Genomic DNA, 56,112 nt, shown 5'->3' on the forward strand with positions numbered 1-56,112 from the left:
GCTGGCAAGGCAAGGTGTGGCCGTGCAGGCTCTTTCCTTTCCCCGGGCTCATCCAGGCCGTTTCTTTCGGTTCCTTTTCTTTGGGCCAGCAAAGCTAAGGGAACTCGCTGGCCGGCAGGCCAGCGAAACCCGCCGCAGGCGACCCAGCCGCGGCAGCCCCCGCGCGATGCCGGCTTCGAGCGAGCAGACAACACCACCGCCGCGCCCCGGCGGCGACGCTACCCCCGCCGCGTCGGCAACACCGGCCGCTCGGCCAGCCAGCGCGGCACCTCGGCCGCCGGCAGGGGGCGCGCGATGTGGAACCCCTGCGCCTCGTCGCAGGCCATCTCCAGCACGTTGCGGTAGATGTGCGCGGTCTCCACCCCCTCCACCACCACCCGGAAACCCAGGTTGTGCGCCAGCTCCGCCACCGAGCGCACGATCGCCGCGTCGTGCTCGCTGGCGCCCATGCCGCGCACGAAGGACTGGTCGATCTTCAGGCTGGTCGCCGGCATCTGGCGCAGCGCGGCCAGGTTGCTGTAGCCGGTGCCGAAGTCGTCGATGGCGATGCCGGCGCCGAGCTGGCGGATCGCCTCCAGGTGGTGGCGGGTGGTCTCGCTGTGCTCCATCAGCGTGCCCTCGGTGAACTCCAGCTCGAGCGCGTCCAGCGCGACGCCATGGCGCTCGCCCGCGCTGCGCAGGCGGCTCACCAGGTCGGCGCCGAGGTCGGTGCTGGAGACGTTGAGCGAGAGCGCGACGTCGTGGCCGGCGCGCCGCCAGGCGGCCAGCTGCGCCAGGCCGTGGTCGAGCGCCCACTGGGTCAGCGCGCGCATCAGGCCGGCGCGCTCGGCCAGGCCGATGAAGTGGCCGGGCGAGATCAGCCCCAGCGTGGGGTGCTGCCAGCGCGCCAGCGCCTCCAGACCCGTGCAGCGGCCGTCGTCCAGGTCCACCCGCGGCTGGTAGTACAGGTCCAGCTCGGTGCGCTCGGTGAGCGCGGCGGCCAGCTCGGTGACCAGGAAGAACTCCTGGCGGTGCCGCTCGTCCTGCGCGCGGTCGTACACGGCCCAGCCGCGCACGCTCTGCTGGGCGGCGTGGGAGGCGCTCATCACCAGCCGCAGCGGATCGCCGCCGCGCAGCTCCGCGGCGGCCACCTTCAGCAGGCCGACGCCGGGCTGCAGGGTCAGCGGGATGCCCAGGCAGTCGAACGGCTGGCGCAGCTGCGCGACCAGCTCGTCCAGCCGCGCCGTGTCGATCTGCCCGTGCCGGCCCGGCAGCACCGCGGCGAAGCGCGCCGCGCCGACCTGGTACAGGTGGGCGTCGGGCGGCAGCCAGCCCTGCGTGCGGCCGGCGACCGCGCGCAGCAGCTCGTCGGAGTAGACGTGGCCCATCGCGCGCACGAAGGCGTTGAAGCGCTGCACCGGCGCCACGTCGATGGCGATCACCCACACGTCCGGCATGCCGTCCAGGTGCGCGCGCAGGTCCTCGAAGAAGGCGTTGCGGTGCGGCAGCTGGGTCACCGGGTCGGTGCGGCCCAGGTAGCCGCGCAGCACCACGCCGGCGCCGGCCAGCGCGGCGGCGTCGCGCAGGGCGGCGCGCTCGGCCTCGCGCAGCTCCTCGCGCGGGGCCGCGTCCATCACGCACAGCGCGCCGATCTGCTGGCCGGTGAGGGTGAACACCGGCTCGCTGGCGAAGAAGCGCACCGGCGCGGAGGCCGCCTCGGGGTGCAGGACCACGTCGCGGAAGCGCTCGTCGTGGCGGGTGTCCAGCACCACCTGCGCGGTGAGCCGGTGCGCCATTTCCAGGTAGAGCGGATGCAGCGGGCGCGGGTCGTGCGCCGGCACGCCGCTGCCGCCGGTGAACCAGTAGGCGCTGCCGTCGTTGAGCACCAGCGACACCAGCGGCACGCCCAGCGAGCGCGCGGCCAGGCGGGCCACGGCGTCGAAGCCGGGCACGGAGAAGCCGTCCACGGCCGTCGCCCCGGCCGGGCGGGCCATGACCGGACCCGGGTCGATTCCCGTGGTCGTGCGCATTCGCATCCACCCCTGTCCCGAACGGTGCGATTCCCCTGGACGGCACGCTACCGCGACGCACGTCACGCCGCAATGCGAAAAACGGCCGGCCGGGCCGGATCTTTAGTCGGCGCGGTGGGGCAGGGCCAGGTATTCGCGGCTCTGCATCTCGATCAGGCGCGACTCGGTGCGGCCGAACTCGGCGCGCAGGCGCTCGCCGTCGTACAGCTCGGTGACCGGCGCGGCGGCCGACAGCACCAGCTTCACGCGGCGGTCGTAGAACTCGTCCACCAGCAGCACGAAGCGCCTGGCGGCGTCCTCGCTGTAGACGGTGAACTGCGGCACGTTGGAGACGATCACGGTGGGGCCGGCCTTGGCGATGGCGATGTAGTCGGCCACCGCGCGCGGGCCCTCGCACAGCGCGTCGAACTCGAACCACAGCACGCCCTCGGCGCGGCGGCGCACGGGGATCGGCCGGCCGTTGACCTCGATCGCGCCGCCGTCCTGCGCCTCGCCCTGCGCCTGCCCGGCGAAGATGCGCGCCAGCGCGCGCTCGGCCTCGGCGCCGGGCGGGGTCAGGTAGACCGGCGCCTGCGCCAGCGCGCGCAGCCGCCAGTCGCGCGGCGAGACCATTTCCACCACGTGGCAGTGCTTCCCGATCAGCGCGATGGCGGGCAGGAAGCGGGCGCGCTGCAGGCCGTCCCGGTAGAGGTTCTCCGGCGCGGTGTTGGAGGTGGTGACCAGGCTCACCCCGCGCGCGAACAGCGCCTCCAGCAGGTTGGCCAGGATCATCGCGTCGCCGATGTCGCTGACCATGAACTCGTCCAGGCACAGCACGCGGCAGCGCCGCGCGAGGTCGGCGGCCACCTCCACCAGCGGGTCCTGCCGCTCGCCCAGCGCGCGCAGCTGCGCGTGCACCTCGCCCATGAAGCGGTGGAAGTGCCGGCGCAGCGCCACCCCGCGCGGCAGGCTGGCGGCGAACAGGTCCATCAGGAAGGTCTTGCCGCGGCCCACGCTGCCCCACAGGTACAGGCCCGGCACCGCTTCGCGCTCCTCGCCGCCGAGCAGCGCGCGCAGCCGGCCGAGCAGGCCGTTGCCGTTGGACGGCGGGGCGCACAGCGCGGCGTGCAGGCGGTCGAGTTCGGGCAGCACCGCCTGCTGTGCGGGATCGGCCTCCCAGCGGTGCGCGGCGACGCCTTCCTGGTAGCGCGCGCTGGGCGCGATCGGGGCGGGTTCGGTCATCGGGAATCGCTTGCGTGGCGTGCGGCGGCTCAGCCGCGCGGCGGCGGCAGCCAGTCGTGCACGGCGTGCTTGATCGCGCCGCGCAGGTCCATCAGGCGGCGGTGGAAGAAGTGGCCGGTCTCGGGCATGCGCACCAGCTCGGGGCGGCGCTCCAGGCCGTCGATCCAGTCGAACACCGCCTGCGGCTCCACCACCTCGTCCTCCTCGCCCATCACCACCAGCCAGGGACAGGCCGGCGGCGCGATGTCCTCGAACGGCCAGCGCCCGGCCGGCGGGGCGATGCTGATCAGCGCGTCGGCCCGCAGCGCCGCCGCGTTGCGCAGGGTGACGTAGGCGCCGAAGGAGAAGCCGGCCAGCCACAGCGCGTCGCCGGGGCGCACGCGGCGCACCCAGGCGACCACCGCGGCGAGGTCGTCGCCCTCGCCGGCGCCGTGGTCGTAGCTGCCCTCGGAGGCGCCGGTGCCGCGGAAGTTGAAGCGCACGGTGTCCAGCCCCAGCTCGCGCAGGGAGCGTTCCACCATGGTCACCACCTTGTTGTGCATGGTGCCGCCCTGCGCGGGATTGGGGTGGCAGATCACCGCGGTGCCGCGGCGCGCCGCGGCGCGCTCGGCCACGTCGGCGACGGTTTCCAGCTTGCCGGCGGGGCCGCTCAGCGCGAAGCTGGCGGCCTGTTCGGGAAAGCGCGCGGGATCGGCGGGGATTTCGGCGGGAGTCATGCGCACGATGATAACCGCCGCGCCGTCGCCCCGCCCGGAAGGACGGCGGCGATGAACCACCTGGCGCACGCGCTGCTGGCCGGCGACGACGACGGCCTGCGGCTGGGCGGCCTGCTCGGCGACTTCGTGCGCGGCGCGCCCGATCCGGCGCTGCCGACGGCGGTGGCCGCCGGCATCCGCCTGCACCGCGCGATCGACGCCTACACCGACGCGCATCCCGAGGTGCTGGCGGCCAAGGCGCTGCTGCCGCCGCCGTACCGGCGCTACGCCGGCATCCTGCTCGACATGTGGTTCGACCACTGCCTGGCGCGCGACTTCGGCCGCTGGAGCGCGCGGCCGCTGGCGGACTTCGCGGCCGGCGTGCGCGCGCTGCTGCGCCGCGAGGACGCGCGGCTGCCGCCCGCCCTGCGCCGCTTCGCCGCGTACATGGAAGCGCACGACCTGCCTGCCGGCTACGCCGATCCGGCCGTGCTGGCGCGCGCGCTGGCGGGCATCGGCCGCCGGCTCAGCCGCGCCAACCCGCTGGACCGCGCGCTGCCGGTGCTGCAGGCGCTGGACGCGCCGCTGCAGGCGCGCTTCGAGGCGTTCTTTCCCGACCTGCGCGGGCACGCGGCGCGGTGGATCGAGGCATGGCAAGGCTCCCCCGCCGATGGCACGCACCACGGCCCCCTCTCCCCTGCGGGGAGAGGGTTGGGGTGAGAGGCGGCTCTTGCGAATGCGTCCGGCAGCTCGATGAAGGGCGGCGCATGGATTGAGGAGGGCCCGTCGGGCGTTGCCGCGAGCCCCGGCCCCTCATCCCGGCCTTCTCCCCGGAGGGGAGAAGGGGCAAAGCAAAAGCATCGCCCCGGCCGGCGTCTGGCGAAGTCCTTGGCTCCCTCTCCCCTGCGGGGAGAGGGTTGGGGTGAGGGGCGGCTCTTGCGAATGCGTCCGGCAGCTCGATGAAGGGCGGCGCATGGATTGAGGATCGCCCGTCGAACGCCGCCGCAAGCCCCGCCCCCTCATCCCAACCTTCTCCCCGGAGGGGAGAAGGGGCAAAGCAAAAGCATCGCCCGGGACGACGCCTGGCGGAGTCCTTGGCTCCTCTCCCGCAAGGGAGAAGGGCCGAACGAAAACGCCGCCCCGCGGGCGGCGTTTGGCGATGCTCGTCGGGCCGGGGCGAGGCCTACTTGGCCTGCCCCACGATCCACTGCACGGCGTTCTTCACCTGCTCGTCGGTCAGCGCCGGGTTGCCGCCCTTGGGCGGCATGAAGTTGCCGTCCGGGCCGTGGTAGCCCTCGACCGCGTGCTTGACCAGGGTGTCCAGGCCCTGCGCGATGCGCGGGCCCCAGGCGCCCTTGTCGCCCAGCTTGGGCGCGCCGGCCACGCCGGCGGTGTGGCAGCTGTGGCAGAGGTTGTCGTAGATGGTCTTGCCGTCGGTGCTGCCGCCGTAGGCGACCTGCGCGGCGGCGGCCTTGGCGGCGGCCTCCTGCGCGGCCTGCATGGCGGCGCGGCCGGTGTTGCCGGCGTACACCGCGCCGGCCGGTGCGATGCGCGAGGCGGTCTGCTGCGGGGCGGTGGGGTCGGTTTCCTTGGGCTCGTGGCTGTAGATGGCGTAGGCCGCGCTGATCAGCACGATGGTCAGCACGGCCAGGCCGGCAATCAGCAGCGAGAACTGACGCAGGAAACCCTGGTCGGATTTGCTCATGGAACCGCTCACGCAAATACTCCGGACATCGAATGGAAACGCTGCGCCGGCAGCCTGTGGCGGCGGCCAGGGCAAGAAGCGGGCGATTATAGACGAAAGCGGCGCGCAAGTTTCGGGGCCGGCGGCCGCGCCGGGCGCGGCGCGGGGCCGGCGGCGCGCCCCTGCCATCGGTCATGGACCCCCCCTGTCAACCGGCATTGTCCATTATCGTTCCCCTGCCCCTATCCTTCGTCCCCAACATCCAAGTCAAGTGCGCGCATCGCGCCGGGCCCGTCCGGGCCGCCGTCCACTCGGGAGTTTCTGCACATGTCGCGTTTTTGGAAGATCGCGCTGATCGTCGTCGTGGTGCTGGTCGCGCTCGCGCTCGGCTTCCGCCTGCTGCACAAGCCCGGCGGCGCCGGCATGGGCGGCCAGGGCCGGCCGGGCGCCGAGGGCGCCGACGCGGCGCCGGTGCCGGTCACGGTGGAGCCGGTGGTGCGCCAGGACGTGCCGGTGTACCTCACCGCGCTGGGCACCGTGCAGGCGCTCAACACGGTGACGGTGACCCCGCAGGTGAGCGGCCAGCTGCTCAGCCTGCACTTCACCGAGGGCCAGGAGGTGAAGAAGGGCGACCTGCTCGCGCAGATCGACCCGCGCACGTTCCAGGCCAACTACGACCAGGCGGTGGCGAACAGGAAGCGCGACCAGGCGCAGCTGGCCACCGCGCGCAGCAACTACGCGCGCAGCCAGGACCTGGCGCCGAAGGGCTACATCTCCAAGCAGGACCTGGACAACCTGCGCAACACCGTGGCCCAGCTCGAGGGCACGGTGGCCGCCGACGAGGCGGCGATCCGCGACGCGCAGGTGCAGCTGGGCTACACCAAGGTGCTCTCGCCGATCGACGGCGTGGCCGGCATCCGCGGCGTCGACCCCGGCAACCTGGTCAGCACCTCCAGCAGCATCGTCACGCTGACCCAGCTGCACCCGATCAACGTCATCTTCAACCTGCCCGAGCAGAACCTCGAGCAGGTGCGCGCGGCCTTCCAGGGCGGCGCGCCGCTGGAGGTGGCGGCGGTGGACCGCACCGACGCGCACGTGATCGCCAGCGGCGGCGTGCTCAAGGTGATCGACAACCAGATCGACACCAGCACCGGCACCTTCAAGCTGAAGTCGGAGTTCCCCAACCAGGACAACAGCCTGTGGCCGGGCCAGTTCGTCAACGTGCAGCTGAAGGTGAGCACCGTGAAGGGCGGCCTGGTGATCCCGGCGCAGGCGGTGCAGCGCGGCCCGGACGGCGACTACGTCTACCTGGTGCAGGCCGACAAGACGGTGAAGATGCAGCCGGTGACGGTGGCGCAGGAGGTCGGCGACAGCCACGTGATGGTGAGCAAGGGCCTCGGCGAGGGCGACCGCGTGGTCACCGAGGGCCAGTTCCGCCTCAAGCCGGGCAGCAAGGTCAACGCGCTCAAGCCCGGCGAGGTGCCGGCGGTGCCCACCGCGGAGGAGATGCAGAAGGCGAAGAAGAACGGCCAGCGCGGCGCGCGCCGCGGCGGTCGCGGCGGCTGATGAGCCCGCGGCCGCGCGGCCGGCGCCCGCGGGGCGCCGCGCGCGGCCGGGCCAGGCCCCTGTCCAACGCGGTCAGCCGCTGACCGCCACGATGGCTGCATAGATACCCATGGGATTCTCCACGATCTTCATCCGCCGACCGATCGCCACCTCGCTGCTGATGGTGGCGGTGCTGCTGCTCGGCGTGCTCGGCTATCGCCAGCTGCCGGTCTCGGCGCTGCCGGAGATCGATGCGCCCAGCCTGGTGGTGACCACCCAGTACCCCGGCGCCAGCGCCAGCACCATGGCGGCGCTGGTGACCACGCCGCTGGAGCGCCAGTTCGGCCAGATCTCGGGCCTGGCGATGATGAGCTCGGACTCGTCGGCCGGCCTGTCGACGATCATCCTGCAGTTCAACATGGACCGCGACATCGACATCGCCGCGCAGGACGTGCAGGCGGCGATCAAGCAGGCGCCGCTGCCCGGCAGCCTGCCGTACCCGCCGGTCTACAACCGGGTGAACCCGGCCGACGCGCCGATCCTCACCCTCAAGCTCACCTCCGACACGGTGGCGCTGCGCGACGTCAACAACCTGGCCGACTCGATCCTGGCGCAGAAGCTCTCGCAGGTGCAGGGCGTGGGCCTGGTCTCGATCGCCGGCAACGTGCGCCCGGCGGTGCGCATCCAGGTCAACCCGGCGCAGCTGTCCAACCTCGGCCTCACCCTGGAGGACGTGCGCAGCGCGCTCACCCAGGCCAACGTCAACGCGCCCAAGGGCACGCTCAACGGCACCACGCAGAGCTACTCGATCGGCACCAACGACCAGCTCGCCGACGCGGCCGAGTACAAGAACACCATCATCAGCTACAAGAACGGCGCGCCGGTGCGGCTGTCCGACGTGGCCAGCGTGGTCGACGGCGTGGAGAACGACCAGCTCGCCGCCTGGGCCAACGGCAAGCCGGCGGTGCTGCTGGACGTGCGCCGCCAGCCCGGCGCGAACATCGTGGAGACGGTGCAGCGCATCCGCGCGATCCTGCCGGAGCTGCGCAGCGTGCTGCCGGCCGACGTCAAGCTGGACGTGTTCGCCGACCGCACGGTGACCATCCGCGCCTCGGTGGAGGACGTGCAGTTCACCCTGCTGCTCACCATCGGCCTGGTGGTGGCGGTGATCTTCGTGTTCCTGCGCCGGCTGTGGGCCACGGTGATCCCCTCGGTGGCGGTGCCGCTGTCGCTGCTGGGCACCTTCGGCGTGATGGCCTTCGCCGGCATGTCGCTGGACAACCTCTCGCTGATGGCGCTGACCGTGGCCACCGGCTTCGTGGTGGACGACGCGATCGTGATGATCGAGAACATCGTGCGCTACATCGAGCAGGGCAAGGACGGCAAGGAGGCCGCCGAGATCGGCGCGAGGGAGATCGGCTTCACCGTGCTGTCGCTGACCGTGTCGCTGATCGCGGTGTTCCTGCCGCTGCTCTTGATGCCCGGCGTCACCGGCCGCCTGTTCCACGAGTTCGCCTGGGTGCTGTCGATCGCGGTGGCGATATCGATGCTGGTGTCGCTGACGCTGACGCCGATGATGTGCGCCTACCTGCTCAAGCCCGACCAGCTGCCCGAGGGCGAGGACGCGCACGAGCGCCACGCCGCGGCCGGCAAGCGCACGGTGTGGGCGCGCACGGTGGGCCTGTACGAGCGCTCGCTGGACTGGGTGCTGGGGCACCAGCGGCTGACCATGCTGGTGGCGACCATCACCATCATCGTCACCGTGCTGCTGTACATCGTGATCCCCAAGGGCCTGCTGCCCGAGCAGGACACCGGCCTGGTCACCGGCGTGGTGCAGGCCGACCAGAACGTGGCCTTCCCGCAGATGGAGCAGCGCACCCAGGCGGTGGCCGAGGCGCTGCGCAAGGACCCGGCGGTGAGCGGCGTGGCCGCCTTCATCGGCGCCGGCACCATCAACCCCACGCTCAACCAGGGCCAGCTCTCGATCGTGCTGAAGGACCGCGGCGACCGCGGCGGCCTGGACGAGGTGCTGCCGCGGCTGCAGCAGGCGGTGGCGAACATCCCCGGCGTGGCGCTGTACCTCAAGCCCGTGCAGGACGTGACGCTGGACACCCGCGTGGCCGCCACCGAGTACCAGTACGCGATGTCCGAGGTGAACTCCGCCGAGCTGGCCAAGTACGCCACCCAGATGACCCAGGCGCTGCGCCAGCGCCCGGAGCTGGCCGACGTGGACAACAACCTGGCCGACTCGGGCAACGCGCTCAAGCTCACCATCGACCGCGACAAGGCCAGCCGCCTGGGCGTGCCGGTGCAGACCATCGACGACACGCTGTACGACGCCTTCGGCCAGCGCCAGATCTCCACCATCTTCACCCAGCTCAACCAGTACCGCGTGGTGCTGGAGGTGGCGCCGGAGTTCCGCAACAGCGCGGACCTCTTGAACAAGCTCACCGTGCGCGGCAACGGCTCGGGCGCGCTCACCGGCAGCAACGCCACCAGCTTCGGCCAGCTGGTGTCGAGCAACTCGGCCACGCCCACCGGCATCGGCCAGTCCAACACCGGCCTGCAGCTGGGCGCGGGCGGCTCGATCCCGATCTCCTCGCTGGCCACCGCCACCTACACCAGCGCGCCGCTGGTGGTGAGCCACCAGAACCAGCTGCCGGCGGTGACCATCTCGTTCAACCTGGCGCCGGGCTACTCGCTGTCGCAGGCGGTCAAGGCGATCCACGAGGTGGAGCAGCAGCTGAAGTTCCCGCCGCAGGTGCGCGGCGAGTTCGTCGGCAAGGCGGCGGAGTTCTCCACCTCGCTGACCAACGAGGTGCTGCTGCTGCTCGCCTCGATCATCGTGATCTACATCGTGCTGGGCGTGCTGTACGAGAGCTACATCCACCCGCTGACGATCATCTCCACCCTGCCGCCGGCCGGCGTGGGCGCGCTGCTGGCGCTGATCCTGTGCGGCATGAGCCTGTCGGTGGACGGCATCGTGGGCATCGTGCTGCTGATCGGCATCGTCAAGAAGAACGCGATCATGATGATCGACTTCGCCATCGAGGCGAAGCGCACCGGCCTCAACGCGCACGACGCGATCCGCCGCGCCTGCCTGCTGCGCTTCCGCCCGATCATGATGACCACCGCGGCGGCCATGCTCGGCGCGCTGCCGCTGGCGCTGGGCAACGGCATCGGCGCCGAGCTGCGCCGGCCGCTGGGCGTGTCGATCGTGGGCGGCCTGCTGCTGTCGCAGCTGGTCACGCTGTACACCACCCCGGTGATCTACCTCTACATGGAGCGCTACTCCGACTGGCTGCGCGCACGCCGCGAGCGGCGCGAGCTGGCGCGCGCGCAGCAGGCGGGCGGACACGCGGCATGACGCGATGCGGCTGACATCGCGGCCCGCGCCGAGGCGCAGGCCGCAGCCGACGAGGGGCGTGGCCGCCGGCCGCGCCCCTTTCCGCGTCGTGCGCGGCCGCCGCCGTTCAACCGTTGCCGCCGTCGCGCGTTGTAGACCGATGCCGCGTATCCTGCCCGCTCCCACCCGCCCGTCCGACGCATGAACATCTCCGGCCCGTTCATCCGCCGCCCGATCGGCACCTCGCTGCTCGCCGCCGGCGTGTTCCTCGTCGGCATGATCTGCTACGGCCTGCTCGGCGTGGCGGCGCTGCCGGAGATGCAGTTCCCGGTGATCTTCGTGCAGGCCTCGCAGGCCGGCGCCGACGCCAGCACCATGGCCTCCACCGTGGCCGCGCCGCTGGAGCGCCACCTGGGCCAGGTGGCGGGCATCGACACGATGCGCTCGCGCAGCTCCGAGGGCAGCGCCTCGGTGTTCCTGCTGCTGCAGAGCGGCCGCGACGTAGACGCGGCGGCGCGCGACGTGCAGGCGGCGATCAACGCGGCGCAGCCGGACCTGCCCAGCGGCCTCAACAGCCCGCCCAGCTACCAGAAGGCCAACCCCAACGACGACCCGGTCATCGCCTTCGCGCTCACCTCCGACACGCAGGACGCGGCCACCCTCTACAACCTGGCCGACTCGCTGCTGGCGCAGCGGCTGCGCCAGCTCGACGGCGTCTCCTCGGTGGACATCGCCGGCGCCGCCACCCCGGCGATCCGCGCCGACGTGAACCTGCGCTCGCTCAACGCGATGGGCCTGTCGATGGACCAGCTGCGCAACGCGCTGACCGCCGCCAACGTCACCTCGCCGCAGGGCTTCCTCTCCGACGGCAAGACCACCATCGCGATCACCGCCAACGACCAGCTGCACACCGCCGAGGACTTCGCCTCGCTGATCATCGCCAACAAGAGCGGCACGCCGATCCGGCTGTCCGACGTGGCGCACGTGTACGCCGGCCAGCAGGACGCCTACCAGGCGGCCTGGTTCCAGCACAAGCCGGCGGTGCTGATGTACGTGTACAAGAAATCCGACGCCAACGTGATCGCCACCGTGGACGCGGTGAAGGCGCTGGTGCCGGAGCTGCGCGCCTACCTGAGCCCCGGCACCGAGCTGACCCCGTACTTCGACGGCACCCCGACCATCCGCGCCTCGCTGCACGAGGTGCAGGCCACGCTGCTGATCTCGCTGGCGATGGTGGTGCTGACCATGGCGCTGTTCCTGCGCCGGCTGGCGCCCACCCTGATCGCCGCGGTCACCGTGCCGCTGTCGCTGGCCGGCGCGTTCGGCGTGATGTACGTGCTCGGCTACACGCTCAACAACCTCACCCTGCTGGCGCTGGTGATCGCCATCGGCTTCGTGGTGGACGACGCCATCGTGGTGATCGAGAACGTGATCCGCCACATCGACGAGGGCATGCCGCGGCTGCAGGCCACGCTGACCGGCGCGCGCGAGATCGGCTTCACCATCGTCTCGATCACCGCCTCGCTGATCGCGGTGTTCATCCCGCTGCTGTTCGCGCCGGGCTTCACCGGCCTGTTCATGCACGAGTTCACCATGACGCTGGTGGCGGCGATCACGATGTCGGCGCTGGTCTCGCTGACCCTCACGCCCTCGCTGTGCGGGCGCTTCCTGAGCGGCCACCGCGAGCCGGAAAGGCCCGGCCGGCTGGGCCGCGCGCTGGACCGCTTCCACGCCGGCATGCTCGGCCTCTACACCCGCGCGCTGGACTTCTCGCTGCGCCACGCGCTGGCGCTGGCGCTCACCCCGCTGGCGCTGATCGTGGCGACGGTGTTCCTGTTCGGCATGGTGCAGAGCGGCCTGTTCCCGCCGCAGGACACCGGCCTGCTCGCCGGGCGCGCCAGCTCCAGCGCCACCGTGTCGTTCCAGGAGACCATCGCGCGCCAGCGGCGCATCACCGACATGCTGCTGGCCGACCCGGACGTGAAGGCGGTCAGCTCGCGCCTGGGCACCAGCCGGCAGGGCACCAGCGGCTCGTTCAACATCGAGCTGAGGACCCGCGCGGAAGGGCGCCGGGACGACACCTTCGCCGTGCTCGACCGGCTCAGCGCCAAGGCCGCCGAGTACCCCGACCTCAACCTGCGCCTGCGCGCGATCCAGGACCTGCCCAGCGGCGGCTTCGGCGGCGGCGGGCAGGGCGCGCAGTACCAGGTGTCGCTGCAGGGCGACGACCTGGCCGAGCTGCAGACCTGGCTGCCCAGGCTGGTCGAGCAGCTGAAGAAGAACCCCAAGCTGCTCGACGTCGGCTCCGACATCGACGAGGCCGGCCTGCGCCAGAACATCGTGGTGGACCGCGACAAGGCCGCGCGCATGGGCGTGAGCATGGGCACCATCGACGGCGCGCTGTACAACGCCTTCGGCCAGCGCCAGGTGTCCACCATCTACTCGGACATCAACCAGTACAAGGTGGTCATCACCGCGCTGCCCAACCAGACCGCCACCCCGGCCGCGCTGGACAAGATCTACGTGCGCTCCAGCGGCGGCGCGATGATCCCGATCACCGCCTTCGCCCGCCAGGAGCCGGGCCTGGCGCCCTCGCAGATCGCGCACGAGGACCAGCAGACGGTGATGGACCTGAGCTTCAACCTCGCCCCGGGCGTGAGCATGGGCGAGGCGATGGCGATCATCCAGCACACCGTCGACAACATGCGCATGCCCGGCGACATCAAGCTCAACGTGGGCGGCGACTTCCGCCGCTTCCAGCAGTCGCAGAGCGGCATGCTGTGGCTGATCCTGGCCGCCGTGCTCACCGTCTACATCGTGCTGGGCATGCTCTACGAGAGCCTGATCCACCCGGTGACCATCCTCTCCACCCTGCCGGCGGCGGGCGTGGGCGCGCTGCTGGCGCTGTGGATCACCGACACCGAGCTGTCGGTGGTGTCGCAGATCGCGCTGGTGCTGCTGATCGGCATCGTCAAGAAGAACGCGATCATGATGATCGACTTCGCCCTGGTGGCCGAGCGCGAGCACGGCAGGACGCCGCTGGAGGCGGCGCGCGAGGCGTGCATCGTGCGCTTCCGCCCGATCATGATGACCACCATGGTGGCGATCCTGGCCGCGCTGCCGATCGCCATCGGCCTGGGCGAGGGCTCCGAGCTGCGCCGGCCGCTCGGCATCGCGATGATCGGCGGCCTGCTGTTCTCGCAGAGCCTGACCCTGCTCAGCACGCCGGCGCTGTACGTGATCTTCTCCTGCCTGGCGGCGCGCTGGCACGGCTGGCGCGCCGCGCGCCGCGCGCGCCGTCCGGGCGCGCGCCGGACCCCGCGCGCGGCCTGAGCCGGCGGCGGGCGGGCCTGCGCCGGAAACGGCGGTCCAGCGCGGGCCGCGGCGGGAGGAAGGTCGCCGGGGATGCGGCCGCGCGCGCGCATTCCGCCGGTGCGGGCGGCCGCGGGCCGGACACGGCCGGGCCGGGCCGCTACAATTACGGGGTTACGCCGTGCGGGTGCAGCCAGCCCATCCAGATGCCGAACACCACCATCAGGATCAGCAGCACGGACAGCCCGATGCGACGGGTCAGCGCCCAGACCGTGCGCTTGCTGCCGTCCTTGTCGGTCATCATGAAATACAGCGCCTGGCCCAGGTTGAACAGCACGACCAGCAGCAGGATCACCAGCGCATATTTGTAGACGGTTTCCACGTGATTGGTCCGAACGACTACGACCCGGGCAGTATAGCCCCCGCCCGCGGAGCCCCCGTGTGAGCGGCTGGCGGCGTCCCGCCTGGTGGGCGGTGCTGCTGACCCTCGCCGGGGCCTTGCTGTTCCTGCGTCTGGGCGTGTGGCAGCTGCACCGCGCCGACGAGAAGGAGGCGCTGCTGCGACGGTATGCCGCAGCGCAGGCCGCGCCGCCGCAGGATTTCGCGCAGGCGCTGCGCGCGCCCGCGGCCGGCGCCTTCGCGCGCGTGCGGGTGCGCGGCCGCTACCTGGCCGACCGCGTCTACCTGCTGGACAACCCGCGCCACGACCGGCGCGGCGGCGCGGAGGTCTACGTGCCGCTGCAGCTGGCGGGCGACGAACGGCTGCTGCTGGCCGACTTGGGCTTCCTGCCCGGCGACGGCACCGACCGCGCGCCGCAGCTGCCGCCGCTGCCCGCCGGCGAGGTGGAGCTGCACGGCCTGTACCTGCCGCCGCCGGGCGCCGGCTTCGAGATGGGTGGCGACGCGCTGGCGCGGCAGTCGCGCTGGCCCAAGACCAGCATCTACCTCGACCTGGCCGAGGTCGCCCGCGACCTCGGCCGGCCGCTGTACCCGCGCGTGCTGGCCCTGGACGCCGACCCGGCCTCGATCTACGTGCGCGAGCACGCCTACGACTTCTCCGCGATGCCGCCGGCGCGGCACCGCGCCTACGCCTTCCAGTGGTTCAGCTTCGCCGTGGCGGCGGTGGCGATCCTCGTGATCCTGCACCGGCCGCGACGCACTCCCAGGATGCCCGACCGATGACCAAGCCGCTTCCCCCGCAACGCGCCAGCCGGCTCAAGCTGGTGCTGATCATGGCAGTGTTCGCCGCGCCCGTCCTCGCCGCCGCCCTGCTCACCGCGATCGGCTGGCAGCCCGGCGGCAAGGGCCATGGCCTGCCGGTCGAGCCGCAGCGCAACTTCGCCGCCGAGCAGGTGCGGGTGACGCTGGCCGACGGCTCGACCTACGCCTGGCGCGACGCGCAGCCGCGCATGACCCTGGTCGCGCTGGCGGGGCCGGACTGCGCGGCGCGCTGCCTCGACGCGCTGACCAAGATGGCCGCGGCGCGGATCACGCTCAACCAGAACGCGCCGCGCCTGCGCCTGCTCTACCTCGGCGCGCCGCCGGCGGACGCCGAGCGCAGCGGCATGACCCGCTACTGGCAGCTCGGCCGCGACGCGGACGGCCGCCTGGCCGCCTGGCGCCCCGCCGCGCCCGACAGCGTGAGCGCGCTGCTGGTGGAATCCGACGGCACCGCGCTGGCGCGGTATCCTGCCGGGTTCGATCCGACCGGCCTGCGCCAGGACCTGCAGAAAGTGATCCGCTGATGACCGCCCGTTCCGCCAAGACCCTGCGCTGGCTCGCCGCGCTCGCCGCCGTGTTCGCCTTCGGCGTGGTGATGTTCGGCGCCTTCGTGCGCCTGTCCAACGCCGGCCTGTCCTGCCCGGACTGGCCGACCTGCTACGGCCGCGTCACCTGGCCCGAGCACGCGCACGAGATCGCCCAGGCCGACGCCGCCTTCCCGGACCGTCCCTACGAGGACCACAAGGCGTGGCGCGAGCAGGTGCACCGCTTCCTCGCCGGCACGCTGGGCACGGCGGTGTTCGCGCTGGCGCTGCTCGCCGCCTGGCGCAGCCGCGCCGCGCGCGCGGCGGTGATCGCGGGCGCCGCCTGCGCGGTGGTGGGCGTGGCCCTGTACATGCGCGGCGACCGCGTGGTGTCCTCGGCGGTGTCGGCGCTGGCGATCGGCCTGCCGCTGGGCGCGGCGATCGGGCTGCGCCGGCCCGGCGCGTGGCGGATCAGCGTGCTGGCGCTGGCGGTGATCATCTTCCAGGCCATGCTCGGCATGTGGACGGTGACCCTGCTGCTCAAGCCCATCGTGGTGATGGGCCACCTGCTCGGCGGCATCACCACCTTCGCGCTGCTGGCCTGGGCCGCGCTGCGCTACGCCGGCGTCGGCGCCGACGGCGACGGCTACGCGCCGCTGCGCCGCGCGGTGGTGCTGGGCATCGCGCTGCTCGCCGTGCAGATCGCGCTGGGCGGCTGGACCTCGTCCAACTACGCGGCGCTGGCCTGCGGCACCGACTTCCCCAGGTGCCTGGGACAGTGGGCGCCGCCCACCGACTTCCGCGAGGGCTTCGTGCTGTGGCGCGGCATCGGCGTGAACTACGAGGGCGGCGTGCTCGACATGGCCGCGCGCAGCGCGATCCAGATCGCCCACCGCATCGGCGCGCTGGTGGTGTTCTGCTACCTCGCCTGGCTGGCGTACCGCGTGGCGCGGCGCGGCCTGCGCGGCCTGGGCGCCGCCATCGGCGCGGTGCTGGTGGCGCAGGTGCTGCTGGGCATCAGCAACGTGCACTTCGGCCTGCCGCTGCCGGTGGCCACCGCGCACAACGGCGTGGCCGCGCTGCTGCTGTTCACCCTGCTCGCCGCGCTGGCGCGCACGCAGCCGCTCGCGGACGACGCGCCGGAGCGCGCGCGATGATCGCCCGCGTCCGCGAGTACCTGCAGCTGACCAAGCCGCGCGTGGTGGCGCTCCTGGTGTTCTGCGCGGTGATCGGCATGTTCCTCGCGGTGCCGGGCCTGCCGCCGTGGCGCGCGCTGGTGTTCGGCACGCTGGGCATCTGGCTGGCCTCCGGCTCGGCCGCCGCGTTCAACCACCTGATCGACGAGCGCATCGACAAGCTGATGGCGCGCACCGCGCGGCGGCCGCTGGCCACCGGCGCGCTGAGCGCGCGGCAGGTGCTGCTGTTCGCGGTCGCGCTTGGCGTCGCCTCGATGCTGGTGCTGGCGCTGCTGGTCAACCCGCTCACCGCCTGGCTCACCTTCGGCGGGCTGATCGGCTACGCGCTGGTCTACACGGCCTACCTCAAGCGCGCCACGCCGCAGAACATCGTGATCGGCGGCCTGGCCGGGGCGATCCCGCCGGTGCTGGGCTGGACCGCGGTGACCGGCGAGCTGCACGCCTTCGCGCTGCAGCTGTGCCTGATCATCTTCGTGTGGACGCCGCCGCACTTCTGGGCGCTGGCGATCTTCCGCCGCGAGGACTACGCGCGCGCGCAGGTGCCGATGCTGCCGGTGACGCACGGCGTGGTCTACACCCGCTGGCACGTGCTGTTCTACACCGTGCTGCTGGTGCTGGTGACCCTGCTGCCGGCGCTCACCGGCTTCAGCGGCCTGGTCTACCTGGGCGGCGCGCTGGTGCTGGGCGGCGGCTTCCTCTGGTACGCGATCCGCCTGATGAGCCCGCCGGACGAGTTGTTCGCCATGCGCGTGTTCAAGTACTCGGTGGTCTACCTGATGGCGCTGTTCGCCTTCCTGCTGGCCGACCACTGGCTGGTGCCGCCGCTTGGAGCCGGCGGGCTCTTCCTGCGCCCTGCCTAGGCCCGGCCGGCGCGTGTCAGCCTCGCGTGGCGATGCCGGCCTCGTTGAGCAACCGCTCCAGCGGTTCCAGCAGTTCGCCGTATTTCTCCCATCGATTGATCGCGCCGGCGTAGATGGGCTGGCGGACCTGGGTGGTGCTGGCGGTGGCGGAGGCGGCGGTATTCTGCTCGAAACGCAGGCAGGCGTCGTTCCAAGGAAGACCGCAGTGCGCCAGCAGCTGGCGCGAATAGGCCTCTTGCTCGGCGACCAGGGCCTCGTAGTCGATCTCCAGCACGCGGCCGGGAAGGACCTTGCGCCAGTGCGTCATCATGCGGTCGAACTGGATGTAGAAGCGGCCGATGTCGAGCAGGTCGAAGGAATAGCCGTGGAAGCTCGAGCTCTCCAGGAACAGCTCGCGGAAGTTGCTCAGGCAGGTATCCATTGGATTGCGCCGCAGACAGATGATCCGCGCGTTCGGCAGCGCATTGGCAATGAAGCCGATATACAGGAAATTGTGCGGTAGCTTGTCGATGAAGTGCGGCTTATTCGCGGTCTGCGGGCGCGTGCTGTCGACGTAGAGCAGGCCCAGGCGCTCCCAGTCGAGCCGGTGAGCGCGGTCGATCGCCGCGGGGCTGAGCATCGTCGGCGCATGAGTGTTGGAAAGGCGCAGGACCTGCATGCCGAAATTCCTCAGCTCGCCGGCCGAATAGACGTCCGGATGGCTGGAGATGATGCGCTCGACCAGCGTGGTGCCCGAGCGTGGCATGCCGACGATGAAGATCGGTTCGTCGCTGCCGTAGCCTTGCGGCTGGGGGCGGGGTTCGGGGAAGGCGCGGATGAAGGCGTCCACCAGCGCCGCGTCGTGCGAGGGATCGTAGTGGCTGCGCGCGCGGGCGGCCGCCTTGCCGCGGCGCAGGTGCTCGAACGCCTGGGCGTAGTCGCCCAGATCCTCGTATTCCTTTCCCAGCGCGCAGTGCAACTGCACCAGTGCTTCGGTGTCGCCGGCGTGTTCGGCCAGCAGCGCCAGCATCGCCTCGACGTGATTTCGCGCATGCGTCTGGCGGCGCAACCGGGCGCGCAGGCCGTAGGCGGGCCAGTAGGTCGGCTGGCGTGCCAGGCAGGCGTCGAACTCGGTCTCGGCCGCCTCGATGTCGCCGGTGAAGGTGAGCGTCACCGCATGGTTGAAGCGGCAGGCGGCATGCTCCGGCAGCTGCGCCGCGGCGCGCCGGAACAGCGCATTGGCGCGCTCGAAGGCGTTGCACTGCATGTACACGGTGCCCAGCGTGTTCAGAGTGAGCGGGTGGGCCGGCGGCAGCGCGTAGGCAATGTTCGCCACCTGGAGGGCCTCGCCCAGGCGGTTCGCCCTCGCCAGCGCGCGGGCGAAATGGGTGGCGTACTCGCAGCTCCTTGGATGAAGGGCCAAAGCCCGGTTCAGGTGCTCCAGGGCGCGGCCGAGCTGGTGCAGGTCCAGCAGGGCCAGGCCAAGCAGGTGGTGCGCGCCCGCATGGTCGGGCTCGAGTTGCAGCACCTTGGCGGCCAGCTCGCTGGCACGGCCCGGATTGCGGCCGTCCATGGCCCTGGCGGCCTGATTCAGCATGGACTGGACGGGGGATTCGGGCTCGGCCGGTACGGTCATCGGATCCTCGATCGGGTTCTGGCGCTTGCCTGCGGGTGCGGCGGGCCCGAGTGCCCCATCATGCCAAATTCGCGCGTGCGCCATGGCCGATGGGCGTCGCTGCCGCTGATGCTGCCTGCAGGGCGGAATGACGGGACTTGCCGCCCCGCTGCTCCGCATTGACGTCATCCGGCCGTGGGGCGACAATGATCGGGCCCCACGGCGCCTTGCGTCGCGGGGCTTCCTGTCCGACCAACCCAAGGCATATGGACGTCTACCCTAGTCGCAACGCCGGCATCCGCGAGCATCGGATGGCGGCGTGGCAGAACAAGCTGATCGCCTGCGGCGACCGCCTGCGGTCGGCCGGCGCCTTCCTCGACTAGGAACGCCCGGCCTCTCCGGCGGTGCCGCGGCACCGTATCGAGGAGAGAGGCCGATGAAACTCCTTCGCGAATCCGTTTTCTGGCGCCTGCTGCGCGGCCGTTCCGCGCGCGCCGAACGGCGCAGCTACACCGTGACCGTGCCGGCGCCGCTGCCCGCGTCGAACGTGGTCGCGCTGCGCCCGCAGGAAGAGCACGGCGCGCGCGCCGTGGTTTCCACCGTCGCCGTCCGCCGGGCGGCGGGCGCGTGACGCGCGCCCTGCGCCCCCGCCGCGGCTGGCCTCCGCCAGCCGAGCCACCGTCACGGCCGCGCCTGCGGCCGGAGCGGGCGCCGGCGCGCCGCGCGGACTGAACCCTCCGCTCCCGCCGGCAGGAAGGACTCAATTCGACGGAAGCGGAGCATGATCAAGAAGACCCTCCAGAACGCCACCCTCAAGGCGGCCGGCAAGGCCGCGCCGGCGCCGCAGGTGGCCGCGGCGCGCGAGGCGTTCCGCCGCAACGACGAGCTGCTGGCCGCGCTGGCCACCTCCACCGCCGGCCTCGACGCGGAGCAGATCGCCGAGCGGCTGGACCGCGACGGCGCCAACGAGGTCTCGCACGAGAAGCCGCCGCACTGGTCGCGGCAGCTGCTGCACGCCTTCCTGAACCCGTTCAACGTGGTGCTGGTGGTGCTGGCGGGCGTGCAGCTGGCCACCGACGCCAGCGACCTCACCGGCCCGCTGATCATCGCGGTGATGGTGGCCATCAGCGTGCTGCTGAGCTTCACCCAGGAGTACCGCTCCGCGAAGGCGGCCGAGAAGCTCAAGGCGATGGTGCGCAACACCGCCACCGTCACCCGCCGCGCCGAGGACGGCCACAGCGAGCGCATCGAGGTGCCGGTGGGCGAGCTGGTCGCCGGCGACATCGTGCACCTGGGCGCCGGCGACATGGTGCCGGCGGACCTGCGCCTGCTGAGCGCGAAGGACCTGTTCCTCAGCCAGGCCATCCTCACCGGCGAGTCGCTGCCGGTGGAGAAGGCCGCGCCCAGCGCGCGCGACATCGTGGCGCCGGAGGCGGCCAACCCGCTGGACCTGCCCAGCGTCTGCTACATGGGCACCAACGTGGTCAGCGGCAGCGCCACCGCGGTGGTGGTGGCCACCGGCGCGCGCACCTACCTGGGCTCGCTGGCGCGCACGCTCAGCAGCCAGCGCGTGCAGACCAGCTTCGACCGCGGCGTGCGGGGCGTGAGCTGGCTGCTGATCCGCTTCATGGCGGTGATGGTGCCGGTGGTGTTCCTGATCAACGGCTTCGACAAGCACGACTGGCTGCAGGCGTTCCTGTTCGCGCTGTCGGTGGCGGTGGGCCTCACCCCGGAGATGCTGCCGCTGATCGTCACCGCCAACCTGGGCAAGGGCGCCATCGCCATGTCCAGGCGCAAGGTGGTGGTCAAGCGCCTCAGCGCGATCCAGAACTTCGGCGCGATGGACGTGCTGTGCACCGACAAGACCGGCACGCTGACGCTGGACCGGATCGTGCTCAAGCGCCACCTCGACCTCGACGGCGAGGAGTCGGACGAGGCGCTGGAGTACGCCTACCTCAACAGCCGCTTCCAGACCGGCCTGAAGAACCTGATGGACAAGGCGGTGCTGGTGCACCGCGACCTGGAGCCGGTGGCGGCGCGCTACCACATGGTCGACGAGATCCCGTTCGACTTCCAGCGCCGGCGCATGTCGGTGGTGCTCTCCGCCGGCGACGGCCACGAGCTCCTGATCTGCAAGGGCGCGGTGGAGGAGATGCTCTCGATCTGCGCGTTCGAGCGCCGCGGCGAGGAGGACGTGCCGCTCACCGACGAGCGCCGCCGCGCGATCCGCGCGATGACCCGCGAGCTCAACGAGGACGGCCTGCGCGTGCTGGTGGTGGCGGCCAGGCGCCAGCTGCCCAGCGGCCGCGCCTACGGCGTGGCCGACGAGGCCGGGCTCACCGCGCTGGGCTGCCTGGCCTTCCTCGACCCGCCGAAGGACTCGGCGGCGACCGCCATCGCCGCGCTGCGCCAGCACGGCGTGGCGGTGAAGGTGATCACCGGCGACAACGAGGCGGTGACGCGCAAGATCTGCCGCGAGGTGGGCCTGGACGTGGCGCACTCGGCGCAGGGCCGCGACATCGAGCCGCTGGACGAGGCGGCGCTGGACGAGCTGGTCCGCCGCACCACCGTGTTCGCCAAGATGTCGCCGCTGCAGAAGGCGCGCGTGGTGAAGTCGCTGCAGCGCCAGGGCCACACCGTGGGCTTCCTCGGCGACGGCATCAACGACGCGCCCGCGCTGCGCGAGGCGGACGTGGGCATCTCGGTGGACACCGCCACCGACATCGCCAAGGAGTCGGCCGACATCATCCTGCTGGAGAAGAACCTGATGGTGCTGGAGGAAGGCGTGGTCGAGGGCCGCGTCACCTTCGGCAACATCATGAAGTACATCAAGATGACCGCCAGCTCGAACTTCGGCAACGTGTTCAGCGTGCTGGTGGCCAGCGCGTTCCTGCCGTTCCTGCCGATGCTGCCGCTGCAGATCCTGGTGCAGAACCTGCTGTACGACATCTCGCAGCTGTCGATCCCGTTCGACCGCATGGACGAGGACTACCTGCGCCGCCCGCGCAAGTGGGACGCCAGCGACATCGGCCGCTTCATGGTGTGGATCGGGCCGATCAGCTCGATCTTCGACATCACCACCTTCTGGCTGCTGTGGCACGTGTTCGGCGCCAACGCGCCGGCGCACCAGTCGCTGTTCCAGTCCGGCTGGTTCATCGAGGGCCTGCTGTCGCAGACGCTGATCGTGCACATGATCCGCACCCGGCGCATCCCGTTCGTGCAGAGCACGGCGGCCGCGCCGGTGCTGGCGCTGACCGCGGCGATCATCCTGCTCGGGCTGGCGATCCCGTTCACCGTGTTCGGCGCCAAGATCGGCATGGTGCCGCTGCCGTCGGCGTACTTCGCCTGGCTGGCGCTGACCCTGGGCTGCTACTGCGTGCTCACCCAGCTGATGAAGCGGGTCTACATCCGCCGCTACGGCCGCTGGCTGTGACGCCCTTTCTCCCTCTCCCCTCCGGGGAGAGGGCCGGGGCGAGGGGGCGTCCTCGAGACGGTCCCCAGGGCCGTGTCATGAATGAACATTCCAGTGTGCGGCAGTGCCCGGCCATCGCGGCCGGAGGCCGCTCCCCCAGGCCGCTTCCACAGGGAAGCGGGTCAGTCGGCCTCGAGCGTGTCGTCGCCCGCCGTGCCCCGCGCCTGCGCGGCGTGGCGCCGGGCCAGCACCGCGCAGACCATCAGCTGCAGCTGGTGGAAGATCATCAGCGGCAGCAGCAGCCCGCCGAGGCCGCCGGCGTGGCCGGCGAACAGGATCTTCGCCATCGGCACGCCGGCGGCCAGGCTCTTCTTCGAGCCGCAGAACACGATGGTGATGCGGTCCGCGCGCGCGAAGCCGAGCCGGCGCGAGGCGAACGCGGTGCCGAGCAGGGCCAGCGCCAGCAGCGCGGCGTCCAGCGCCAGGGTCAGCAGCAGCGCCAGCGGCGGCGTGCTGCGCCACAGGCCCTCCACCACCGCCGCGCCGAAGGCGGCGTAGACCACCAGCAGGATGGTGCCGCGGTCGGTGAGGCCGAGCAGCGGCCGGTGGCGGTCGACGAAGCCGCCGATCCACGGCCGCAGCAGGTGGCCGGCGACGAACGGCAGCAGCAGCTGCAGCACGATGTCGCGCACGCCCTGCAGCGGCGCGCCGGCGCCGCCCTGCACCGCCAGCAGCAGGCCCACCAGCAGCGGCGTCAGCGCGATGCCGAGCAGGCTGGACAGCGAGGCGCTCACCACCGCCGCCGGCACGTTGCCGCCGGCGATCGAGGTGAAGGCGATCGAGGACTGCACGGTGGACGGCAGCGTGCACACGAACAGCAGGCCCAGCGCCAGCTCCGGCGTGAGCAGCGCGTGCGCCAGCGGCCGCAGCAGCAGGCCGAGCAGCGGGAACAGCACGAAGGTGCTGGCGAACACGGTCAGGTGCAGCCGCCAGTGCGTGGCCCCGCGCAGCACCGCCTCGCGCGAGAGCTTGGCGCCGTGCAGGAAGAACAGCAGCGCGATCGCCGCGTCGGTGAGCCGGTCCAGCCACAGCGCCGCCGCGCCGCGGCAGGGCAGCAGGGTGGCCAGCGCCACGGTGGCGAGCAGGGCGAGGGTGAAGCCGTCGGGCAGCAGGCGGCGCAGCAGGGACATGGAACGCGGGGGGAGAACGGGCAAGGCGCGCAGTGTAGCCCGCCCGGCCGCGCCGATCAGTCGAAGCCGGCCTCGCGGCAGGCCCTGCGGCGGCGGTGCCGCCACCACAGCGCCAGCACGATCAGCACGGCCAGGCCGCCCAGCACCCACAGGCTGCTCTGGCCGCGGCGGACCCACATCACCAGCCACTCGTGGCGGTTCGCGCCGAAGTAGCCCAGGTACACCCACAGCGGCACGCTGATCAGCGCGGCCAGCCCGTCGAGCAGGAAGAAGCGCAGGAACGACACCCGGTGCGTGGCGCCCGCGGTGATGTACACCGCGGTGCGCATGCCGGGCAGGAAGCGCGCGACGAACATCAGCCGGTTGCCGTAGTGCTCGAACTGGTGCTGCACCCTGGCGTAGCGCGCCGGCGGCAGCAGCCAGGCGATCAGCCGCCACTTCAGGATGCGCGCGCCGTAGTGGTGGCCGAGCAGGAACATGCCGGCGTCGCCGATCAGCACGCCGGCCAGGGTCACGCCCACCATCGCGTGCACGTTGCCGTAGCCGAGCCCGGTGATCACGCCGCCGGCGACCAGGGTGACGTCCTCCGGCAGCGGCGCGCCGGCGCCGCACAGCAGCAGGGCGACGAACACCGCCACGTAGCCGTTCTCGGCGAAGATCGTGATCAGTCGCTCCAGCAGCTCCATCCGGCTAGCGCCCGGCCCGTGCGGCAAAGGAAAGCGGCGATGATCGCACAGCCGGCACGCCGCCACGGGCGCGCGGCGGGATGCCGCAGGACGCGCCGCGCCGGCTCATTCGGTCGCGGCCGGCCTGGCCTTGGCGGCGAGCAGTTCGCGCAGCTCCGCCTTCTCGGCGCCGTCGAGCACGCGCTCGCGGCTCCGCGCGGTGAGCCAGTCGCGGCGCTGGGTGATCGCCTGCTGCTCCATCCGCGCCAGCGCGTCGAAGAACTCGGCGCGCTGCGCCTCCGGCTCGCCCACCACGGTGGCGGCCAGCAGCTTCTGCAGCGCGGCGTACTCGGCGCGTTCGGCGAAGTGCTCCACCAGCGTGGCCGGATGGATGCCCGGCCGCGCGCGCGCCAGGTCGATCAGCTCGGCCAGCAGCGCCACGCCGGGCTTGTCCAGGCGCAGGAAGCCGTAGGGCTGCGCCACCTGCTCGGCCAGCCCCGGCTGCGCCAGCAGCAGCGCGATCGCGCTGCGCACCAGCGAGCGCTGCACCGCCGCCGGCCGCTGCACCGCGCGCATGGCGGGGACGTCGGGCTTGAGCGCGGCGCGCGCGCCGGTGCGCTTCTCCAGCTCGTCGGCCATCAGGTCGCGGAAGGCGCCGTCGGGCAGCCGGGCGATCAGCGGGCGGGCGCGCTCGGCCAGCCGCGCGCGGCCGTCGAGGCTGGCGGTGTCCACGTCGCGCGCCAGCTCCGCGAAGAAGTACTCGGACAGCGGCGTGGCCTCCTTCAGGCGCCGCTCGAAGCCCTCCTTGCCCTCCTTGCGCACCAGCGTGTCCGGGTCCTCGCCCTCGGGCAGGAACAGGAAGTACGCCTGGCGGCCGTCGCGCAGCCGCGGCAGCGCCGATTCCAGCGCCTTCCACGCGGCGGCGCGGCCGGCGCGGTCGCCGTCGAAGCAGAACACCACGTCGGGCGCGGCGCGGAACAGCACCTCGGTGTGCTCGGGCGTGGTGGCGGTGCCCAGCGTGGCCACCGCGATGGGCAGGCCGGCCTGGTGCAGCGCGATCACGTCCATGTAGCCCTCGACCACCACGATGCGCGCGAGGTTCGCGGTGGCCTGCTTCACCTGCCACAGCGCGAACAGCTCGCGGCCCTTGTGGAACAGCGGGGTCTCCGGCGAGTTGAGATATTTCGGGGATTGCTCCGCGCTCAGCACCCTGCCGCCGAAGGCGATCACGCGGCCGCGGCGGTCGAGGATGGGGAACATCAGCCGCTCGCGGAAGCGGTCGTACTTGCTGCCGCGCTCGCTGCTGGCGACCATGCCGGCCTCGGTGAGCAGCTGCATGCGCCGCTCGCTGGTGCCCAGCGCCTTGATCACGCCGTCGTAGCCGGCCGGCGCCCAGCCGAGGCGGAAGCGCGCGACGGTGTCCGCGTCCAGCCCGCGCCTGGCGCAGTAGGCCTGCGCCTCCGGGCTGCGCGGCAGCTGCTCCTGGTACCAGCGCGCGGCGCCGTCGAGCAGGGCGTAGAGGTCGGTCTTGTCCTCGCGCGGGCGCTCGTCGCGGCCGCCCTCGTAGGGCACCTTCAGGCCCACCGACTGCGCCAGCTCCTCCACCGCGTCGGGGAACTCCAGCCGCTCGTAGTCCATCAGGAACTTGATCGCGCTGCCGTGCGCGCCGCAGCCGAAGCAATGGAAGAACTGCTTGGCCGGGCTCACGTAGAACGAGGGCGTGCGCTCGTTGTGGAACGGGCAGCAGGCGGTCCACTCGCGCCCGGCCTTCTTCAGCGGCACGCGCCGCTCGATCACGTCGACGATGTCGACGCGGGCGAGCAGTTCGTCGATGAAGCTGTCGGGGATGCGGCCGCGCATAGGCCGCCTAGTGTAGGGCCTGCGTTCCGGCGGCGGGCGAAACGGCCAGCGGCGGGGGCGACGCGGCCAGATTCGGGCGCATGCGTCGATGCCTGGAGGAAGCGGGGCTAGCATGCGGGTTCGCCGCCACGCCGTCCGGGGGAGGAACGCGATGCCAGGGACCCGCTCGCCAATCGTGCACTTCCGGCCCGCCGCCGCGGGCGACGCGGCGGCGGCCGTGCCGCTGATCTACAGCTCCGGCCCGGCCGCGTTCGACTACGTGTTCGCCGTGCCGGGGCGGGCCTCGGCGCAGGACTTCCTGCAGCGCGCCTTCGTCGACGGCGCCGGCGAGTTCGGCTGGCGCAACCACTGCGTGGGCGTGCTGGACGGCGCGGTGGTGGCGGTGGGCGCCGGCTACGGCGGCGAGGGCGGATTCGCGTTCACGCTGGCGGCGGCGCGGCAGATCCTCGCGCACTACGGGCCGCGCCACGCGCCCGGGGTGATCGCGCGCGGGCTCGGGGTGGAGCGGGTGATCCCGCCGCCCGCGCGCGGCATGCACTACCTGGCGCACCTGGGCGTCGCGCCGGAGCTGCGCGGGCAGGGCATCGGGCGGGCGCTGGTCGAGCACCTCCTCGCGCGGGGACGGGCGCTGGGACGGCGGCGGATGGTGCTCGACGTCGCCGCCAGCAACCCGCGCGCGCAGGCGCTGTACGAGCGGCTGGGCTTCACGGTGACCGAGGAGCGGCGTTCGCGGCTGGCCAACGGGCACGGCGCTGTGCCGGACCATCGGAGGATGGAGCGGGTGGTGGCGGGGTAGGGGGCGCATCCGCGGTCGCGGGAATCGGCGGCGGGCGTGCGTCGTTCCTGCGCAAGCAGGAAAGGGGGCGGCGGTTTTCAGCAGGAACTGGGCGGAGATCGCTGGGCCTGTCGATTCCCGGTCCCGTGCACGGCTTGTCCATGCGGCATGGTGGTGGAAATGCCCGGGGGATTCGAGGGCGTAAGCCAGGACGGGGGGCTGGAGCCGTTCCAATGTAGGTCGCCGCCGGCCCCGATCCCTCACCCCGACCCTCTCCCCGGAGGGGAGAGGGAGCAGGGCGTGGCGTTTCATGTCGAATCCTTCTCCCCGGCGGGGAGAAGGTGCCGGCAGGCGGATGAGGGGACGGGCGGAGCCGAACGTATGGGATGCCTCCGCCAGCCCGGCCCCTCACCCCGACCCTCTCTCCGGAGGGGAGAGGGAGCAGGGCGTGGCGCTTCATGTCGAATTCTTCTCCCCGGCGGGGAGAAGGTGCCGGCAGGCGGATGAGGGGACGGGCGGAGCCGAACGTATGGGGCGCTTCCGCAAGCCCCGGCCCCTCACCCCAACCCCTCCCCGCAGGGGAGAGGGGGCGAACGCGGTGTGCGGGTTCGCTGTCCCGTGCGGCGCGGCGGCCGTGAGCCTCGGGGTTTCGTCCGGCGTCAGGCTAGATGGAATATCCCGAACACCGCCAGCAGGGCGAGCAGGAACAGGATCAGGAAGATCGCGAACAGCACCTTCGCGATGGTGGCGGTGACGCCGGCCACGCCGCGGAAGCCGAGCAGGCCGGTGACCAGCGAGACGATGGCGAAGATGATGGCCCACTTGAGCATGCGCTACTCCGGTTCGGCCGCGTAGGCGGCGGCGGTGCGTGGCAGTCTCGGGCGGGCGCCGTGAAGGGCGCGCCACGGCCGGGCGCGCGCGGCCTTCACGGACGGGCGGCTCAGCCGGCCAGCCTCGCCTTGATGCGGGCGGACACCTGCGCCATGTCGGCGCGGCCGGCGGCCTTCTCCTTCACCGCGGCGACCACCTTGCCCATGTCCTTCGGCGAGCTGGCGCCGGTGGCGGCGATCGCCTCGGCAATCAGCGCGTCGATCTCCGCCTCGCCGAGCTTGGCCGGCAGGTAGGCCTCGATCACCGCCATCTCGGCGCGCTCGGCGTCGGCCAGGTCGGCGCGGCCGGCGGCCTCGTACTGGCTCACCGAGTCGCGGCGCTGCTTGAGCATCTTCTCCAGCACCGCCAGGGTCTGCGCGTCGTCCAGCTCGATGCGCTCGTCCACCTCGCGCTGCTTGACCGCGGCCAGCACCAGCCGGATCACGCCCAGGCGGTGCTTGTCGCCGCCGCGCATGGCGGCCTTCATGTCCTCGGTGAGCTGCTGCTTGAGCGTCATGGTCGTTCTCCGGAAACGCACGAGGCCGGCGTTGCGCGGGGCAACGCCGGCCGGGGCGGGTTCGTGGGGCAGCGGCTGCGGATGGACGCGCCGGCTGCCTGCGGGCCGATGGGTTGCCGCCGTGCGGCGCGCAACCGGCCGTCCGCGCGCGGCGGACGGCGAAGACCTCAGTACAGGCGGGTCTTGCGCGAGACGTCGCGCGACAGGCGGCGCAGGTGGCGCTTCACCGCGGCGGCGCGCTTGCGCTTGCGCTCCTGGGTCGGCTTCTCGTAGAACTCGCGCTTGCGCGTCTCGGCCAGGATGCCGGCCTTCTCGCAGGTGCGCTTGAAGCGGCGCAGGGCAAGCTCGAACGGCTCGTTCTCGCGGACTTTTACGCTGGGCATGGAAACTCCGGGTGCTAAACTGGCCCGTGGAACCGGGCGAGCCGCGAAGTATAGCGTGGACACCAGCGATTTTTCAAAGCCCGTGCTGGGCATCGAGACCTCCTGCGACGAGACCGGCGTGGCCCTGCTGCGCTGGCAGCCCGACGCGCCCGGCCGCGGCCTGCTCGCCCACGTCCTGTACAGCCAGATCAAGCTGCACGCCGACTACGGCGGGGTGGTGCCGGAGCTGGCCAGCCGCGACCACGTGAGGAAGCTGCTGCCGCTGGTGCGCGAGGCGCTGGCGCAGGCCGGGCTGGCCCCGGCCGACCTGGGCGGGGTGGCCTACACCGCCGGCCCCGGCCTGGTCGGCGCGCTGCTGGTGGGCGCTGCCGCGGGCCGCGCGCTGGCCTGGGCGCTGGGCGTGCCGGCGATCGGCGTGCACCACATGGAGGGCCACCTGCTGGCGCCCTTGCTGGAGGACGACCCGCCCGCGCCGCCGTTCGTGGCGCTGCTGGTCTCCGGCGGCCATTCGATGCTGGTGGAGGTCAAGGGCATCGGCCGCTACCGCATCCTCGGCGACACCCTGGACGACGCCGCCGGCGAGGCCTTCGACAAGACCGCCAAGCTGATGGGCTTGCCGTACCCCGGCGGCCCGGCGCTGGCGAAGCTGGCCGAGCAGGGGCGGCCGGGGGCGTTCCATTTCTCGCGGCCGATGACCGACCGGCCGGGGCTGGACTTCAGCTTCTCCGGCCTCAAGACCCAGGTGCTGCTGGCCTGGCAGCAGTCCGACCAGAGCGGGCAGACCCGCGCCGACGTCGCCCGCGCCTTCGAGGAGGCGATCGTCGACACCCTGGTCATCAAGTGCCGCCGCGCGCTGGAGGCCACCGGCGCCAGGCGGCTGGTGATCGCCGGCGGCGTGGGCGCCAACCGCCGGCTGCGCGCCGAGCTGGCCGCGGCGGGCGGGCGCGAGGGTTTCCGCACCTATTTCCCGCGGCTGGCCTTCTGCACCGACAACGGCGCGATGATCGCGCTGGCCGGCGCGATCCGCCTCGCCCACGGCCAGCATCAGGACGAGCGCATCCAGGTGTTCCCGCGCTGGGACCTGGAAAGCCTGCCGGCCGCCTAGCGGTTAGTATGCGCGCGCAATCGCGCGCAGCCCGGGAGCGGTACGCCATCGCTATGGACACGGTTTTCATCGAGGGCCTGGAGGTCGAGGCCGTGATCGGCGCCTATGCCTGGGAGCGCGCGATCCGCCAGCGCCTGCGGCTGGACCTGGAGATGGCCTACGACTGCCGCGCCGCGGGAGCCTCGGACGCGCTGGCCGACGCGCTGGACTACCACGCCGTCGCCACGGCGGCGACCGCCTGGGTGGAGGCCAGCCGCTTCGAGCTGCTGGAGGCGCTGGCCGAGCAGCTCGCCGCGAAGCTGCTGGCCGAGTTCCCGATCCGCCGCCTGCGCCTGCGCGTGCGCAAGCCCGGCGCGGTGGCCAACGCCGCAGCGGTGGGCGTGGCGATCGAACGCGGCGCCGGCGCCTGATGGACGCGCCGCGCCGCTGGCTGCTGCTGCTCGGTTCCAGCCTGCCCGACGACGCGCGCGTGCGCGCGGCGCTCGACCGGCTCGCGGAGCTCGGCGCGGCGGCGCCGCTGACACCGATCCGGCGCTTCCCCTCGCACAGCGGCGGCGGCGAGTACTACAACGCGCTGGCGCGGCTGGACGCGGCGCTCGGGCGCGCGGCGCTGCGCGAGCGCCTGCGCGCGCTGGAGGCGGCGCTGGGCCGCCGCCGCGACGTGCCGGGCGAGGTGGCGATCGACGTGGACATCCTGGCCGGCCTCGACGGCACGCGCTGGCGCGCCGACCCGCACGCGCGGGCCAAGGGCGAGTTCGGGCGCGCGCCGGTGCAGGCGCTGCTGCGGCAGGCCGGCATCGGCGACGTGGACATGGGCTGAAGGGGGAAAGACCGATGGAACGTTTCGTGGTGTACCTGCCGCGCTGGCTGCGCTGGACCCTGCTGGCGGCGCTGGCGCTGCTGGTGGCCGGCTTCTCGGTGGCGTTCTTCCTCGGCATCAACCGGCCCGGCTTCAAGGACTGGCTGCCGGCCTCGGTCTCGGTGGTGCAGATCGCGCTGACCGCGCTGGCCTACGTGCTGCTGGTGTTCTTCACCGAGTCCGGGCAGAACCCGGCCGCGCTGCAGCGGCGCACCGAGCAGGTGCTCACCGGCCTGCTGCCGCGCACGCTGGCCCGCGTCACCGACGTGCAGGGCGCGCCGGCGGCGGTGACGGTGGGCGCGCCGAGCGGGGTGATCGGCTACGACTACACCCTGCGCACGGCGAACGCCGAGCTGCGCGCCTGGATCGGCCTGAACGTGCACCGGGTGATCGTGATCCTGTTCTGCGCCTGGCCCGAGGGCATGGAGGAGCAGGCGTTCCTGGAGCGGCTGCGCGCCGGCTTCGCCGACACCCTCGGCGGCGCCCGCGCGATCGGCTACGACGAGCCGCACTTCCAGGCCGAGGCCATCGACGGCTGCCGCTTCGCCTCGATCTGGCTGACCTGGGACATCGGCACGCAGGAGGATTTCCTCACCCATTCGCCGAGCCAGCTGTTCTTCGCGCAGGACGTCGCGCTGATGCTGCAGTCCTTCCTGCGCACCGCGCAGCGCCGCGGCCTGCGCCTGTCGACCGCGCTGGCGCCGACGCCGCTGTAAGCGGAGCCTGTTCCCGTTCTCCCGGCGCGGGGCACGGGGAGAGCGGGAACAGGCTCTCAGATGTGCAGCAGCCGCCCGCCGTCGGTGGGCAGCACGACGCCGCTGCTGTAGCGCGCGTCGCGCAGCAGGAACAGCACCGCGTCGGCCACGTCCTGCGGCGAGCCCTGGCGCGCCAGCGCGGTGCGCTCGCGCACCGTCGCCTCGGTCTCGGCCTTCACCGCGTTGGTGGACCACAGCATGTTGCCGGGCGCGATCGCGTTGACGCGCACCTCCGGGCCCAGCTCCACCGCCAGCGCCTTGGTCAGCATCACCACCGCCGCCTTGCTGATGCTGTAGAGCGGGTAGCCGGGCAGCGGCCGCTCGGCGTAGATGTCGGCGATGTTGACCACCGCGCCGCGCCGCGCCCTCAGGTGCGGCGCGGCCGCCTGGCACAGGAAGAACGGCGCGCGCGCGTTGGCGCCGAGCAGATCGTCCCACTGCTGCGCGGTCGCCTGCGCGAACGGCGTGGCGTAGTAGGTGGAGGCGTTGTTGACCAGCGCGTCGAGCCGGCCGAAGCCGGCGACGGCCTCGGCCACCAGCCGGGCGAGCGCGGCGGTGTCGGTCAGCTCCGCCTGCAGCACGCGCGCGCTGCCGGCGCGCTGCCGCTCCAGCTCGGCGGCCAGCGCGTGCGCTTCTTCCAGCGAACGGCGGCAATGCAGCGCCAGGTCGTAGCCGGCGGCATGCAGCGTGCGGGCGATCGACGCCCCGATCCGCTTCGCCGCGCCGGTGACCAGCGCGACCGGGCGCTCGCCGCGCGGCTTCGGATCGGACTCGTTGCTCATGCCGCGGGAGCTTGCCGCAAAGCGCCGCGGGTGTCATCCCGGATCAGGACGGCGGATCGCCGCGGCGCGCGGCCGTCACGCGCCGCGCCGGGATCGCCCGCGCCGGCGGCGCGGCGGGGACTTCGCCGCCGTCCACCGCGATCTCGCCGCGCAGCATCGTGATCGCGGTGGCGCCGACCTGGCGGGTGTCGTGCCAGGCGTAGGCGCCCACGCCGACCGCGCCGATCACCGGCAGCCAGCGCGCCGCGCCGCGGCCGAGCACGCGCTGCGAGAGGCGCACGCCGATGCGCTGGGCCAGCTGCTGCAGCAGGTTCGCCGACAGGCGGCGGAACAGCAGGCGGTCGCCCATGCGCACCACCAGGTCGCGGAAGGCCTGCGCCGCGGTGTGGCGGAACAGGCACCACAGCATCTGCTCGCGGTCGAGCTCGGCGTGCTTGCCGTACAGCGCGGCGAGGTCGCTGACCAGCTGCGCCTGCACGCGCCAGATCGCCATCAGCTCGGGCAGCACGGTGAGCCAGCCGAGCACGCCCGGCGGCAGCGACAGCGAGCCGGCGGTGAGCGCGGCGCGCTGGGCCGCGCGCTGCACCAGCCGGCGCGCCTCGGCCTCGGGATCGCGCTGCGGCCGTTCCCGGCTCGGCGGGATGCGCGCGACGAAGTCCAGGATCGCCTGGGCGATGCGCTGGGTATCCGCCGCCGGGGGCAGGGCGGGCAGCTGGCGGTCGGCCTGGTCCACGGGAACTCCTGGTGCGTGCCGGCGATCGATGCGGGTGCCCCAGTGTCCGCGCGGCCAGGTGAAGACGGCCTGAGCCCGCGCGTGAACGGAGGCCGCCGGGCGGCGGCGGGCATGACTTCTGGCGGTGGCGGCGCTTCCGTCCGGCTTGGCAATGTTATAACGTATCAATTCCAACCTTCCCCGCCCCTCCAGCCACGGACCGCCCGATGACCCGTCGCCTGCTCGCCTTCAGCCTCGCCTGCGCCCTCGGCGCCGCCCCGGTGTTCGCCACCGACCTGGCCTCCGCCACCACCGACGACGGCGGCCAGAGCGCCAGCCGCAACAAGCCGGCGCAGGTGAAGCAGCTCGGCACGGTCGACGTCAACGCGGCGCTGGACCAGGCGCGCAACGCGCTGTCGCCCGACACCGGCTCCAGCCAGTACGTGATCGACCAGAAGGCGATCGCGCAGCTGCCGCTGGGCGACTCCACCCCGCTCAACCAGGTGATCCTGCAGGCGCCCGGCGTGGTGCAGGACTCCTACGGCGGCCTGCACGTGCGCGGCGACCACGCCAACCTGCAGTACCGCATCAACGGCGTGATCATCCCCGAGTCGATCTCCGGCTTCGGCCAGACGCTGGACGCGCGCACCATCCAGAACGTGAAGCTGCTCGACGGCGCGCTGCCCGCGCAGTACGGCCTGCGCACCGCGGCGGTGGTGGACATCACCACCAAGAGCGGCCACGACCTCGGCAACGGCGGCAGCGTGGGCGTCACCGGCGGCTCGTTCGGCACGCTCAACCCCAACGCCTCGCTGTGGGGCGGCAACGACCGCTGGAGCTATTTCCTCACCGCCAACTACCTGGAGAGCGACGTCGGCGTCGAGAACCCGACCTCCAGCCGCAAGCCGGTCCACGACCACACCAACCAGGTGAAGGGCTTCGGCGACATCTCCTACCTGATCGACAGCGACACCCGGCTGAGCTTCCTGTTCGGCGTGTCCAACAGCCGCTTCCAGATCCCCAACAACCCGGGCCAGGAGCCGGCCTTCGGCTACCTCGACACCGTGGACTTCGACTCGGCCAAGCTCGACGAGCGCCAGCAGGAGAAGACCCGCTTCGGCGTGCTCGCGCTGCAGGGCAAGCTGGGCGCGACCGACTACCAGGTGTCGCTGGGCCAGCGCTATTCCAGCCTCGACTTCACGCCGGACCTGGTCGGCGACCTGATGTTCAACGGCGTGGCGTCCGACATCTCGCGCAGCAACCGCGCCAGCACCCTGCAGGCCGACTTCGCCACCCCGCTGGGCGACAGCCACACGCTGCGCTACGGCCTGTACGGCAGCTTCGAGCGCGCGCCCAGCAGCAACGACGCCTGGGTGTTCCCGGCCGACGAGGACGGCAACCAGACCAGCACCACGCCGATCGAGATCCTCGACGGCAACCGGATCACCGCCAGGACCTGGTCCGGCTACGTGCAGGACGAGTGGAGCATCGGCGACAAGCTCACCGTGAACTACGGCGTGCGCGGCGACGTGTACAAGGCCTTCCGCACCGAGAGCCAGCTGAGCCCGCGCCTGGGCGCGGTGTACCAGGCCACCGACAGCACCACGCTGCACGCCGGCTACTCGCGCTACTTCACGCCGCCGGCCACCGAGGCGATCACCACCACCAACATCGCCAAGTTCGACGGCACCACCAACGCGGTGTCCAATCCCGGCAACGCCACGCCGCTGGCCGAGCGCAGCGACTACTTCGACGCCGGCGTCCAGCAGCAGCTCGGCGCGCTCACCCTGGGCCTGGACGCCTACTACCGCAAGGTCAGGCGCCTGCAGGACGAGGGCCAGTTCGGCGCGGCGCTGGTGTATTCCACCTTCAACTACGCCAAGGGCCGCATCAAGGGCGTGGAGTTCACCGCCAACTACGACGACGGCCCGTTCAGCGCCTACTTCAACCTCGCCGCCAGCCGCGCGATGGGCACGCGGGTGATCACCAGCCAGTACAACTTCGACCCGGACGACCTGGCGTACGTGGCCGACCACTACATCTTCCTCGACCACGACCAGGCGTACTCCTCGTCGGGCGGCGTCAGCTACGCCATCGGCGAGGCCACCCGCGTCGGCGCGGACTACCTGTTCGGCAGCGGCCTGCGCAAGGACGGCGACGTGCCCAACGGCGCCTCGCTGCCGTCCTACTTCCAGCTCAACCTGAGCCTCTCGCACGACTTCAGCTTCGCCGGCACCGGCAAGCTGCACACCCAGCTGGCGGTGATCAACGCGCTCGACCGCACCTACGAGCTGCGCGACGGCAGCGGCATCGGCGTGGGCGCGCCGCAGTTCGGCCCGCGCCGCGGCTACTACCTGACCGTGCAGAAGGACTTCTGACGTCTGTTCCCCTTCACTCCCGAAGCAGCCCCCTCTCCCCTCCGGGGCGAGGGCCGGCGTGAGGGGCCACCCTTGCGGTAGCTCCCAGCGGGCGCGACCGGCACCATCGGCTATCCTTGTCGCCTCGCCGCCGATCCCCCGCCCGCATGCCCTCCCGCCTCCCCGAACCCGGCCCCGACGAGCGCGCGCTCTCCGACCACCTCGTGCGGCTGCTGCGCGAGCAGATCGCCGCGCACGGGCCGATGCCGTTCGCGCAGTACATGGAGCGCTGCCTCTACGCGCCGGGGCTGGGCTACTACAGCGCGGGCAAGGCCAAGTTCGGCGCGGCGGGCGACTTCGTCACCGCGCCGGAGCTGGGCGACCTGTTCGCCCGCTGCGTGGCCAACGCGGTGCAGCCGGCGCTGGCGCTGCTCGGCGGCGCGGCGGATTTCCTCGAACTGGGCGGCGGCAGCGGCGCCTTCGCGGAAGCCGCGCTGAAGGCGCTGGCGCAGGCCGGCACGCTGCCGCGCCGCTACCTCATCCTGGAGCCCAGCGCCGACCTGCGCGAACGCCAGCGCGAGCGCCTGGCCGCCGCGCTGCCGGCGGACGTGGCCGCGCGCGTGGCCTGGCTCGACCGCCCGCCGGAGGAAACCTGGCGCGGCGTGCTGTTCGCCAACGAGGTGATCGACGCGCTGCCGACCACGCGCTTCGGCATGCGCGGCGGCGAGGTCTACGAGGAGCACGTGGCGCTGGACGGCGAGGGCCGGCTGATGCGCACCGACCGCCCCGCCGACGCGCTGGTGGCCGGCGCGGTGCGCCACGTCGAGTGCGACCTCGGCGCGCCCTTCGCCGACGGCTACCGCTCGGAGATCCTGCCGCAGCTGCCGTACTGGCTGCAGGCGGTGGCCGGCAGCCTCGAGGCGGGGCTGATGCTGTTCGTCGACTACGGTTACGTGCGCCGCGAGTACTACCTGCCCGAGCGCCGCGACGGCACGCTGATGGCGCACTACCGCCACCATGCGCACGCCGATCCGTTCTTCCTGCCCGGCCTCAACGACCTCACCGCCTCGGTGGACTTCACCGCGCTGGCCGAGGCCGGCAACAGCGCCGGCTTCGGCGTAGCGGCCTACCTGCCGCAGGCGCAGTTCCTGATCGCCAGCGGCCTGCAGCAAGCCTTCGAGGAAGCCTACGCCGCCGCCGCGGACGAGCCGGCGCGCTACCGCCTGGCGCAGGAGGTGAAGCGCCTCACGCTGCCCGACCGCATGGGCGAACGCTTCCAGGCCATGCTGTTCGCGCGCGGCATGGAGATGTTGCCGTTGCCGGCCGAGCTGCTCGCGGCCGACCAGGGCGGGCGGCTCTGAGCCTGGCGTCCCGGCACGTCCGCAGCTTCATTCATTTCGGCGATGCGACCGGCGGCTCCTTGGCGCCGGCGACGGCGACGCGGCAAAGCCGGAGGCCGGGACGCGGGCGGCCGTGCCTGTCGTTTTCCAGGTTCGAGCTGATGGTCCGGCAGCCGTCGAGGCGGCTGCCCGGCAGCAGGCGTTCGAGCTGCGGCTCCTGCTGGCGGGCATCCTCGCCGAGGACCGCGTAGAACGGTCCCGAGTGACTGGCGACGCGCTGCCGCGCCATCGACCACAGCCGATATCCCCGGGCCTTGTCCATGAACCAGGTAAGGCCGACGAAATCCAGGGTTTCGGCCCGCGGGAAGAAAGGGGCGAGATAGGCGACGGGCGCGCCGACGAAGAACACCATGGATCCCGCCTCCACGGCGCCGGTCTCGATGCGGTAGTTGCGTTCGCCGAAGGGCACATGGCCCCAGTTGGGATAGCGGCTTGCCGCGATGGCGGCGACGGCGAGCAGCGCCATCGCCCGGCCGGTGCGCCGGAGGGCGGAAGGATGGAGCGCATGAGGCGTCCCGGCGCGGCATGCGGCGAGCAGCACCAGGCCGCTCAGCGCCTCGATCGCCACGGCGTAGCGCAGGATCGAGAACACCGCCAGCCAGAGGACGTAGGCCGATGCGACGAAAAGCACGAGCATGGCCTGCGGCGCGACTCCGGTCGCCGGCTCGCCGCGCCAGCGGGCCAGCAGGCGGCGCATGCCGAAGCAGGCGGCCGCGAGCCATGCCATCGCGTAGCGCGGGTCGGCGAAGCGGACCTCGGTGACCACGCGCTGGTTCGACCGCAGCCAATAGAACGGATAGAACACCCATTGGGCCGCGCTGCGCGGACGGAACTGCAAATCCGTGCCGGCCGCGGGCGCGATCCAATCGGAGCGGAACACCTGGTTGAACAGGGGGAAGCAGGGATTGCCCGTGCGCAGGTACAGGCGCCAGCCCCACCAGCCGTAGACCAGCAGGAAGGCCAGCGCCGTCGCCGCGCCGAACAGCAGCGCCATCCGCCAGGCGCGCCCGCGCGGGCGCAGCGTCGACAGCACGGCCAGGGCCATGGCCGGCGGGTAGACCATCGCGGTCGGCTTCAGTCCCACCGCCAGGCCGCAGCAGGCGCCGGCCAGCAGGGCCCAGCGCGCGGGCGGGCCGTCCGCGGCATCGCCGTGGAGCCGCAGCAGGCAGGCGAAGCCGAGCAGGACGAGGCAGGCGAGCGGCACCTCGTTCATGGTGGTGCCCGCCTGGGAGACCAGCATGGTCCCGGTGGCGCCGATGACGACGGCCATGGCATCGGGCCAGCCCCAGTCGCGCCCCTGCAGCCGCGCCAGCTGCCGGGCGATGGCGCAAAGCACGAACAGCAGCAGGCCATACCAGAGCCCTTGGCCGGCGGCCAGCCCGCGTGGCCATGCCGCCCATGGGCCGGTGCCGAGCAGGTAGTAGGGCAGGTCGAGCAGGGGATTGAAGAACGATTGCATGCCCGCGGCGGCGAGGTCGCGGGCATCGCGGTCGTGAAGGAATGCCCAGGCGTTGTAGAGGTGATAGTTCCTCAGGTCCCAGTCGGCGTCCTGGCCCCAGGCGATGCCGGCCAGGGCCCCCAGCAGCAGGCAGGCGGCCAGCCTCGCAAGCGGCTGGTCCGTCCAGCGTTTCAGCAATGTCATCCGCCGCTCCGCAGCGATGGGGGGATCGAGTGCGCGGCGAAGGGCCCGCGACGCCGGCGCATTCTACCCGTCCACGGCGAGGGCACGCCGGCCCGGTGCGATCAGGGCGAGGTGGCCGGCCGCAGCTTGCCGATGGCCCGGATGCGTTCGCGCGCCATCGCCGCGCCGACGGCCGGCCCCTGCAGCCCCTGCGCCACGAACGGCGCGGCGACCACCGCGGCGGCGGCCTCGCGCGCCGCGCGCAGGTAGTCGGCCTGCGGGTAGTCGTCGTGCTCGTGGCCGAGCCGGCCGCGCTTGTCGGCGAGGCAGGCGGCGAGGAAGCTGTCGAGGCGCGCCGGGCGGCGCAGCGCGCCGAGCGATTCCAGCAGCTTGAGCACCGTGGCGGGCCTGAGCTCGAACGCGCGGTGCGCGTTGAGGTGCTCGCGGCAGACGATCTCGGCCAGCGCGGCGTGCTCGGCCGGCACCTTCAGCCGCGCGGCCAGCGCGCGCAGCGGCGCCACGCCGCGCTGCTCGTGGCCGACGTGGCGCGGCAGTTCGTCCGCCGGCGTGAGCGCCTTGCCGAGGTCGTGGGTGAGCGCGCAGAAGCCGACCAGGTCGTCGCCCGGCGCGACCGCGGCGGCGGCGTCCAGCACCATCTCCACGTGCACGCCGGTGTCGATCTCCGGGTGGAACTCGGCGCGCTGCGGCACGCCGTACAGCGCGTCCACCTCGGGGAACAGCACCGCCAGCGCGCCGGCCTCGCGCAGCACGCGCAGGAAGGCGGACGGGCGCGCCTCGGCCAGCGCCTTGCGCGTCTCCTGCCATACCCGCTCGGGCACGAGGTGGTCGACCTCGCCCCCGCGCACCATCCGCCGCATCAGCGCCATGGTCTCCTCGGCGACGGTGAAGCCCAGCGGCGCGAAGCGCGCGGCGAAGCGCGCCACGCGCAAGAGGCGCACCGGGTCCTCCACGAAGGCGGGCGAGACGTGGCGCAGCACGCGCGCCTCCAGGTCGCGCGCGCCGCCGTAGGGGTCGACCAGCGCGCCGTGCTCGTCCTCGGCCATCGCGTTGATGGTGAGGTCGCGCCGCGCCAGGTCCTGCTCCAGCGTCACCGACGGGTCGGCGTGGAAGGCGAAGCCGTGGTAGCCGCGGCCGGTCTTGCGCTCGGTGCGCGCCAGCGCGTACTCCTCGCCGGTCGCGGGATGCAGGAACACCGGGAAGTCCTTGCCGACCGGGCGGAAGCCCAGCGCCAGCAGCTGCGCCGGCGTGGCGCCGACCACCACGTGGTCGCGGTCGCCGCCCGTGCGGCCCAGCCGTTTGTCGCGCACCGCGCCGCCGACGAGATAGGTTCGCATGGCGGCGATTCTGCCATGCCGCCGCGCGCGGTCGCGGCGCGGCGGGCATGTTCCGGCGATTCCACGCGCGGCCGCGGTGGTATAACCGGCGAGGCCGCCCATTCCCCCGATGCAAAGGTCGATGCCATGAAGCCCTTGCCGCGATTCGCCTCCGCCCTGCTCGCCGTCCTCGCCTTCGCCGCGCACGCCGCCGCGCCCGACGCGGCGAAGACGCGCGCCTACATCGACCACGCCTGGGACACGCTCACGCGCTCGATGGACGACTGCGCCTCGCTGGTCGACCCCAAGGTCGCCACGCGGCCGGTGGTCTACCTGCCGGCGGACGTGGCCGAGCCGGCGGCGCTGGCCAGGGCCGCGCAGCGCTGCAACGTGGACGTGCGCCGCCTGCCCCGGCCGATCGCCCGCCTCGGCGAGGTGGACCCGGCCCGCCTGCCGGTGCAGGGCCTGCTCTACCTGCCGCATCCCTACGTGGTGCCCGGCGGCTTCTTCAACGAGATGTACGGCTGGGACAGCTACTTCATCGTGCTCGGCCTGGTCGCCGACCACCGCGAGGCGATGGCGCGCGGCATGGTGGAGAACTTCCTGTTCGAGATCGAGCACTACGGCGCGGTGCTCAACGCCAACCGCACCTACTACCTCAGCCGCTCGCAGCCGCCGTTCCTCACCGCGATGATCCGCGCGGTGCTGGACGACCCGGCCAGCTTCAAGGACGCCGGCGAGGCGAGCGCGTGGCTGGCCAAGGCCTATCCGCTGGCGCTGCGCGACTACGCCACCTGGACCCGCCCGGAGCACCGCGCCGGCGGCACCGGCCTGGCGCGCTACAACGACCTCGGCCCCGCCGCGCCGGTGCTGGAGATGCAGGACGCGCGCTACCTGCACGGCGTGATCGCCTGGCTGCTGGCGCACCCGCGGCAGGACCCGGGCTACCTGGTGAAGGCCTCCGCGCATCCCGACGCCGCGGAGGCGGCGAAGCTGGCCGAGACGAGCTGCGACGTGCGCGCCTCCAAGGTCTGCGCGGACGCCTGGTACCAGGGCTACCGCCTGAGCGCGGACTACTTCCACGGCGACCGCGCGATGCGCGAGTCGGGCTTCGACATCAACTTCCACTTCGGCCCGTTCGGCGGCTCCACCCACCGCTACGCGCCGGTGGACCTCAACAGCCTGCTGTACCGCTACGAGCGCGACCTGCACGACTTCGCGCTGCGGCTGGGCAGGGTGGCCGACGCGCAGCGCTTCGAGGCCGCCGCGGCGGCGCGCAAGGCGGCGATGGACGAGTACCTGTGGCGGCCGGAGGCGGGCATGTACCGCGACTACGACTTCGTCGCCGGCAAGTCCTCGGACGAGCCCTACCTCAACACCTTCTACCCGCTGTGGGCGGGCGCGGCCTCCGACGCGCAGGCCCGCGCGGTGCGCGCCCGGCTGGCGGTGTTCGAGCGCAAGGGCGGGCTGTCGATGAGCCGCCACGCCAGCGGCGCGCAGTGGGACGAGCCGTTCGGCTGGGCGCCGACCAACTGGCTGGCGGTGGCGGGGCTGGACGCCTACGGCTTCCACGACGACGCGCGCCGCCTCGCCGCCAGGTTCGCCGCCACGGTGGACCAGGGCCTGGCCGACGACGGCACCATCCGCGAGAAGTACAACATGGTCAGCGGCAACGCCGACGTGAAGGTCACCGCCGGCTACAGCGAGAACGTGATCGGCTTCGGCTGGACCAACGGCGTGTACCTCAAGCTGCAGGAGCTGCTGCGCGCGCAGCGCCCGGCCGCCGCCAAGGCGCCGGCGGCCACGCCCTGAGCCGGCGGCCGCGAGGTGCCGTCCCGCTGCCCCCTGCGCACCGCCACTCCCTGCGCCCTCTCCCCTCCGGGGAGAGGGCCGGGGTGAGGGGCCGGCGCTTGTGAAGGCGCCTGGTCGCGCGCCGCGTCGCGCCGCCTTCCCTTCGCGCGGTCGCACCACTTCGCCCGTCATGCGCGGGCGACCAGGGAACGCATCCGACGCCTCGGCGCCTGGCGGTGCGTGCGGCGCGCGACCAGGCCCGCCGAGGTCGCTCCGGCGGATCTTTCCTCGCCGAGGCTTCGCCCGTGACGGAGCGAAGGCCGATCGCCTAGCGCGCCGATCCGCCGGACGCGGCTTCCGCCGGCTCGGCGGCCGGCGCCACTGACGACGCGGGCGCGGCCGGCACCGACGCGCTTTCGGCCGGCGCCGCCGCCGGCACCGCGACGACGGGGCACGCCACCGGCCGGCGCGGCGCGCCGGCCGGCGGCGGCGCATAGGGCTGGCCGACCGGCGTCATGCGGCTGGACAGCGCCAGCGCCTTGCCGTTGAGCCGCCAGTCGTAGATCACGCTGAAGGCCATCACCCGCGCCACGTACTCGCGCGTCTCCTTGTACGGGATGCTGGCGACGAACAGGTCCGGCGGCAATGCGCCGCGCGCGTCCAGCCACTGCTGCACCTTCTCCGGGCCGGCGTTGTAGGCCGCGCTGGCCAGCCACGGCGCGCCGCCGAAGCGCGCGGCCATCTGCGCCAGGTAGCGCGTGCCCAGCGCGATGTTCACCACCGGGTCGTACAGCGAGTCGCCGCCCTGCCAGTCCAGCCCGTTGCGCCGCGCCACCTGCGCCGCGGTCTGCGGCAGCAGCTGCATCAGGCCGCGCGCGTCGGCGCCGGAGCGCGCGTCGCTCATCCACGCGCTCTCGGCGCGGGCGATCGCGTAGGCCCAGGCCGGGTCGATGCCGGCCTGCCCGGCCTGCGGCACCACGCCGTCCTGGCTGGCCAGCGGGAAGCGCTCCTCGTAGTAGCGCAGCGCCTCGCCGCTGCTGAAGACGAACACCGCGCGGTCGTACCAGCCGTTGCGGTAGGCGAGGTCCGCGGCCAGCGCCAGCGTGGCCGGGTCGGCGCCGTCCAGCGCGCGCGACCATTCGCGCCGCGCCTGCCGCGGCAGGCCCACCGCGTACAGCTCGAACGCGCGCGTCAGGCCGGGCTCGGCGAGCAGCGCCTGCTCGCGCTGCGGGTCGCTCGGCGGATCGAGCGGGCACAGCGCGTAGCTCTGGCCGAGGCGGTCGGCGGCGAGGAAGCCGAAGTAGCCCGGCTCGGCGGCGAGCGCGGCGAAGAGCGTCTGCGCCGCCGCCTCGCGGCCGGTGGCGGCCAGCGCGCGGGCGCGGAAGTAGCGCCACTCGGCGTCGTCCTGCTGCGCGGCCGGCATCGCCTCGATCGCGGCGAGCACCGCCGGCCAGTCCTGCCGCGCCAGCGCCACGCGCGCGCGCCATTCGCGGCTGGCGCCGGTCTGCGCCGTGGCGGGCAGCGCGGCCAGGCGCTCCAGCGCGCGCTCGTCGAAGTCGGTGGCGTGGTAGAGCGCCAGCGCGTACAGCACGGCGTCGCGCTGCGCGGGAGTGAAGCGGAAGCGCGCCTGCAGCGCCTGCCAGGCGGCGTCGGCGCTGTCGGACTGGCGCCGTGCCAGCCGCTGCACCGCCAGCGCCGCGGCCTGGCGGTGGCGCGGCGTGTCGGGCCAGCGCTGCGCGTCCAGCGCGGCGCCGGCCGGATCGCGCAGCGCCTGCGCCAGCCGCTGCGCGGCCTGTGCCTGGTCGGCCGGCAGCCACGGCGCGAGCATGGCGACGGTGCCGCCCTGGCCGGCGTCCACCGCGCGGTCGATGCGCGCCCACAGCCGCTCGGCGGTGAGCAGGCCGGCGTCGTGCGCGGCCTGCAGCACCGGATCGCAGGCGCCGGGCAGGGCGGGCTTCTGCCACAGCGCGGCGAGGTCGCGCTCGAAGTCGAGCCGTGCGCCGTGCGCCAGCCGCGCCTGCAGCGCGTCGCAGGCCAGCGTGTCGCCCAGGCCCGGCCGGTACAGCGCGAGGAAGCCGTCCCAGTCCTGCCGGCGCGCCAGCTCCAGCAGGAAGTCGCGGCGCAGGTCGGCGGCGGGGATCAGGTCCGGGTAGCGGCGCAGGTAGTCCTCCACCCGCGCGCGGTCGAGCTGGCGGAGGTCGTGGGTGAGCGCGGCCGCTTCCAGGTACGGGTAGATCGGGTAGCCGGCCAGCTGCGCGTCCCAGGCGCGCCAGCCCTCGCCGCCCTGCTGCGCCGCCGCCCAGGCCTGGCGGAAGGCCGCGCGCTGCTGCAGCGTCGCCGGCGCGTCGGCGGCGGGGCCGGCGAGCGGCAGGCACAGCGCGAGCAGGGCCAGCAGGCGGAAGGGGCGGCGCCGCGGCGCGTGCATGGGCATGGGGACTCCTTGGCCGATCCGTCGGTCGATGTGCGGGAAAGTGTAGTGCGCCGCCGCGCCGCGACGGGCGACGCCAGCTTGCCGGCGCCGCGGTGACTGCACGGTTAAGAGCCTGCCCATGGCCTTCCGGGGAAGAGAGTGCAGGAAGGCCCGCGGGATGGAGCGCGTGCGGGTGGTGGAGGCGGTGCTGGCCGTTCTTCCATCGAGGCCGTTGGCGGTCTCGCGCCAGGTCGATCGCGGCCGGAGGCCGCGATGCCCGAAGCATCGCCCCGCTCACGCCATGCCGCGCCGTCGTGGGTCGACGCACTCCTTTTCGCGCATGCCCGCGCGCAGGCGGCTCCCGGCGGGCACGGGGAGCTCTCTAAGGCCCGCCGGCCGCCTGCTAAGCTTGCGCGCTCGTTCCGAGCCGGGAATCGCATGCCGTCCGCTCCCTCGCCTTCGACACGCTCGCACTGGCCGGTCTGGCTCGCGCTGGCGCTGCTCGCGGCCGCCGGCGCGCTGTGGTGGTGGTGGATGGGCCGCCCGGTGGCGCTGCCGGACGCGCCCTCGTCGCGCATCGCCTGCGTCTCCTACGCGCCGTTCCGCGCGCCGGGCGAGACGCCATACGACCTGCGCGCCTTCGTCAGTCCGCAACGCATCGACGCCGACCTGCGCGCGCTGTCGCAGCGCTTCGACTGCGTGCGCACCTACTCGCAGGCGTTCGGCCTCGACGCGGTGCCGGGCATCGCCGAGCGCTACGGCATGAAGGTGATCATGGGCATCTGGCTGGACCGCGACCCGCTCGCCAACGCGCGCGAGGTGGCGCGCGGCATCGCCACCGCGAACGCGCACCCGCGGGCGCTGCGCGGGGTGATCGTTGGCAACGAGGTGCTGCTGCGCGGCGAGCTGGCGCCGGAGGCGCTGGCCGCCTACGCGCGCCAGGTGCGCGCGGCGATCCCGCCGGCGGTGCCGGTGAGCTACGCCGACGTGTGGGAGGACTGGCTGCGCTACCCGCAAATGGCGCAGGCGGTGGACTACCTCACCATCCACATCCTGCCGTACTGGGAGGACGACCCGGTGCCGCCCGAGCACGCGGTGCGCCACGTGGCCGAGGTGTACGCGCAGATCCGCCGCGCCTTCCCGGGCAAGGCGGTGATGATCGGCGAGACCGGCTGGCCCAGCGCGGGCCGCGCGCGCCGCGCCGCGCGCGCCAGCCTGGTGAACGAGGCGCGCTACCTGCGCGAGTTCCTCGCCTACGCCGCCACCGTGGACATGCCCTACAACGTGATCGAGGCCTTCGACCAGCCGTGGAAGCGCGCGCAGGAGGGCACCGTGGGCGGCTACTGGGGCATCTTCGACGTCGACGCGCGGCCGAAGTTCGCCATGGCCGGCCCGGTCACCGAGGAGCCGCGCTGGTGGCTGGGCTGGCTGGCCGGCGCGGCCGGCGCGCTGCTGTTCGCCGTCGCCGGCGCGTGGAAGCGCGGCTGGCGCGGCGCGCGCGGCTGGGCCGCGCTGGCGCTGGCCGGCGCGGGCGGCGGCCTGGCGCTGGCCTGGCAGGGCCGGCAGATGCTCTACGCCTGCCGCAACGCATTCGAGTGGGCGCTGTCGGGCGCGGCCTGCCTCGCCGCGCTGCTCACCGCGCTGTGGCTGGCGCGCGCGCTGGCCGCGCGGCTGGCCGGCACGGCCGCGCCGCTGCCGCCGCGCTGGCTGCGCTTCGGCTGGCTGTTCGGACTGGCGCTGCTCGACCTGCTGCTGACCGCCGACGGCCGCTACCGCGACTTCCCGCTGGGCCTGTTCGCGCTGCCCTGCGCCGGCTACGCGCTGCTGGCGGCGGCCGGCGCGCGGCTGGCGCCGTCGCTGGAGGAACGCTTCCTGGCCGGCGCGGCGGCGCTGATGGGCGCGGTGCTGGTGGCGATGGAGCTGGGGCTGGACGCGGTGACCTGGCTATGGCTGGGCCTGAACCTCGCCCTGGCCGTTCCCGTACTGCGCCGCGGCCTGGCAGCGCAGCAGGCGCAGGCAGCCCACCAGTAGCGCGAAGGCGCCGGCCTCGACGCAGTACAGCAGCAGCGCGAGCACGCCCAGCGCGGCGGCCAGCCAGGCCACGGGCAGCCGCCGCCACAGCAGCGCCAGCGCGCTCGCCGCCAGCGCGGCGTAGCCGTAGCCGTAGCCGAGGAAGCCGAGCACCAGCGCCTGCCGCACGGCGCACAGCGGCGTGCCGGGCGCGGCCTCGCAGCGGTGCCCCAGCACGCTGGCCTCGATCAGCCCGTAGCGGACCGCCACCGCCGCCAGCGCGACCAGCGCCAGCAGCAGCCAGGGCAGGGCCGGGCGCAGCCGCCTCATCGGCGCAACCGCTGCGCCTGCGGCGCGAGATGGGCCGGCAGGCTGATCTCGGCGGCCAGCGGCAGGTGGTCGGAGAACGCCTGCGGCAGCGTCCACACCTTGTCGAGGCGGATGCCGGGCGAGGCGAGGATGTGGTCCAGCGCGCGGCGCGGCTTCCAGCTCGGGAAGGTGGCGGCGGCCTGCACCGGCGGCTGCAGGTGGCTGCGCTTGAACAGTTGCTGCATCTCGCGGCTGTGCACGTCGGTGTTGAGGTCGCCCATCAGCACCGCGTTGGGGTAGTCCTGCAGCAGCTCGGCGATGAAGGCCAACTGCCTGGCGCGCGCCGGCGCGCTCAGCGAGAGGTGGGCGACCATCACGGTGAGCGCCTCCCGCGCCTCGCCGTAGCGCACCAGCAGCGCGCCGCGGCCGGGGATGCGGCTGGGCAGCGGGTAGTCCAGCACGCTGTGCGGCTCCAGCCGGCTGATCAGGCCGTTGGCCGAATGCGCCAGCCGCGCCATCGGCCGGTTCGGCTGGTGGCTCCAGAACGGCAGGCCGGAGGTCTCGGCCAGGTAGCGGGTCTGGTTGAGGAAGCCCGAGCGCAGGCTGCCGGCGTCGGCCTCCTGCAGGCCGATCACGTCGAACTGCGGCAGCACCTCGGCCAGGCGGTCGAGGTTGTCCAGCTTGCTGCGGCCGGGCAGCACCGCGTTGAGGCTGCGGGTGACGTATTCCCGGTAGCGCTGCACGCTGGCGCCGGCGAGGATGTTGCAGCTCAGCAGGCGCAGGCGGCGTTCGGACGGGGCGGGAGCGCGGGTCATCGGGACGACGTTAGCGGGCGAAGCATCCCGCACCAAGATGGGGGCGCCGGCCGCGGCGGCAAGCGGCCGGCGCGGCCGGCCTCACTTGCCGGCCAGCTCGCGCTTGACCAGCCACTGGGTCAGCGCGGAGAGCTGGTCGTAGCTCTTGACCTGGGCGCTGCGGTACTTGCCGTCCACCACGATGGTCGGGGTGCCGTCCACCTGCCACTTCTGGATCAGCTCGAAGTCGCGCTTGATCTGCGCGGTGACCGCCTCGGAGGTGGCGACGCGCATGAACTCGTCGCGGTTCACGCCGTGGCGCGCGTAGAAGTCGGCCAGCTCGTCCAGCGTGTTGATCGGGTAGTGCTGGGCGAACTTCTCCGCGAACAGCTCCAGGTGGCTCTGCTCGAGCACGCCCAGCTGCCTGGCCGCGTAGTAGGCGCGCGCGTAGGGCAGCCACTCGGCGCTGAACGGCGCCGGCACCAGCTTGAACACCACGTCCTTGGGCAGCGCCTTGCGCAGCTGCTCGGCGACCGGCGCGAAGTGCGCGCAGTGGATGCAGCCGTAGGAGAACACCTCCACCACCTCGACCTTGCCCTCGTCGCTGTAGCGCTGGTACGGCGCGGGCAGGGTCACGTACTCCTGGCCCTCGGTGTACGGCGCCGCGGCGTCGGAGTTGGAGGCGGTGCAGGCGCTGGCCAGCAGCAGGCCGCCGAGCAGGACGAGGGTGCGGGCGTGACGCTTGAACATGGAAGGTTCTCCGCAAACGCGGCGGCGCGGCCGCGGGGGTTCGGTGGCGCGGGCGCCCGGACGGCCCGGGCGCCGCGGGGGCCTCACTGGCCGGCCGCTTCCCTGGCGACCAGCCACTTGGCCAGCTCGATGCTCTGCGCGGCGCCGACGCTGGAGGGCGAGAAGCGGTACTTGCCGTCGACCACGATGGTCGGCGTGCCCTCCACCCCGTAGGCCTTCACCAGCTCGTCGGCGCGCTTCATCTTGGTGTTGATGGTGAACGAGTTGGCCACCGCGACGAACTCCTTCGGGTCGGCGCCGAACTTGGCGTAGACCTTGGCGGCGTCCTCGATGGTGGGCAGCGCGGACATCGGCTTGAGGCCGTCGCCGCCGGGCTTCATCGCGCTCAGCTCGCGGGTGCCCCACACCGCGTCGTACATCGCGTCCATCGCCTTGTCCGCCACGCCCAGCGCCTGCGCGGTGAGGTAGGCGCGCTGCAGCATCGGCCAGTTCTCCTGCGGGATGAACGAGGCCGGCAGGTAGACCATCACCGCGCTGGCCGGCAGCTGCCTGGCGATCTGGTCGGCGGTCAGGTGGAAGGCGTTGCAGGCCGGGCAGCCGTAGGAGAACACCTCGACCACCTCGATCTTGTCGGTGCTGGTGACCTTCGGCTGGGCCGGCTCGATGCGGAAGTAGTCCTTGCCCTCGACCCACTTGCCGTCGTCGACGAACGGCGCGGCGGCCGGGGCGGCAGCCGCGGCGGCGGTGGCCGCCGGTGCCGGCGCCGGGGTCGTGCCGGCCGCCGCGGGGGCGGCGGCGCCGGCGGGAGCGGCCGGCGCGCTGCTGGCGGGGGCGGCGGCGGGCGCCGCGGCCGGCGCCGTGGCGGCCGTGCCTGCCGGGGCGGGCGCCGTGCCGGCGCCGCCGTCGTTGCCGCTGCTGCAGGCGGCGAGCGCGAACAGGGCAGTGCACAGGATCGGCAGACGCTTGAACATGGTGACCTCGGGGAAGGGGACGTCTAAACGATCACGCCGGCCCAGGGCCGGCGTGCGTGGCGGTCAGGGCGTGGCCGGCTTGGCCTCGGCCCCGTCGGCCGCGTGCAGGCCCTCGATGTAGCTGGCCAGCGCGGCGATGTCCTTGTCGTCGAGCTTCTTGGCGATCGACGGCATGATCTGCGCCTGCGCGTCGTCGCCCCACGCGGTGCCGTCGTGCCAGGCCTTCAGCGTGGCCTGGATGTACTGCGCGTGCTGGCTGGTCAGCTGCGGGTACATCGCGCCCGGATTGCCGCGGCCGTCGATGCTGTGGCAGGCCATGCAGGCCGGCACGCCGCGCTCGGCATCGCCCTCGCGGAACAGCTTCTGGCCCTGCTCGACCAGCGCCTCGTCGGCCACGCCCGGCAGCGCGCTCTTGCTGGCGAAGTAGGCGCCGATGTCGTGCATGTCCTGCTCCGACAGCGGCGTGGCCATGCCCAGCATGATCGGGTTCTGCCGCTTGCCGCTCTTGAAGTCGGTGAGCTGGCGGACGATGTAGGACTCGTGCTGGCCGGCCAGCTTGGGGTACTGCGGGTCGCTGGAGTTGCCGTCCATGCCGTGGCAGGCGCCGCAGGCGGCGGCCTTGCCCTGGCCGGCGGCGGCGTCGCCCGGCTTCGCCGCGGCGGTCTCGGCGGCCGGCGCGGCGGCGGCCGGTGCCGGCTGCGCCGACGAGCTGGCGGCGGCCGGCGTCTTGGCGGCCTCCTGCGCGCTCACCGCGCCGGCGGACAGCGCGAAGGCGAGGGCGACGGCGCTGCCCAGGATCGCGGGCCGAAAACCGGTGGGCCGAAAACTCATACACTTGTCTCCAGAGAAACTGCGACAACCGCTGCGGACGCAACCCTTGCGCGTGGCGGGCAGAAACCGCGGAATTATCCCCGCGCCACCGAAGCCGGTCAAACCGCCCCCATGCCCAATCCCCTGCAAGGCGCGCAGTTCGTGCTCGCCGCCCACCGCCTGGGCCAGCTGCCCGCCGACCGCGGCGCCGAGGTGGCCTTCGCCGGCCGCTCCAACGCCGGCAAGTCCAGCGCGCTCAACGCGCTGGCCGGCCACAAGGGGCTGGCGCGCACCTCCAAGACGCCGGGGCGGACCCAGCAGATGGTGGTGTTCGCGCTGCCGCCGCTGGCGCAGGGCGAGGGGCGGCCGCCGCTGGAGGCGCGCCTGGTCGACCTGCCCGGCTACGGCTACGCCGAGGTGCCGGCGGAGCTGCGCGAGCACTGGAAGCGCGAGATCGACGCCTACCTGCACCGGCGCGGGAGCTTGCGCGGCGTGGTGCTGATCGTCGACATCCGCCACCCGCCCAAGCCGTTCGACCGCATGATGCTGGACTTCTGCGCCGCCACCGCGCTGCCCTGCCACGTGCTGCTGACCAAGGCCGACAAGGTCGCGCGCGGCCAGGCCGCCGCCGCGCTGGAGGCGCTGCGCAGGGGCATGCGCGAGGACGGCGTGCCGGGCACGGCGCAGGTGTTCTCCTCCACCGCCGGCACCGGCGTGGAGGAGGCGCGCGAGCGCATCGCGGAGCTGCTGCGCACGCCGCGCGGCTGAGGACGAAGTGCCCCGGCCGGCGCGCGGCATGGCGGCCTTGTCCGCCATGCCGCGCCATCGCCGCGGTCGGCCGCGCGGATCGCGGCGCCGGGGCTTTCCCGCGCCGCCCGCTACGGCACCAGCACGGCGCGGCCGACCACCTTGCCGGCCTTGAGCTCGGCGTAGACCTCGGGCGCCCGTTCCAGCGGGTACTCGGTGATGTGCGCGCGGATGCGGCCGTCGCGCGCCATCGCGATCACCTCCATCAGCTCGGCGCGGCCGCCCCAGTAGGGCGTGCACACCTCGCAGCCGTAGGGCGTGCTGCCGAAGCGGAAGTCGTGGTGGCCGCCGCCGAGGCCGACGATGGTCCAGCGGCTGTCGCGGCCGAGCACGCGCGCGCCCAGGTCGAAGGTGGGCTGGATGCCCACGCAGTCGAGCACCAGCGCGGCGCCGCGCGGGCCGACGATGTCGCGGATCGCCGCGGCGGCCGCCTCCACGTCGCGGGTGTCGACGGTGGCGTCGGCGCCGAGCTCCCGCGCCTGCCGCAGCTTGGCCGCGTCGACGTCGCCGGCGACGATGCGCACCGGCGCCAGCGCGCGCAGCAGCTGCACCGCCATGTGGCCCAGGCCGCCCACGCCCAGCACCACCGCCGTGGCGCCGGCGGCGAGCCGGGGCAGGGCGCGCTTGATCGCGTGGTAGGGCGTGAGCGCGGCGTCGCTCAGCGGCGCGGCCTGGCGCGGGTCGAGCGAGCCCAGCGGCACCAGCAGGCGCGCCGCCGGCACCAGCATGTACTCGGCCATGCCGCCGTCGAAGCCCAGGCCGCCGCCGGCGCCGCCGAGCCGCTCGGCGTTCTCGCAGTAGTTCTCCATCGACACCTGGCAGGCGTGGCAGTGGCCGCAGCCCCAGGGGCCGTAGACGGCCACCGCGTCGCCCTCCTTGAAGCCGCCGACGCCCTCGCCCAGCGCGGCGATCCAGCCGGCGTTCTCGTGGCCGAGGGTGAAGCCGGCCCGGAAGCCGAGCTCCTCCTCCATCACGTGCAGGTCGGAATGGCACACGCCGGCGCCGCCGATCTTCAGCAGCACCTGGCCGGGACCGGGCTCGGGGCGCGGCACGTCCTCCACCGTGGCGGGCTTGCCGACGCCGTTGAAGCGCACTGCTTTCATGGCTTGCTCTCCCTGGCCGCGAAGAAGCCGGGAAGCTAGCGCCCGCGAGGGCTAGGCGGCGTGAACCGGGCTCAGGCCGCGGCGAGGCTGTCCATGAACACGCGGCACAGCGCCTCCATGCCGGCGCGGTCGTCCTCGTCGAAGCGGGCGAGCAGCGGGCTGTCCACGTCCCACACGCCGAGCAGCGCGCCGTCGGCCTTCACCAGCGGCACCACGATCTCCGACTGCGAGGCGGCGTCGCAGGCGATGTGCCCGTCGAAGGCGTTGACGTCGCGCACCAGCTGGGTCTGCCGGGACTGCGCGGCGGTGCCGCACACGCCGCGGCCGAGCGCGATGCGCACGCAGGCCGGCTTGCCCTGGAACGGGCCGACCACCAGCTCGTTGCCGTCGTAGAGGTAGAAGCCGGCCCAGTTGAGCCCGGGCAGGCTGTGGAACACCAGCGCGCTGAAGTTGGCGGCGTTGGCGATCAGGTCGCGCTCGCCGGCGAGCAGGCCGCGCGCCTGCCGCGCCAGCTCCTCGTAGTGCTCGCGCTTGCTGGCGTGCGCGCCGGCCTTGAGTTCGAACATGGGAGCGATCCCGGCGGGGAAACCCGTATTATGCGCCGGTCGCCAAGGGGAGGAGACGCACATGAGCCTGACCGAGCAGCGCGAGGGCGTGGAGGCGGGGCGGCTGGACATGTTCGTGGACGGCGCGTTCGCCTTCACGCTGACCCTGCTGGTGATCGGCGGCGACGCGGTGCCGGACAGCGCCGACAAGCTGCTGCGCATGCTCGGCGGCGTGCCCGCCTTCGCGGTGTGCTTCTCGCTGATCGCCTACTTCTGGCACGGCCACGTGCGCTGGCGGCGGCGCTGCCCGGAGGCCGACCGCGGCGGGCTGTGGCTGTCGCTGATGCTGGTGTTCTTCGCGCTGATCTTCGTCTATCCGCTGCACATGCTGTTCGCCAGCCTGTTCAACGGGCTCGGCGGCGACGCCTTCCCCAGCGAGTTCAAGCTGGACAGCCCGCGCCAGATACGCGCGCTGTTCGTCTGCTACGGCGTGGCCTTCGCCTGCATGGCGGGCACGCTGGCCCTGCTGTTCCGCCACGCGGCGCGCGGCGCGCAGGCGCGCGGCGGCTCGCCGCTGCCGGCGCGGCTGGACATGCTGGAATGGAGCGTGCCCACCGCGCTGGGCGTGCTGTCCGCGCTGCTCGCGCTGCTGCTGCCGCTGTCGGCGCCGCCGCTGTGCTGGGCGCTGCCGGGCTTCGTCTACGCGCTGATGTTCCTGATCGGCCCGCTGACCGCGCGCTTCCGCCGCCGCCACGGCATGGGCGAGCCCTGAGGCATGCGCGCGCTGTTCGTCGCCGGCACCGACACCGGCATCGGCAAGACCCACGCCGCCTGCGCGCTGCTGCACGCGCTGCGCGCCGCCGGCCGCGACGCGGTGGGCATGAAGCCGGTGGCCAGCGGCTGTATCGAGACGCCGGAAGGACTGCGCAACGAGGACGCGCTGGCGCTGCAGGCCGCCTCCGCGGGCGCGCCGCCCTACGCGCTGGTGAACCCGGTGGCGCTGCGCGCGCCGCTGTCGCCGCACCTGGCCGCGGCGCGCGAGGGTGTCGCCGTCGCGCTGCCGCCGCTGCGCGCGGCCTTCGGGCGGTTGCAGGCGCGGCACGAGGTGGTGGTGGTGGAGGGCGTGGGCGGCTGGATGGTGCCGCTGGCGCCGGGCCTGCTGGCCTCGGCGATGCCGCGCGAATGGCGACTGCCGGTGGTGCTGGTGGTGGGGCTGCGGCTGGGCTGCCTCAACCATGCGCTGCTCAGCGCGCGCGCGATCGCCGCGGACGGCTGCGCGCTGCTGGGCTGGATCGGCAACCGCATCGACCCCGCGATGGAGGCGGCGGAGGAGAACCTCGCCACGCTGCGCGCGCTGCTGCCGGCGCCCTGCCTGGGCGTGCTGCCGCACGGCGTCGCGCCGGCGCAGGCCGCCGCCGCGCTGGACCTGGCGCCGTTCGATCGCCTTCACGCGCCGCATGCTTGAGTCGGCGCAGCCGTCCCACCAGGAGCGACCATGAGCCTGCGCAGCCGCTACTACCTGTCGATCGCCGACCTCGCCCGCGCGCGCGGCGCCGAGCCGTCGCTGAGCCACGACGGCGCCGGCCCCGGCGACTTCGCCGCGGCGCTGCAGGAGGCGCTGCGCACGCCGGCGCTGTTCGAGCGCTGGCGCGCCATGCGGCCGGACCCGGACGAGGTGGACGCGAGCCTGGGCGCCACCGATCCGGCCGCCACGGCGACGGCCAAGGTGGCCGACCTGCGCACCGACGTCGAGCTGGTCACCAGCCTGCCGATGCGCGTCGTGCGGCATCGCCTCGACCTGCTGATCGGGCCGAACTGGCAGCTGCGGGACATGCGCGCGGCCTGAGGCCGGGACTTCCGGCCCCTGGAAGCGGGCGTGCGGTGTGGTTACAGTCGGGCGTTTGAGCCAACCGCGTCCGCTCCCGGCGGACCGCCATTGCTGGGGGAACCCGTCATGCTCCGTCTGCGTACCCTCGTGATCGCCACCTCGATCGCCCTCGCCGCCTGCTCGTCGCACCAGTCCGAGCAGGCCGCCACGCCCGCCGCCCCGGCCAGCGCGCCGGCGCCGGCCACCACCACCGCCGCCGAGGCCACGATGAAAGCGGACAATCCCTTCGCCGCCGCCAGCACGCTGCCGTTCCAGGCGCCGCCGTTCGACCGGATCAAGGACGCCGACTACCAGCCGGCGATCGAGGAGGGCATGCGCCAGCAGCTGGCGGAGGTCGAGAAGATCGCCGGCAACCCCGAGCCGCCCACCTTCGAGAACACCTTCGTGGCGCTGGAGAAGTCCGGCGCGCTGCTGACCCGCGTGCAGCACGCCTTCGACGCCGTCACCGGGGCCAACACCGACGACACGCTGCAGAAGGTGCAGGAGGATGAGGCGCCGAAGCTGGCCGCGCACCAGGACGCGATCCACCTCGACGGCAAGCTGTTCGCGCGCGTCGAGGCCGTCTACGACCAGCGCGACGCGCTCAAGCTCGACGCGGAGTCGCGCCGCCTGGTCGAGGTGGTCTACCGCAACTTCGTGCGCGCCGGCGCCAAGCTGTCCGACGCCGACAAGGCCAGGCTGAAGGACCTCAACAAGGAGGAGTCCACCCTCAGCACGCAGTTCACCAACAAGCTGCTGGCCGCCACCAAGGACGGCGCGCTGGTGGTGGACGACAAGGCGAAGCTCGCGGGCCTGTCCGACGCCGACGTCGCCGCCGCGGCGCAGGCCGCCAAGGACCGCGGCCTGGACGGCAAGTGGGTGATCGCGCTGCAGAACACCACCCAGCAGCCGGCGCTGCAGGGCCTGGACGACCGTGCCGCCCGCGAGGCGCTGTTCAAGGCCTCGTGGGACCGCGCCGAGAAGGGCGACGCCAACGACACGCGCGCCATCATCGAGCGCCTCGCGCAGCTCCGCGCCGAGCAGGCGCGGCTGCTCGGCTACCCGAGCTACGCCGCGTGGAAGCTGGACGACCAGATGGCCAGGACGCCGGAGACCGCGCTCAAGTTCATGCAGCAGCTCGCGCCCGCCGCCGTGGCGCGCGCGCGGCGCGAGGCCGCCGACATCCAGGCGCTGATCGACCGCCAGAAGGGCGGCTTCAAGCTGCAGGCGTGGGACTGGCAGCACTACGCCGAGCAGGTGCGCAAGGCCAGGTACGACCTCGACGAGAGCCAGATCAAGCCGTACTTCGAGCTGGACAACGTGCTCGAGAACGGCGTGTTCTATGCCGCCAACCAGCTCTACGGGCTCACCTTCAAGGAGCGCAAGGACATCCCGACCTGGCAGCCGGACATGCGCGTGTTCGAGGTGTTCGACAAGGACGGCGCCTCGCTCGCGCTGTTCTACTGCGACTACTTCAAGCGCGACAACAAGAACGGCGGCGCCTGGATGAGCAACCTGGTCGACCAGTCGAAGCTGCTGGGCACCAGGCCGGTGGTCTACAACGTCGCCAACTTCACCAAGCCGGCGCCGGGCCAGCCCGCGCTGCTGTCGTTCGACGACGTGATCACGATGTTCCACGAGTTCGGCCACGCGCTGCACGGCATCTTCGCCGACGGGCAGTACCCGACGCTCTCGGGCACCAGCACCGCGCGCGACTTCGTGGAGTTCCCCTCGCAGTTCAACGAGCACTGGGCCACCGACCCGAAGATCTTCGCCCACTACGCCAGGCACTACCAGACCGGCGCGCCGATGCCGCAGGCGCTGGTGGACAAGATCAAGAAGGCCGCCACCTTCAACAAGGGCTACGACATGACCGAGCTGGTCGCCGCCGCCCTGCTCGACATGGAGTGGCACAGCCTGTCCGCCGACGCCGGCAAGCAGGACGCCGATGCCTTCGAGGCGGCCGCGCTGAAGAAGGACGGCGTGGAGCTGTCCTACGTGCCGCCGCGCTACCGCTCCAGCTACTTCCAGCACATCTGGGGCAACGGCTACGCCGCCGGCTACTACGCCTACCTGTGGACCGAGATGCTGGCCGACGACGCCTTCGGGTGGTTCAAGGAGCACGGCGGGCTGACCCGCGA

General features: G+C 72.9%; 48 protein-coding genes (1 of these 48 only partly in view). 24 read left to right on the forward strand and 24 right to left on the reverse strand.

What is annotated here, in order from left to right; all coding sequences use genetic code 11:
- Window positions 1-218: 218 nt before the first annotated feature.
- The 3 genes from C7456_RS13825 to C7456_RS13835 form a co-directional block, all read right to left on the reverse strand.
- Window positions 219-1,973, reverse strand: a complete 1,755-nt coding sequence (locus C7456_RS13825) for a putative bifunctional diguanylate cyclase/phosphodiesterase (protein ID WP_245889877.1) — start codon at window positions 1,971-1,973, stop codon at window positions 219-221.
- 138 nt (window positions 1,974-2,111) lie between these two features.
- Complete coding sequence (gene zapE / locus C7456_RS13830; RefSeq protein ID WP_109724411.1) at window positions 2,112-3,230, reverse strand: cell division protein ZapE; 1,119 nt, start codon at window positions 3,228-3,230, stop codon at window positions 2,112-2,114.
- A 29-nt stretch (window positions 3,231-3,259) separates the two neighbouring features.
- Complete coding sequence (locus tag C7456_RS13835; RefSeq protein ID WP_109724412.1) at window positions 3,260-3,946, reverse strand: alpha/beta hydrolase; 687 nt, start codon at window positions 3,944-3,946, stop codon at window positions 3,260-3,262.
- Between the two features lie 51 nt (window positions 3,947-3,997).
- Here C7456_RS13835 and C7456_RS13840 point away from each other — a divergent pair, with 51 nt between their 5' ends.
- Window positions 3,998-4,645 (forward strand): acyl carrier protein phosphodiesterase, encoded by a 648-nt coding sequence (locus C7456_RS13840; RefSeq protein ID WP_109724413.1) that lies wholly within the window; start codon window positions 3,998-4,000, stop codon window positions 4,643-4,645.
- A gap of 463 nt (window positions 4,646-5,108) precedes the next feature.
- Here the strand turns inward: C7456_RS13840 and C7456_RS13845 are convergent, their stop codons facing one another.
- Window positions 5,109-5,630, reverse strand: a complete 522-nt coding sequence (locus C7456_RS13845; protein WP_109724414.1) for a c-type cytochrome — start codon at window positions 5,628-5,630, stop codon at window positions 5,109-5,111.
- Between the two features lie 306 nt (window positions 5,631-5,936).
- On the opposite strand from C7456_RS13845, the gene C7456_RS13850 reads away from it, so the two are divergent.
- From C7456_RS13850 to C7456_RS13860, 3 genes are all read left to right on the forward strand, one after another.
- A complete protein-coding gene (locus C7456_RS13850; RefSeq protein ID WP_109724415.1) occupies window positions 5,937-7,175 on the forward strand; it encodes an efflux RND transporter periplasmic adaptor subunit in 1,239 nt (412 codons plus the stop codon).
- Window positions 7,176-7,284: 109 nt separating this feature from the next.
- A complete protein-coding gene (locus C7456_RS13855; RefSeq protein ID WP_109724416.1) occupies window positions 7,285-10,521 on the forward strand; it encodes an efflux RND transporter permease subunit in 3,237 nt (1,078 codons plus the stop codon).
- Window positions 10,522-10,701: 180 nt separating this feature from the next.
- Window positions 10,702-13,833 (forward strand): efflux RND transporter permease subunit, encoded by a 3,132-nt coding sequence (locus C7456_RS13860; protein ID WP_109724417.1) that lies wholly within the window; start codon window positions 10,702-10,704, stop codon window positions 13,831-13,833.
- A gap of 145 nt (window positions 13,834-13,978) precedes the next feature.
- Here C7456_RS13860 and C7456_RS13865 read toward each other — a convergent pair whose 3' ends face one another.
- A complete protein-coding gene (locus C7456_RS13865; protein WP_109724418.1) occupies window positions 13,979-14,194 on the reverse strand; it encodes a twin transmembrane helix small protein in 216 nt (71 codons plus the stop codon).
- 59 nt (window positions 14,195-14,253) lie between these two features.
- Between C7456_RS13865 and C7456_RS13870 the strand changes: the two genes are divergently transcribed.
- The 4 genes from C7456_RS13870 to cyoE are packed head-to-tail and all read left to right on the forward strand — an operon-like array spanning window position 14,254 to window position 17,613.
- Window positions 14,254-14,994, forward strand: coding sequence for an SURF1 family protein (locus tag C7456_RS13870; RefSeq protein WP_109724419.1), 741 nt, complete (start codon window positions 14,254-14,256; stop codon window positions 14,992-14,994).
- Window positions 14,991-15,557: a hypothetical protein gene (locus C7456_RS13875; RefSeq protein ID WP_109724420.1), complete on the forward strand. Its 567-nt coding sequence runs from the start codon at window positions 14,991-14,993 to the stop codon at window positions 15,555-15,557. Before C7456_RS13870 ends, C7456_RS13875 begins: the two co-directional genes overlap by 4 nt.
- Window positions 15,557-16,714: a COX15/CtaA family protein gene (locus tag C7456_RS13880; protein ID WP_109724421.1), complete on the forward strand. Its 1,158-nt coding sequence runs from the start codon at window positions 15,557-15,559 to the stop codon at window positions 16,712-16,714. Before C7456_RS13875 ends, C7456_RS13880 begins: the two co-directional genes overlap by 1 nt.
- Window positions 16,711-17,613 carry a heme o synthase gene (cyoE, locus tag C7456_RS13885; protein WP_109724422.1) on the forward strand — a complete coding sequence of 301 codons (903 nt, stop codon included), beginning with the start codon at window positions 16,711-16,713 and terminating at the stop codon, window positions 17,611-17,613. The genes C7456_RS13880 and cyoE overlap by 4 nt, the downstream gene beginning before the upstream one ends.
- Before the next feature lie 16 nt (window positions 17,614-17,629).
- Here cyoE and C7456_RS13890 read toward each other — a convergent pair whose 3' ends face one another.
- The gene (locus C7456_RS13890; protein WP_245889878.1) at window positions 17,630-19,312 is read right to left on the reverse strand and encodes a tetratricopeptide repeat-containing sulfotransferase family protein; all 1,683 of its coding nucleotides are present in this window, start codon (window positions 19,310-19,312) and stop codon (window positions 17,630-17,632) included.
- Window positions 19,313-19,643: 331 nt separating this feature from the next.
- Between C7456_RS13890 and C7456_RS13895 the strand changes: the two genes are divergently transcribed.
- On the forward strand, window positions 19,644-19,838 hold the full coding sequence (locus C7456_RS13895; RefSeq protein WP_109724424.1) for a hypothetical protein: 195 nt from the start codon (window positions 19,644-19,646) through the stop codon (window positions 19,836-19,838).
- A gap of 150 nt (window positions 19,839-19,988) precedes the next feature.
- On the forward strand, window positions 19,989-22,640 hold the full coding sequence (gene mgtA / locus C7456_RS13900) for a magnesium-translocating P-type ATPase (RefSeq protein WP_109724425.1): 2,652 nt from the start codon (window positions 19,989-19,991) through the stop codon (window positions 22,638-22,640).
- A gap of 161 nt (window positions 22,641-22,801) precedes the next feature.
- On the opposite strand, the gene C7456_RS13905 is transcribed toward mgtA, so the two are convergent.
- The 3 genes from C7456_RS13905 to dnaG all read right to left on the reverse strand — a co-directional run bounded on the left by C7456_RS13905 (window position 22,802) and on the right by dnaG (window position 26,334).
- Complete coding sequence (locus C7456_RS13905; protein WP_109724426.1) at window positions 22,802-23,809, reverse strand: bile acid:sodium symporter family protein; 1,008 nt, start codon at window positions 23,807-23,809, stop codon at window positions 22,802-22,804.
- A 56-nt stretch (window positions 23,810-23,865) separates the two neighbouring features.
- Window positions 23,866-24,495: a DedA family protein gene (locus C7456_RS13910; RefSeq protein WP_109724427.1), complete on the reverse strand. Its 630-nt coding sequence runs from the start codon at window positions 24,493-24,495 to the stop codon at window positions 23,866-23,868.
- 105 nt (window positions 24,496-24,600) lie between these two features.
- A complete protein-coding gene (gene dnaG, locus C7456_RS13915; RefSeq protein WP_109724428.1) occupies window positions 24,601-26,334 on the reverse strand; it encodes a DNA primase in 1,734 nt (577 codons plus the stop codon).
- 151 nt (window positions 26,335-26,485) lie between these two features.
- On the opposite strand from dnaG, the gene C7456_RS13920 reads away from it, so the two are divergent.
- Window positions 26,486-27,130: a GNAT family N-acetyltransferase gene (locus C7456_RS13920; RefSeq protein WP_109724429.1), complete on the forward strand. Its 645-nt coding sequence runs from the start codon at window positions 26,486-26,488 to the stop codon at window positions 27,128-27,130.
- Window positions 27,131-27,768: 638 nt separating this feature from the next.
- Here C7456_RS13920 and C7456_RS13925 read toward each other — a convergent pair.
- The 3 genes from C7456_RS13925 to rpsU form a co-directional block, all read right to left on the reverse strand.
- Window positions 27,769-27,939, reverse strand: coding sequence for a DUF1328 domain-containing protein (locus C7456_RS13925; RefSeq protein WP_109724430.1), 171 nt, complete (start codon window positions 27,937-27,939; stop codon window positions 27,769-27,771).
- A 110-nt stretch (window positions 27,940-28,049) separates the two neighbouring features.
- Window positions 28,050-28,496 (reverse strand): GatB/YqeY domain-containing protein, encoded by a 447-nt coding sequence (locus C7456_RS13930; protein WP_109724431.1) that lies wholly within the window; start codon window positions 28,494-28,496, stop codon window positions 28,050-28,052.
- A 167-nt stretch (window positions 28,497-28,663) separates the two neighbouring features.
- Window positions 28,664-28,879, reverse strand: coding sequence for a 30S ribosomal protein S21 (rpsU, locus tag C7456_RS13935; RefSeq protein WP_109724432.1), 216 nt, complete (start codon window positions 28,877-28,879; stop codon window positions 28,664-28,666).
- Between the two features lie 82 nt (window positions 28,880-28,961).
- Between rpsU and tsaD the strand changes: the two genes are divergently transcribed.
- The 4 genes from tsaD to C7456_RS13955 are packed head-to-tail and all read left to right on the forward strand — an operon-like array spanning window position 28,962 to window position 31,559.
- Window positions 28,962-29,984, forward strand: a complete 1,023-nt coding sequence (gene tsaD, locus C7456_RS13940; protein WP_109724433.1) for a tRNA (adenosine(37)-N6)-threonylcarbamoyltransferase complex transferase subunit TsaD — start codon at window positions 28,962-28,964, stop codon at window positions 29,982-29,984.
- Between the two features lie 53 nt (window positions 29,985-30,037).
- Entirely contained in the window at window positions 30,038-30,394 is a 357-nt protein-coding gene (gene folB / locus C7456_RS13945) for a dihydroneopterin aldolase (protein WP_109724434.1), read from the forward strand.
- Window positions 30,394-30,804 (forward strand): 2-amino-4-hydroxy-6-hydroxymethyldihydropteridine diphosphokinase, encoded by a 411-nt coding sequence (locus C7456_RS13950; RefSeq protein ID WP_109724435.1) that lies wholly within the window; start codon window positions 30,394-30,396, stop codon window positions 30,802-30,804. The genes folB and C7456_RS13950 overlap by 1 nt, the downstream gene beginning before the upstream one ends.
- A gap of 14 nt (window positions 30,805-30,818) precedes the next feature.
- Window positions 30,819-31,559: a hypothetical protein gene (locus tag C7456_RS13955; protein ID WP_109724436.1), complete on the forward strand. Its 741-nt coding sequence runs from the start codon at window positions 30,819-30,821 to the stop codon at window positions 31,557-31,559.
- Between the two features lie 56 nt (window positions 31,560-31,615).
- Here C7456_RS13955 and C7456_RS13960 read toward each other — a convergent pair whose 3' ends face one another.
- Window positions 31,616-32,380 (reverse strand): pteridine reductase, encoded by a 765-nt coding sequence (locus tag C7456_RS13960; protein WP_109724437.1) that lies wholly within the window; start codon window positions 32,378-32,380, stop codon window positions 31,616-31,618.
- Between the two features lie 43 nt (window positions 32,381-32,423).
- Window positions 32,424-33,113 (reverse strand): EcsC family protein, encoded by a 690-nt coding sequence (locus C7456_RS13965; protein WP_245889879.1) that lies wholly within the window; start codon window positions 33,111-33,113, stop codon window positions 32,424-32,426.
- A 206-nt stretch (window positions 33,114-33,319) separates the two neighbouring features.
- Between C7456_RS13965 and C7456_RS13970 the strand changes: the two genes are divergently transcribed.
- Window positions 33,320-35,470, forward strand: a complete 2,151-nt coding sequence (locus C7456_RS13970) for a TonB-dependent receptor (protein ID WP_109724438.1) — start codon at window positions 33,320-33,322, stop codon at window positions 35,468-35,470.
- Between the two features lie 146 nt (window positions 35,471-35,616).
- Window positions 35,617-36,810, forward strand: a complete 1,194-nt coding sequence (locus C7456_RS13975; protein ID WP_109724439.1) for a class I SAM-dependent methyltransferase — start codon at window positions 35,617-35,619, stop codon at window positions 36,808-36,810.
- Window positions 36,811-36,841: 31 nt separating this feature from the next.
- Here C7456_RS13975 and C7456_RS13980 read toward each other — a convergent pair whose 3' ends face one another.
- Window positions 36,842-38,491 carry an ArnT family glycosyltransferase gene (locus tag C7456_RS13980; protein ID WP_109724440.1) on the reverse strand — a complete coding sequence of 550 codons (1,650 nt, stop codon included), beginning with the start codon at window positions 38,489-38,491 and terminating at the stop codon, window positions 36,842-36,844.
- Between the two features lie 101 nt (window positions 38,492-38,592).
- Complete coding sequence (locus tag C7456_RS13985) at window positions 38,593-39,825, reverse strand: multifunctional CCA addition/repair protein (protein ID WP_109724441.1); 1,233 nt, start codon at window positions 39,823-39,825, stop codon at window positions 38,593-38,595.
- A gap of 126 nt (window positions 39,826-39,951) precedes the next feature.
- Between C7456_RS13985 and C7456_RS13990 the strand changes: the two genes are divergently transcribed.
- Complete coding sequence (locus tag C7456_RS13990; protein WP_109724442.1) at window positions 39,952-41,616, forward strand: trehalase family glycosidase; 1,665 nt, start codon at window positions 39,952-39,954, stop codon at window positions 41,614-41,616.
- 307 nt (window positions 41,617-41,923) lie between these two features.
- On the opposite strand, the gene C7456_RS13995 is transcribed toward C7456_RS13990, so the two are convergent.
- Window positions 41,924-44,026: a transglycosylase SLT domain-containing protein gene (locus C7456_RS13995; RefSeq protein ID WP_425454638.1), complete on the reverse strand. Its 2,103-nt coding sequence runs from the start codon at window positions 44,024-44,026 to the stop codon at window positions 41,924-41,926.
- Between the two features lie 417 nt (window positions 44,027-44,443).
- Between C7456_RS13995 and C7456_RS14000 the strand changes: the two genes are divergently transcribed.
- Window positions 44,444-46,036, forward strand: coding sequence for a glycoside hydrolase family 17 protein (locus C7456_RS14000; protein ID WP_109724444.1), 1,593 nt, complete (start codon window positions 44,444-44,446; stop codon window positions 46,034-46,036).
- Here C7456_RS14000 and C7456_RS14005 read toward each other — a convergent pair.
- From C7456_RS14005 to C7456_RS14025, 5 genes are all read right to left on the reverse strand, one after another.
- Window positions 45,950-46,345: a hypothetical protein gene (locus C7456_RS14005; RefSeq protein WP_245889880.1), complete on the reverse strand. Its 396-nt coding sequence runs from the start codon at window positions 46,343-46,345 to the stop codon at window positions 45,950-45,952. The two genes, C7456_RS14000 and C7456_RS14005, sit on opposite strands and share 87 nt — an antisense overlap.
- Entirely contained in the window at window positions 46,342-47,139 is a 798-nt protein-coding gene (locus C7456_RS14010) for an endonuclease/exonuclease/phosphatase family protein (protein WP_109724445.1), read from the reverse strand. Before C7456_RS14010 ends, C7456_RS14005 begins: the two co-directional genes overlap by 4 nt.
- A gap of 81 nt (window positions 47,140-47,220) precedes the next feature.
- Window positions 47,221-47,868: a thiol:disulfide interchange protein DsbA/DsbL gene (locus C7456_RS14015; protein WP_109724446.1), complete on the reverse strand. Its 648-nt coding sequence runs from the start codon at window positions 47,866-47,868 to the stop codon at window positions 47,221-47,223.
- Between the two features lie 83 nt (window positions 47,869-47,951).
- Window positions 47,952-48,839: a thiol:disulfide interchange protein DsbA/DsbL gene (locus C7456_RS14020; protein WP_109724447.1), complete on the reverse strand. Its 888-nt coding sequence runs from the start codon at window positions 48,837-48,839 to the stop codon at window positions 47,952-47,954.
- Window positions 48,840-48,902: 63 nt separating this feature from the next.
- Window positions 48,903-49,670: a c-type cytochrome gene (locus tag C7456_RS14025; protein ID WP_109724448.1), complete on the reverse strand. Its 768-nt coding sequence runs from the start codon at window positions 49,668-49,670 to the stop codon at window positions 48,903-48,905.
- 111 nt (window positions 49,671-49,781) lie between these two features.
- Here C7456_RS14025 and yihA point away from each other — a divergent pair, with 111 nt between their 5' ends.
- Entirely contained in the window at window positions 49,782-50,417 is a 636-nt protein-coding gene (yihA, locus tag C7456_RS14030) for a ribosome biogenesis GTP-binding protein YihA/YsxC (protein ID WP_109724449.1), read from the forward strand.
- A gap of 110 nt (window positions 50,418-50,527) precedes the next feature.
- Here yihA and C7456_RS14035 read toward each other — a convergent pair whose 3' ends face one another.
- Together C7456_RS14035 and C7456_RS14040 are read right to left on the reverse strand one after the other, a co-directional pair.
- Window positions 50,528-51,559, reverse strand: coding sequence for an NAD(P)-dependent alcohol dehydrogenase (locus C7456_RS14035; protein WP_109724450.1), 1,032 nt, complete (start codon window positions 51,557-51,559; stop codon window positions 50,528-50,530).
- Between the two features lie 71 nt (window positions 51,560-51,630).
- A complete protein-coding gene (locus C7456_RS14040; RefSeq protein WP_109724451.1) occupies window positions 51,631-52,125 on the reverse strand; it encodes a GAF domain-containing protein in 495 nt (164 codons plus the stop codon).
- Between the two features lie 61 nt (window positions 52,126-52,186).
- Between C7456_RS14040 and C7456_RS14045 the strand changes: the two genes are divergently transcribed.
- The 4 genes from C7456_RS14045 to dcp form a co-directional block, all read left to right on the forward strand.
- Entirely contained in the window at window positions 52,187-52,876 is a 690-nt protein-coding gene (locus tag C7456_RS14045) for a TMEM175 family protein (RefSeq protein ID WP_109724452.1), read from the forward strand.
- Window positions 52,877-52,879: 3 nt separating this feature from the next.
- Window positions 52,880-53,569 (forward strand): dethiobiotin synthase, encoded by a 690-nt coding sequence (gene bioD, locus C7456_RS14050; protein ID WP_109724453.1) that lies wholly within the window; start codon window positions 52,880-52,882, stop codon window positions 53,567-53,569.
- A 30-nt stretch (window positions 53,570-53,599) separates the two neighbouring features.
- Window positions 53,600-53,950 carry a hypothetical protein gene (locus tag C7456_RS14055; RefSeq protein ID WP_109724454.1) on the forward strand — a complete coding sequence of 117 codons (351 nt, stop codon included), beginning with the start codon at window positions 53,600-53,602 and terminating at the stop codon, window positions 53,948-53,950.
- A gap of 108 nt (window positions 53,951-54,058) precedes the next feature.
- Window positions 54,059-56,112, forward strand: partial view of a peptidyl-dipeptidase Dcp gene (gene dcp / locus C7456_RS14060; protein WP_109724455.1) — the 5' portion only. 145 nt of this gene lie beyond the right edge of the window; the window shows 2,054 of its 2,199 coding nt (coding positions 1-2,054); its start codon is at window positions 54,059-54,061; its stop codon lies beyond the right edge, outside the window.

This window comes from Fulvimonas soli, assembly GCF_003148905.1.
GTDB classification, from domain to species: Bacteria; Pseudomonadota; Gammaproteobacteria; order Xanthomonadales; family Rhodanobacteraceae; genus Fulvimonas; species Fulvimonas soli.

Bases quoted from the DNA above. Each gene is read 5' to 3' on its own strand.
- C7456_RS13985 (WP_109724441.1), bottom strand. From the start codon at position 39,825: ATGCGAACCTATCTCGTCGGCGGCGCGGTGCGCGACAAACGGCTGGGC.
- rpsU (WP_109724432.1), bottom strand. From the start codon at position 28,879: ATGCCCAGCGTAAAAGTCCGCGAGAACGAGCCGTTCGAGCTTGCCCTG.
- folB (WP_109724434.1), top strand. From the start codon at position 30,038: ATGGACACGGTTTTCATCGAGGGCCTGGAGGTCGAGGCCGTGATCGGC.
- C7456_RS14005 (WP_245889880.1), bottom strand. From the start codon at position 46,345: ATGAGGCGGCTGCGCCCGGCCCTGCCCTGGCTGCTGCTGGCGCTGGTC.
- C7456_RS14035 (WP_109724450.1), bottom strand. From the start codon at position 51,559: ATGAAAGCAGTGCGCTTCAACGGCGTCGGCAAGCCCGCCACGGTGGAG.
- C7456_RS14020 (WP_109724447.1), bottom strand. From the start codon at position 48,839: ATGTTCAAGCGTCTGCCGATCCTGTGCACTGCCCTGTTCGCGCTCGCC.
- yihA (WP_109724449.1), top strand. From the start codon at position 49,782: ATGCCCAATCCCCTGCAAGGCGCGCAGTTCGTGCTCGCCGCCCACCGC.
- C7456_RS14055 (WP_109724454.1), top strand. From the start codon at position 53,600: ATGAGCCTGCGCAGCCGCTACTACCTGTCGATCGCCGACCTCGCCCGC.
- C7456_RS13825 (WP_245889877.1), bottom strand. From the start codon at position 1,973: ATGGCCCGCCCGGCCGGGGCGACGGCCGTGGACGGCTTCTCCGTGCCC.
- C7456_RS13990 (WP_109724442.1), top strand. From the start codon at position 39,952: ATGAAGCCCTTGCCGCGATTCGCCTCCGCCCTGCTCGCCGTCCTCGCC.
- C7456_RS14025 (WP_109724448.1), bottom strand. From the start codon at position 49,670: ATGAGTTTTCGGCCCACCGGTTTTCGGCCCGCGATCCTGGGCAGCGCC.
- C7456_RS14040 (WP_109724451.1), bottom strand. From the start codon at position 52,125: ATGTTCGAACTCAAGGCCGGCGCGCACGCCAGCAAGCGCGAGCACTAC.
- C7456_RS13950 (WP_109724435.1), top strand. From the start codon at position 30,394: ATGGACGCGCCGCGCCGCTGGCTGCTGCTGCTCGGTTCCAGCCTGCCC.
- C7456_RS13955 (WP_109724436.1), top strand. From the start codon at position 30,819: ATGGAACGTTTCGTGGTGTACCTGCCGCGCTGGCTGCGCTGGACCCTG.
- C7456_RS13880 (WP_109724421.1), top strand. From the start codon at position 15,557: ATGACCGCCCGTTCCGCCAAGACCCTGCGCTGGCTCGCCGCGCTCGCC.
- C7456_RS13905 (WP_109724426.1), bottom strand. From the start codon at position 23,809: ATGTCCCTGCTGCGCCGCCTGCTGCCCGACGGCTTCACCCTCGCCCTG.
- C7456_RS13840 (WP_109724413.1), top strand. From the start codon at position 3,998: ATGAACCACCTGGCGCACGCGCTGCTGGCCGGCGACGACGACGGCCTG.
- C7456_RS13845 (WP_109724414.1), bottom strand. From the start codon at position 5,630: ATGAGCAAATCCGACCAGGGTTTCCTGCGTCAGTTCTCGCTGCTGATT.
- C7456_RS13890 (WP_245889878.1), bottom strand. From the start codon at position 19,312: ATGGCGCACGCGCGAATTTGGCATGATGGGGCACTCGGGCCCGCCGCA.
- mgtA (WP_109724425.1), top strand. From the start codon at position 19,989: ATGATCAAGAAGACCCTCCAGAACGCCACCCTCAAGGCGGCCGGCAAG.
- C7456_RS13860 (WP_109724417.1), top strand. From the start codon at position 10,702: ATGAACATCTCCGGCCCGTTCATCCGCCGCCCGATCGGCACCTCGCTG.
- C7456_RS13875 (WP_109724420.1), top strand. From the start codon at position 14,991: ATGACCAAGCCGCTTCCCCCGCAACGCGCCAGCCGGCTCAAGCTGGTG.
- cyoE (WP_109724422.1), top strand. From the start codon at position 16,711: ATGATCGCCCGCGTCCGCGAGTACCTGCAGCTGACCAAGCCGCGCGTG.
- C7456_RS13930 (WP_109724431.1), bottom strand. From the start codon at position 28,496: ATGACGCTCAAGCAGCAGCTCACCGAGGACATGAAGGCCGCCATGCGC.
- C7456_RS13980 (WP_109724440.1), bottom strand. From the start codon at position 38,491: ATGACATTGCTGAAACGCTGGACGGACCAGCCGCTTGCGAGGCTGGCC.
- C7456_RS13855 (WP_109724416.1), top strand. From the start codon at position 7,285: ATGGGATTCTCCACGATCTTCATCCGCCGACCGATCGCCACCTCGCTG.
- C7456_RS14000 (WP_109724444.1), top strand. From the start codon at position 44,444: ATGCCGTCCGCTCCCTCGCCTTCGACACGCTCGCACTGGCCGGTCTGG.
- C7456_RS14010 (WP_109724445.1), bottom strand. From the start codon at position 47,139: ATGACCCGCGCTCCCGCCCCGTCCGAACGCCGCCTGCGCCTGCTGAGC.
- C7456_RS13970 (WP_109724438.1), top strand. From the start codon at position 33,320: ATGACCCGTCGCCTGCTCGCCTTCAGCCTCGCCTGCGCCCTCGGCGCC.
- C7456_RS13975 (WP_109724439.1), top strand. From the start codon at position 35,617: ATGCCCTCCCGCCTCCCCGAACCCGGCCCCGACGAGCGCGCGCTCTCC.
- C7456_RS14015 (WP_109724446.1), bottom strand. From the start codon at position 47,868: ATGTTCAAGCGTCACGCCCGCACCCTCGTCCTGCTCGGCGGCCTGCTG.
- zapE (WP_109724411.1), bottom strand. From the start codon at position 3,230: ATGACCGAACCCGCCCCGATCGCGCCCAGCGCGCGCTACCAGGAAGGC.
- C7456_RS13910 (WP_109724427.1), bottom strand. From the start codon at position 24,495: ATGGAGCTGCTGGAGCGACTGATCACGATCTTCGCCGAGAACGGCTAC.
- C7456_RS13960 (WP_109724437.1), bottom strand. From the start codon at position 32,380: ATGAGCAACGAGTCCGATCCGAAGCCGCGCGGCGAGCGCCCGGTCGCG.
- C7456_RS14045 (WP_109724452.1), top strand. From the start codon at position 52,187: ATGAGCCTGACCGAGCAGCGCGAGGGCGTGGAGGCGGGGCGGCTGGAC.
- bioD (WP_109724453.1), top strand. From the start codon at position 52,880: ATGCGCGCGCTGTTCGTCGCCGGCACCGACACCGGCATCGGCAAGACC.
- C7456_RS13925 (WP_109724430.1), bottom strand. From the start codon at position 27,939: ATGCTCAAGTGGGCCATCATCTTCGCCATCGTCTCGCTGGTCACCGGC.
- C7456_RS13920 (WP_109724429.1), top strand. From the start codon at position 26,486: ATGCCAGGGACCCGCTCGCCAATCGTGCACTTCCGGCCCGCCGCCGCG.
- C7456_RS13850 (WP_109724415.1), top strand. From the start codon at position 5,937: ATGTCGCGTTTTTGGAAGATCGCGCTGATCGTCGTCGTGGTGCTGGTC.
- C7456_RS13835 (WP_109724412.1), bottom strand. From the start codon at position 3,946: ATGACTCCCGCCGAAATCCCCGCCGATCCCGCGCGCTTTCCCGAACAG.
- C7456_RS13895 (WP_109724424.1), top strand. From the start codon at position 19,644: ATGAAACTCCTTCGCGAATCCGTTTTCTGGCGCCTGCTGCGCGGCCGT.
- dnaG (WP_109724428.1), bottom strand. From the start codon at position 26,334: ATGCGCGGCCGCATCCCCGACAGCTTCATCGACGAACTGCTCGCCCGC.
- C7456_RS13995 (WP_425454638.1), bottom strand. From the start codon at position 44,026: ATGCCCATGCACGCGCCGCGGCGCCGCCCCTTCCGCCTGCTGGCCCTG.